Source organism: Halomonas sp. SSL-5, from assembly GCF_030708455.1.
Taxonomy (GTDB): Bacteria; Pseudomonadota; Gammaproteobacteria; order Pseudomonadales; family Halomonadaceae; genus Halomonas.
This window is the reverse complement of the sequence record NZ_JAUYWF010000008.1, coordinates 111,405-166,577: the sequence shown is the minus strand read 5'-3', so window position 1 is coordinate 166,577 and position 55,173 is coordinate 111,405. Positions and strand designations below refer to the sequence as shown.

The 55,173-nt window shown below is 68.5% G+C and carries 54 protein-coding genes (2 of these 54 running past the window's edge); 26 read left to right on the top strand and 28 right to left on the bottom strand.

The genetic code is table 11. The annotated features are described in order from the left end of the window. Together RAN53_RS11250 and RAN53_RS11245 are read right to left on the bottom strand one after the other, a co-directional pair. Positions 1–1,213: the 5' portion of an efflux RND transporter periplasmic adaptor subunit gene (locus RAN53_RS11250; protein ID WP_305796910.1), read on the bottom strand. The gene continues 77 nt to the left of window position 1, outside the view; only the first 1,213 of its 1,290 coding nucleotides appear in the window; its start codon is at positions 1,211–1,213; its stop codon lies off the left edge, out of view. A gap of 119 nt (positions 1,214–1,332) precedes the next feature. Beyond that, positions 1,333–2,769 carry a TolC family outer membrane protein gene (locus tag RAN53_RS11245; RefSeq protein WP_305796909.1) on the bottom strand — a complete coding sequence of 479 codons (1,437 nt, stop codon included), beginning with the start codon at positions 2,767–2,769 and terminating at the stop codon, positions 1,333–1,335. A gap of 124 nt (positions 2,770–2,893) precedes the next feature. On the opposite strand from RAN53_RS11245, the gene RAN53_RS11240 reads away from it, so the two are divergent. Further along, on the top strand, positions 2,894–3,751 hold the full coding sequence (locus RAN53_RS11240) for an alpha/beta fold hydrolase (RefSeq protein WP_305796908.1): 858 nt from the start codon (positions 2,894–2,896) through the stop codon (positions 3,749–3,751). Here RAN53_RS11240 and RAN53_RS11235 read toward each other — a convergent pair. Next, positions 3,746–5,437, bottom strand: a complete 1,692-nt coding sequence (locus tag RAN53_RS11235; protein ID WP_305796907.1) for a phospholipase D family protein — start codon at positions 5,435–5,437, stop codon at positions 3,746–3,748. The two genes, RAN53_RS11240 and RAN53_RS11235, sit on opposite strands and share 6 nt — an antisense overlap. A gap of 63 nt (positions 5,438–5,500) precedes the next feature. On the opposite strand from RAN53_RS11235, the gene RAN53_RS11230 reads away from it, so the two are divergent. Genes RAN53_RS11230 through RAN53_RS11215 form a run of 4 tightly spaced genes read left to right on the top strand, consistent with a single transcriptional unit; the run spans position 5,501 to position 8,998 of the window. After that, a complete protein-coding gene (locus tag RAN53_RS11230; RefSeq protein ID WP_305796906.1) occupies positions 5,501–6,625 on the top strand; it encodes an ABC transporter permease in 1,125 nt (374 codons plus the stop codon). A gap of 5 nt (positions 6,626–6,630) precedes the next feature. Further along, positions 6,631–7,413: an ABC transporter ATP-binding protein gene (locus RAN53_RS11225; protein WP_305796959.1), complete on the top strand. Its 783-nt coding sequence runs from the start codon at positions 6,631–6,633 to the stop codon at positions 7,411–7,413. 2 nt (positions 7,414–7,415) lie between these two features. Beyond that, positions 7,416–8,354: an MlaD family protein gene (locus RAN53_RS11220; RefSeq protein ID WP_305796905.1), complete on the top strand. Its 939-nt coding sequence runs from the start codon at positions 7,416–7,418 to the stop codon at positions 8,352–8,354. A 38-nt stretch (positions 8,355–8,392) separates the two neighbouring features. Then, positions 8,393–8,998 carry an ABC-type transport auxiliary lipoprotein family protein gene (locus RAN53_RS11215; protein ID WP_305796904.1) on the top strand — a complete coding sequence of 202 codons (606 nt, stop codon included), beginning with the start codon at positions 8,393–8,395 and terminating at the stop codon, positions 8,996–8,998. 22 nt (positions 8,999–9,020) lie between these two features. Here RAN53_RS11215 and RAN53_RS11210 read toward each other — a convergent pair whose 3' ends face one another. The 4 genes from RAN53_RS11210 to RAN53_RS11195 all read right to left on the bottom strand — a co-directional run bounded on the left by RAN53_RS11210 (position 9,021) and on the right by RAN53_RS11195 (position 12,139). Beyond that, positions 9,021–10,016: a lipid A deacylase LpxR family protein gene (locus RAN53_RS11210; RefSeq protein WP_305796903.1), complete on the bottom strand. Its 996-nt coding sequence runs from the start codon at positions 10,014–10,016 to the stop codon at positions 9,021–9,023. Between the two features lie 266 nt (positions 10,017–10,282). Next, complete coding sequence (wrbA, locus tag RAN53_RS11205; protein WP_305796958.1) at positions 10,283–10,888, bottom strand: NAD(P)H:quinone oxidoreductase; 606 nt, start codon at positions 10,886–10,888, stop codon at positions 10,283–10,285. 285 nt (positions 10,889–11,173) lie between these two features. After that, positions 11,174–11,476, bottom strand: coding sequence for a hypothetical protein (locus tag RAN53_RS11200; RefSeq protein WP_305796902.1), 303 nt, complete (start codon positions 11,474–11,476; stop codon positions 11,174–11,176). A gap of 249 nt (positions 11,477–11,725) precedes the next feature. After that, entirely contained in the window at positions 11,726–12,139 is a 414-nt protein-coding gene (locus RAN53_RS11195; RefSeq protein ID WP_414842982.1) for a fasciclin domain-containing protein, read from the bottom strand. Positions 12,140–12,461: 322 nt separating this feature from the next. On the opposite strand from RAN53_RS11195, the gene RAN53_RS11190 reads away from it, so the two are divergent. Then, entirely contained in the window at positions 12,462–12,776 is a 315-nt protein-coding gene (locus RAN53_RS11190; RefSeq protein ID WP_305796900.1) for an NGG1p interacting factor NIF3, read from the top strand. A 101-nt stretch (positions 12,777–12,877) separates the two neighbouring features. Here the strand turns inward: RAN53_RS11190 and RAN53_RS11185 are convergent, their stop codons facing one another. Further along, positions 12,878–13,435: an NUDIX hydrolase gene (locus tag RAN53_RS11185; RefSeq protein WP_232912398.1), complete on the bottom strand. Its 558-nt coding sequence runs from the start codon at positions 13,433–13,435 to the stop codon at positions 12,878–12,880. 78 nt (positions 13,436–13,513) lie between these two features. Between RAN53_RS11185 and RAN53_RS11180 the strand changes: the two genes are divergently transcribed. The 7 genes from RAN53_RS11180 to RAN53_RS11150 all read left to right on the top strand — a co-directional run bounded on the left by RAN53_RS11180 (position 13,514) and on the right by RAN53_RS11150 (position 19,354). After that, on the top strand, positions 13,514–14,149 hold the full coding sequence (locus RAN53_RS11180) for a CoA pyrophosphatase (protein ID WP_305796899.1): 636 nt from the start codon (positions 13,514–13,516) through the stop codon (positions 14,147–14,149). A gap of 18 nt (positions 14,150–14,167) precedes the next feature. After that, positions 14,168–14,836, top strand: a complete 669-nt coding sequence (locus RAN53_RS11175; RefSeq protein WP_305796898.1) for a 2OG-Fe(II) oxygenase — start codon at positions 14,168–14,170, stop codon at positions 14,834–14,836. Further along, a complete protein-coding gene (locus RAN53_RS11170; protein WP_305796897.1) occupies positions 14,836–16,401 on the top strand; it encodes an ATP-binding protein in 1,566 nt (521 codons plus the stop codon). The genes RAN53_RS11175 and RAN53_RS11170 overlap by 1 nt, the downstream gene beginning before the upstream one ends. Beyond that, on the top strand, positions 16,398–17,045 hold the full coding sequence (locus RAN53_RS11165; RefSeq protein WP_305796896.1) for a response regulator transcription factor: 648 nt from the start codon (positions 16,398–16,400) through the stop codon (positions 17,043–17,045). The genes RAN53_RS11170 and RAN53_RS11165 overlap by 4 nt, the downstream gene beginning before the upstream one ends. 138 nt (positions 17,046–17,183) lie before the next feature. Then, positions 17,184–17,765: a Spy/CpxP family protein refolding chaperone gene (locus tag RAN53_RS11160; RefSeq protein ID WP_305796895.1), complete on the top strand. Its 582-nt coding sequence runs from the start codon at positions 17,184–17,186 to the stop codon at positions 17,763–17,765. Positions 17,766–17,919: 154 nt separating this feature from the next. Next, positions 17,920–18,360 carry a DUF411 domain-containing protein gene (locus RAN53_RS11155; RefSeq protein WP_305796894.1) on the top strand — a complete coding sequence of 147 codons (441 nt, stop codon included), beginning with the start codon at positions 17,920–17,922 and terminating at the stop codon, positions 18,358–18,360. A gap of 178 nt (positions 18,361–18,538) precedes the next feature. After that, positions 18,539–19,354, top strand: a complete 816-nt coding sequence (locus RAN53_RS11150; RefSeq protein ID WP_305796893.1) for a hypothetical protein — start codon at positions 18,539–18,541, stop codon at positions 19,352–19,354. An 11-nt stretch (positions 19,355–19,365) separates the two neighbouring features. Here the strand turns inward: RAN53_RS11150 and RAN53_RS11145 are convergent, their stop codons facing one another. The 3 genes from RAN53_RS11145 to RAN53_RS11135 form a co-directional block, all read right to left on the bottom strand. Beyond that, positions 19,366–20,340, bottom strand: a complete 975-nt coding sequence (locus tag RAN53_RS11145; RefSeq protein ID WP_305796892.1) for an alpha/beta hydrolase — start codon at positions 20,338–20,340, stop codon at positions 19,366–19,368. Between the two features lie 90 nt (positions 20,341–20,430). Then, positions 20,431–20,799 carry a DUF488 domain-containing protein gene (locus RAN53_RS11140; protein WP_305796891.1) on the bottom strand — a complete coding sequence of 123 codons (369 nt, stop codon included), beginning with the start codon at positions 20,797–20,799 and terminating at the stop codon, positions 20,431–20,433. Positions 20,800–20,846: 47 nt separating this feature from the next. Then, a complete protein-coding gene (locus RAN53_RS11135) occupies positions 20,847–21,287 on the bottom strand; it encodes a YtoQ family protein (protein ID WP_305796890.1) in 441 nt (146 codons plus the stop codon). 195 nt (positions 21,288–21,482) lie between these two features. On the opposite strand from RAN53_RS11135, the gene RAN53_RS11130 reads away from it, so the two are divergent. Next, positions 21,483–21,929 carry a YHS domain-containing (seleno)protein gene (locus RAN53_RS11130; protein ID WP_305796889.1) on the top strand — a complete coding sequence of 149 codons (447 nt, stop codon included), beginning with the start codon at positions 21,483–21,485 and terminating at the stop codon, positions 21,927–21,929. Between the two features lie 113 nt (positions 21,930–22,042). On the opposite strand, the gene RAN53_RS11125 is transcribed toward RAN53_RS11130, so the two are convergent. The 7 genes from RAN53_RS11125 to RAN53_RS11095 all read right to left on the bottom strand — a co-directional run bounded on the left by RAN53_RS11125 (position 22,043) and on the right by RAN53_RS11095 (position 29,751). After that, a protein-coding gene (locus tag RAN53_RS11125) for an IS3 family transposase (protein WP_305796888.1) occupies positions 22,043–23,403 on the bottom strand; the annotation gives its coding sequence in 2 pieces (ribosomal slippage) (positions 22,043–22,947 and positions 22,947–23,403; 1,362 coding nt in all). Between the two features lie 497 nt (positions 23,404–23,900). Further along, positions 23,901–24,350 carry an ADP-ribosylglycohydrolase family protein gene (locus RAN53_RS11120; protein WP_305796957.1) on the bottom strand — a complete coding sequence of 150 codons (450 nt, stop codon included), beginning with the start codon at positions 24,348–24,350 and terminating at the stop codon, positions 23,901–23,903. 25 nt (positions 24,351–24,375) lie between these two features. Beyond that, positions 24,376–25,179, bottom strand: a complete 804-nt coding sequence (locus tag RAN53_RS11115; RefSeq protein ID WP_305796887.1) for a methyltransferase domain-containing protein — start codon at positions 25,177–25,179, stop codon at positions 24,376–24,378. Positions 25,180–25,470: 291 nt separating this feature from the next. Then, positions 25,471–27,369, bottom strand: coding sequence for an ATP-binding protein (locus RAN53_RS11110; protein ID WP_305796886.1), 1,899 nt, complete (start codon positions 27,367–27,369; stop codon positions 25,471–25,473). Next, complete coding sequence (locus RAN53_RS11105; RefSeq protein WP_305796885.1) at positions 27,366–28,214, bottom strand: MOSC domain-containing protein; 849 nt, start codon at positions 28,212–28,214, stop codon at positions 27,366–27,368. The genes RAN53_RS11110 and RAN53_RS11105 overlap by 4 nt, the downstream gene beginning before the upstream one ends. A 51-nt stretch (positions 28,215–28,265) precedes the next feature. Then, positions 28,266–28,610, bottom strand: coding sequence for a hypothetical protein (locus RAN53_RS11100; RefSeq protein ID WP_305796884.1), 345 nt, complete (start codon positions 28,608–28,610; stop codon positions 28,266–28,268). 61 nt (positions 28,611–28,671) lie between these two features. Next, positions 28,672–29,751, bottom strand: coding sequence for an NAD(P)-dependent alcohol dehydrogenase (locus RAN53_RS11095; protein ID WP_305796883.1), 1,080 nt, complete (start codon positions 29,749–29,751; stop codon positions 28,672–28,674). Positions 29,752–29,982: 231 nt separating this feature from the next. Between RAN53_RS11095 and RAN53_RS11090 the strand changes: the two genes are divergently transcribed. The 3 genes from RAN53_RS11090 to RAN53_RS11080 are packed head-to-tail and all read left to right on the top strand — an operon-like array spanning position 29,983 to position 32,030. Beyond that, complete coding sequence (locus tag RAN53_RS11090; protein WP_305796882.1) at positions 29,983–30,459, top strand: peroxiredoxin; 477 nt, start codon at positions 29,983–29,985, stop codon at positions 30,457–30,459. 26 nt (positions 30,460–30,485) lie between these two features. Next, positions 30,486–30,911, top strand: coding sequence for a VOC family protein (locus tag RAN53_RS11085; RefSeq protein WP_305796881.1), 426 nt, complete (start codon positions 30,486–30,488; stop codon positions 30,909–30,911). Between the two features lie 54 nt (positions 30,912–30,965). Next, entirely contained in the window at positions 30,966–32,030 is a 1,065-nt protein-coding gene (locus RAN53_RS11080) for an NAD(P)-dependent alcohol dehydrogenase (RefSeq protein WP_305796880.1), read from the top strand. 311 nt (positions 32,031–32,341) lie between these two features. On the opposite strand, the gene RAN53_RS11075 is transcribed toward RAN53_RS11080, so the two are convergent. The 7 genes from RAN53_RS11075 to RAN53_RS11045 all read right to left on the bottom strand — a co-directional run bounded on the left by RAN53_RS11075 (position 32,342) and on the right by RAN53_RS11045 (position 40,910). Further along, complete coding sequence (locus RAN53_RS11075; protein ID WP_305796879.1) at positions 32,342–32,911, bottom strand: YceI family protein; 570 nt, start codon at positions 32,909–32,911, stop codon at positions 32,342–32,344. Positions 32,912–33,074: 163 nt separating this feature from the next. Next, the gene (locus RAN53_RS11070; protein ID WP_305796878.1) at positions 33,075–33,848 is read right to left on the bottom strand and encodes an enoyl-CoA hydratase-related protein; all 774 of its coding nucleotides are present in this window, start codon (positions 33,846–33,848) and stop codon (positions 33,075–33,077) included. Positions 33,849–34,048: 200 nt separating this feature from the next. Then, positions 34,049–34,897 (bottom strand): 3-hydroxybutyryl-CoA dehydrogenase, encoded by an 849-nt coding sequence (locus RAN53_RS11065; RefSeq protein WP_305796877.1) that lies wholly within the window; start codon positions 34,895–34,897, stop codon positions 34,049–34,051. A gap of 119 nt (positions 34,898–35,016) precedes the next feature. Further along, positions 35,017–36,648, bottom strand: coding sequence for an acyl-CoA synthetase (locus RAN53_RS11060; RefSeq protein ID WP_305796876.1), 1,632 nt, complete (start codon positions 36,646–36,648; stop codon positions 35,017–35,019). 93 nt (positions 36,649–36,741) lie between these two features. After that, on the bottom strand, positions 36,742–38,541 hold the full coding sequence (locus tag RAN53_RS11055) for an acyl-CoA dehydrogenase (RefSeq protein ID WP_305796875.1): 1,800 nt from the start codon (positions 38,539–38,541) through the stop codon (positions 36,742–36,744). Between the two features lie 98 nt (positions 38,542–38,639). Then, positions 38,640–40,055, bottom strand: a complete 1,416-nt coding sequence (locus RAN53_RS11050; RefSeq protein WP_305796874.1) for an MFS transporter — start codon at positions 40,053–40,055, stop codon at positions 38,640–38,642. Positions 40,056–40,268: 213 nt separating this feature from the next. Next, positions 40,269–40,910, bottom strand: coding sequence for a class I SAM-dependent methyltransferase (locus RAN53_RS11045; protein WP_305796873.1), 642 nt, complete (start codon positions 40,908–40,910; stop codon positions 40,269–40,271). A 55-nt stretch (positions 40,911–40,965) separates the two neighbouring features. Between RAN53_RS11045 and RAN53_RS11040 the strand changes: the two genes are divergently transcribed. From RAN53_RS11040 to RAN53_RS11030, 3 genes are all read left to right on the top strand, one after another. Further along, positions 40,966–41,373, top strand: a complete 408-nt coding sequence (locus RAN53_RS11040) for a VOC family protein (protein WP_305796872.1) — start codon at positions 40,966–40,968, stop codon at positions 41,371–41,373. 84 nt (positions 41,374–41,457) lie between these two features. Next, complete coding sequence (locus RAN53_RS11035) at positions 41,458–41,835, top strand: DUF4870 family protein (RefSeq protein ID WP_305796871.1); 378 nt, start codon at positions 41,458–41,460, stop codon at positions 41,833–41,835. 4 nt (positions 41,836–41,839) lie between these two features. Beyond that, positions 41,840–42,769, top strand: coding sequence for a lysophospholipid acyltransferase family protein (locus tag RAN53_RS11030; RefSeq protein WP_305796870.1), 930 nt, complete (start codon positions 41,840–41,842; stop codon positions 42,767–42,769). A 45-nt stretch (positions 42,770–42,814) separates the two neighbouring features. Here the strand turns inward: RAN53_RS11030 and RAN53_RS11025 are convergent, their stop codons facing one another. Together RAN53_RS11025 and RAN53_RS11020 are read right to left on the bottom strand one after the other, a co-directional pair. Next, positions 42,815–44,221 carry a mannose-1-phosphate guanylyltransferase/mannose-6-phosphate isomerase gene (locus RAN53_RS11025; RefSeq protein WP_305796869.1) on the bottom strand — a complete coding sequence of 469 codons (1,407 nt, stop codon included), beginning with the start codon at positions 44,219–44,221 and terminating at the stop codon, positions 42,815–42,817. Beyond that, positions 44,218–45,786, bottom strand: coding sequence for an alkaline phosphatase (locus RAN53_RS11020; RefSeq protein ID WP_305796868.1), 1,569 nt, complete (start codon positions 45,784–45,786; stop codon positions 44,218–44,220). The genes RAN53_RS11025 and RAN53_RS11020 overlap by 4 nt, the downstream gene beginning before the upstream one ends. A gap of 184 nt (positions 45,787–45,970) precedes the next feature. Here RAN53_RS11020 and RAN53_RS11015 point away from each other — a divergent pair, with 184 nt between their 5' ends. The 5 genes from RAN53_RS11015 to RAN53_RS10995 all read left to right on the top strand — a co-directional run bounded on the left by RAN53_RS11015 (position 45,971) and on the right by RAN53_RS10995 (position 53,481). Further along, positions 45,971–47,530 (top strand): glucan biosynthesis protein, encoded by a 1,560-nt coding sequence (locus RAN53_RS11015; protein ID WP_305796867.1) that lies wholly within the window; start codon positions 45,971–45,973, stop codon positions 47,528–47,530. Further along, the gene (mdoH, locus tag RAN53_RS11010) at positions 47,502–49,424 is read left to right on the top strand and encodes a glucans biosynthesis glucosyltransferase MdoH (RefSeq protein WP_305796866.1); all 1,923 of its coding nucleotides are present in this window, start codon (positions 47,502–47,504) and stop codon (positions 49,422–49,424) included. The genes RAN53_RS11015 and mdoH overlap by 29 nt, the downstream gene beginning before the upstream one ends. Further along, on the top strand, positions 49,421–50,224 hold the full coding sequence (locus RAN53_RS11005; protein WP_305796865.1) for an FkbM family methyltransferase: 804 nt from the start codon (positions 49,421–49,423) through the stop codon (positions 50,222–50,224). Before mdoH ends, RAN53_RS11005 begins: the two co-directional genes overlap by 4 nt. Beyond that, positions 50,221–51,048 (top strand): creatininase family protein, encoded by an 828-nt coding sequence (locus RAN53_RS11000; protein WP_305796864.1) that lies wholly within the window; start codon positions 50,221–50,223, stop codon positions 51,046–51,048. The genes RAN53_RS11005 and RAN53_RS11000 overlap by 4 nt, the downstream gene beginning before the upstream one ends. Positions 51,049–51,255: 207 nt before the next feature. Next, positions 51,256–53,481 (top strand): EAL domain-containing protein, encoded by a 2,226-nt coding sequence (locus RAN53_RS10995; RefSeq protein WP_305796863.1) that lies wholly within the window; start codon positions 51,256–51,258, stop codon positions 53,479–53,481. Positions 53,482–53,508: 27 nt separating this feature from the next. Here the strand turns inward: RAN53_RS10995 and RAN53_RS10990 are convergent, their stop codons facing one another. After that, positions 53,509–54,636 carry a GTP cyclohydrolase II gene (locus RAN53_RS10990; protein WP_305796862.1) on the bottom strand — a complete coding sequence of 376 codons (1,128 nt, stop codon included), beginning with the start codon at positions 54,634–54,636 and terminating at the stop codon, positions 53,509–53,511. 52 nt (positions 54,637–54,688) lie between these two features. Here RAN53_RS10990 and RAN53_RS10985 point away from each other — a divergent pair, with 52 nt between their 5' ends. Beyond that, a protein-coding gene (locus RAN53_RS10985; RefSeq protein ID WP_321169823.1) for a RibD family protein crosses the window boundary here: on the top strand, positions 54,689–55,173 show its 5' portion. Its footprint extends 385 nt past the window's final position; 485 of the gene's 870 nt are visible here — the first part of the coding sequence; it begins with the start codon at positions 54,689–54,691; its stop codon lies off the right edge, out of view.

Sequence of the window (55,173 nt, the reverse complement as noted above, 5' to 3'; positions counted from 1 at the left end):
CGGCCTGCCGTTCCTGCTGCTCCTGCTCCTCGACCTCCTCGACGATCTCGCCGGCCTCGCCATCGAAGGGCTGCGGCTCGATGGTGAGGCCCGGCTCGATGCCGGCCAGGTCGCCGACCACCACCCGCTCGCCGGGCTCCACGCCGCCGCGCAGGATCTGCCAGGGGCCGGCGACCTCGCCGAGGTCGACAGGCCGAGCACGGGCCACGTTGTCCTCGTCGAGCACGAACACCTGGGGGCCCATCAGGCCCTGGCCGATGGCGATCTCCGGCACCGCCAGCACCTCGAAGCGCTTCAGCCCCTCGAGTCCGACGCGCACGAACTGACCGGGGAGCACACGGCCATCGGGATTGGCGAAGGTGGCACTGGCCTGAACCGTGCTGGTGCCTTCCTCTACACGCGACCCCAGGAAGTCCAGGTGGCCCTCGAGGCGCCCCTCTTCTCCGCTATCGAGGCCCGGCAGCCGAAGCACGGCCTGGATCTGTTCGACGCTGCCGGCGTCACGCAGCTGGCGACGCAGCTCGAAGGCATCACGCTGGGGCAGCTGGAAACGCACCTCCAGCGGGTCCAGCGGCGTGATGGTGGCAAGCTCCGTGCCACCGCTGACCAGGTTGCCGACGTTGACCCGGGAGAGGCTGATCATGCCCGCGACCGGTGCGGTGACCTCGGCGTAGTTCAAATCGATGCGTGCGCTGGCCAGCGCCGCCTCGGCCTGGGCCACCGCCGCGCGGGCCACGCCCAGCTCCGAACGGGCCTGGTCATACTGCTGCCGGCTCACGGAGTTCTGGCTCAGCAGGCGCTCGAAGCGGGTGGCATCGCGCTGGGCACGGGTCAGCTCGGCGCGGGCGCTCTGCAGGTCGGCCTCACGCTGATTGACCGCCGCCTGGTAGACATCCGGCTCGATGGAGTAGAGCACCTGCCCCTCCTCCACCATTTCGCCGGGCTCGAAGTGGCGTTGTTCAAGGGTACCCGTGACCCGCGCCACCAGGGTCACCTCCTCATCACTGCGCAGCAGCGATGAATAGGACTTGTCCAGATCGATATCCTGGGGCGTCATTTCCACCACTTCCACGGGGTGGGGCGGTCGATCCTGGCTGCCCTGCTGGGCCTGCTGGGCCTGCTGAGGTGCCTCGTCCTGGCCACAGGCGGCCAGCAAAAGACCGGCGGCCAGGACGAGAAGGCCCGCCCGGCCGAATCGGAGTGCAGTCTTCATGTGCGTGGGGTTCCCGTTATGACGTCAAGGTGGAACGAATTTTACATTCATTCTTGTATGGATGTAAACATTAGCCGCCTAAGCAAAGCCCAGGCGGCCAATGTCCGCGATACCTGCCGCTAGGGGGTGGGTCGTTCGCCGATATCCATCACCGGGTCGCCGCTACTCTCGTCCGGCAGCTGGAAATCGACGCTGCCGCCGTCGAGCCAGGCGTTGACCTCGGCCAGGGCCTGCTCGTCGAGGGTGCCGGCCTGCTGGCGCAGGGTCAGCAGGTTGATCACGTAGTCGTAGCGGGCGCTGGCCAGCTCGGCGACGGCGTTGTAGAGGTTCTGCTCGGCGTTGAGCACATCGACGATGTTGCGGGTGCCCACCTCGTAGCCGGCGCGGGTGGCATCCAGGGCACTCTGGTTGGAGACCACCGCCTGGGCCCGCGCCTCCACCGTGGAGACGTCGTTGGTCACCCGGGTATAGCTGGAGCGTACGTCCTGGATGGTGCTGCGCCGCTGATCCTCGAAGTCGTACTGTGAGGACTCCAGCAGGTAGGTGTTCTGGCGCACCGAGGCGCTGGTGCGGCCACCGGTATAGAGGGGCACGCTGACGCCCACGCCGACCTGGCTACCCGAGTCGTGACCGTCGATGCCGTCGGCATCGCTGTCCGAATAGTTGTAGTTGGCGAAGGCGTCGACCCGGGGCAGGCGCCCGGCGCGAGCGATCTCCACCGCGCTGCGCGATACCTCGATGCCGGCCTGGCTGGCCAGCACCTGGGGATTGTTCTGCATGGCCAACTCGACCCAGGCACCGCGGTCGGTCGGCGTCGGGGGCGCGATGGCGAGCGCCTCGCCCAGGGCGTCGATGCTCTCGTAGCGCTGGCCGGTGAGCCGCTCGAGGGCCTCGAAGCGCACCTGCAGGTCGCTCTCGGCGGCGATGCGGATCGCCCTGGCCTGATCGAAGGCCGCCTTGGCCTCCTCCACCTCGGTGATGGCGATCAGGCCCACCTCGAACTGCTCACGGGCCTGCTCGAGCTGGCGGTTGATGGCGCGCTCCTGGGCGCGGCGTGCCTCCAGCACCTCATGGGCGCGCAGGATCTCGAAGTAGGCGGTAGAGACATTGATCAGCACGCCCTGCTCGGTGGCGGCCAGGCGGTAGAGCTGCTGGTCGATCTCGCGCTCGCTGCGCTCCACCTGGCGGCTATCGATGGCGTTGAACAGCGCCTGGGTGGCCTCGAGGGTGATGCCGAAGCGGTTGACGTTGTCATCCCCCTGGAACTGTCCCGGAGTGGATTGCGACTCGTACTGGCGGTTATGGGTGAGGTTGCCGGAAGCGCTGACCTGGGGCAACAGGTCCGCCCGCTCCACGTCACGCCCCGCCTCGACGCCGCTGGTCTGGGAGCGCGCCGAGGCCAGCTCGGCGTTGTTCTGCAGGGCGTCCCGGGCGATGGTCAGCAGGTCCGCCGCCTGGGCGGGCGCCGCCAGGGCGGAAGCCACCATCATCGGCAACAGGGCACGGCGCAGGACTCGCGCAGGGCGGGCACAACGCGACGGGCTGGGTGACGTCATCGGCTCATCCTCGATCGATGGGAAGTTGATATACATACATTGTCGCATGTTCGTGGATCGATTCCACCTTATCATCGAGGTTAAATATGGCATATCGTGGACACCCCGGCGGCGGAGGCGCAGCATGCAGCAGCTCGAGTGGATCAGCGTAGACGATCTCGACGTGGCGGTGAGGGTCTGGCACCCCGGCGCCCGCCGTACCCTGGTGGCCTGGCATGGCCTGGCCCGCCACGGCGGTGACTTCGCCGCCCTCGCCCGCCGCCTCGGCCCCGAGTGGCGCGTGCTGGCGCCGGATACCCCGGGGCGCGGCCTCTCGTCCTGGTCGCCCCGTCCCGAACGCGACTACACCTACGCCCGCTATGCCGAGGTCGCCCGCGTCCTGCTCGACCGCTTCGCCCTCGAACGCGTGGCCTGGCTGGGCACCTCCATGGGCGGCCTGCTGGGTCTTCGCCTGGCGGCCGAGCCGGCCACCGCCTCGCGCATCGAGCGCCTGGTGCTCAACGATATCGGCCCCGCGCTCGAACCGACGGGCCTGGCCGAACTGGGCGAGTACTTCTCACGCCCCCATGAATTCCCGAGTTTCCGTGATCTCGAGGCGGAGCTGCGCCATCACTATGCCGGCTTCGGCATCGCCGATGACGACACCTGGCGCCGCCTGGCGCTGGAGAGCGCACGGCGCCTGCCGGATGGGCGCTGGAGCTTCCACTACGACCCGGCCATCACCGCGCAGTTTGCCAACGACACCCCCCGCGACCTGTGGGCCGACTGGGCCAGCCTGGGCTGTCCGGCGATGGTGATTCGCGGCGCCCATTCGCCGCTGCTCGCCGCCAACACGGTGCAACGCATGGCGGCAACCCAGCCCGGCCTGGTCAGCCTGGAGGCGGCCGGCTGCGGCCATGCGCCCTTCCTGGATCGCGACGACCAGGTCACCGCCATTGCCGACTTCCTGGCGTGCCACACTCCCCAGCGCCGAGACCTATAGCAACCACTCGATGGGCAGCAGCGAGATCAGGAAGACGCCCAGCCGTTTCAACCTGCCGGTGTTGGGTTCCGTGTCGTGGCGAATCACCCGCCCATCGCGCTGCTCGATCCAGTAGAGATCCCCCTCGCGATCCAGGCGCACCTCGTAGGCGCTGGAGGGGATCCCGGTCTCGAAGGTGGCATCGATCTGCCGAGCCAGTGCCGGGCTCTCGATGATGAACCCCAGCTCGGTGTTCAGGTGGGCCGAGCGAGGATCGAAGTTGAACGACCCCACGAACACCCGCTCGCCATCCACGGCGAAGGTCTTGGCATGCAGGCTGGTACCGGAACTGCCGAAGGGGCCGGCCCTCAACCCGTCACCCTGCTGGTTGCTGCCACGGTGCATCTCGTAGAGCCTGACTCCCGCCTCGAGCAGGGCCTTGCGCCGCTTGGCATAACCGGCGTGTACGGCGATGACATCGGTGGCCTCCAGGGCATTGGTCAGCACCCGGACCTGGACAGCGTCCCGCGCCTGGCGTCGCAGCGCCGCCGTGCCGGCCTCGGCGGGCACGAAATAGGGGGAAACCAGCGCCACCGAGGCCTCGGCATCGCTGAACAGGCGCTCCAGCTCATGGAACAGCAGCCCCTCGTCACTCGCCTGCCCAAGCCCCTTGGCGGGATCATCACTGAGCATGTGAACCGGGCTCCACTCCAGCTCGAGCTCTCCGGCGACCAGCTTCTGCACAAGCTCGGTCTCCGCCACGGCCTCCAGATAACGATCCGCCTCGGGATCACGGGACTCCTCGCCGGCCGCCCTGGCGAGCCGCTCGAGTCCTGCGGGGTCGGTTCCCGACAGGAGGCGCGCCACCGGATAGGCCGAGGCACTGCGCCAGTAACGATCGAAGTCCGCGGAGACCGCATCGACCACATCGCCGACGGCCAACACATCCAGGTCCGAGAAGTGCACATCGCCGGAGGCGGCGAAGTACTCGTCGGCGATATTGCGCCCGCCGATGATCGAGGCCTGATTGTCGGCGATGAAGGCCTTGTTGTGCATGCGCCGGTTGGCCCGGGAGAAATCGGTCAAGAAGCCGAGCCACTTGGGTGAGCGCACCACGAAGGGATTGAACAGCCGGATCTGGATATTGGGGTGACTGGCCAGCGCCGCCAGTTCGCCATCGATCCCCGCGGTGCCACTATCGTCGAGCAGCAGGCGCACCCTGACCCCGCGATCGGCGGCCTCATGCAGCGCCTCCAGCAACAGCACACCGGTGGTATCGAGACGCCAGATGTAGTACTGCAGATCCAGGGTGCGCTCTGCGGCATGGGTCATCACCATCCGCGCGGCGAAGGCATCGGTGGGACTGGCCAGCGGATGGATGCCGCTCAGGCCGGGATGTTCATCGACCCGCGGCGCCAGGGCCTGGCCGAGCCGCGTGGCGCGGCTCTGCTCCTCGTCCAGCGCCGACGATTCGAGCCGACCCTCGAGGGAGGGCAGCGAGCAGCCACCGAGCAGCGCCAGCAGGGCCAGCCACGCAAGACCCCGGGACAGGGTGAGAGGTGTCGTGATGGTAGCGCTCCTGTCCGGCGGTGGATCGTTGCGGCATGATCCACCCCAGCACGCCCGTCGGCAACCACCACTGGCATATGGCCCAACGACACCCGGGGACTGCCCCGGGAGACGACAGAGCGCGGTGCGGCGCGGCAAACTTACCGACAGGCGTGTGCAGTGATAGCATCGCTACATGCGCAACCCGAGACTCCCTCGACCATGACCGAACCGGGCCACATCGACCAGCAGGACGACCACCTGGCCATCAGCGGCGATTGGATTCTCCCCCACTACGCCACGCTGAAGCGTCGGGTCGAGGGCCTGGCGAAGATACGCGAGCCCTCCCCTCTGGGCATCGATCTCTCGCAAATCGCTGACCTGGATACCGCCGGTGCCACCCTGCTGATGGAGCTGGTCGGCAGCGAGCAGCTCGCCGCCATCGATGACTGGGCCCCCGCGCTTCCGGCGCCCCGTCGCGCCCTGCTGCGTACCCTGGGCGAGGCCATGGTGGGACACTCGCCTCCCGCACTGCGGCCGGCACGCCCGGTGCGTGATTTCCTGGCCGAGACCGGCCAGCGAGTCGACGGTCTCTGGCAGCAGCAACGCCAGCTGCTCGGCTTCATCGGCCTGACCCTCGCCACCCTGGCCGCCACCCTCTGGCACCCGCGTCGCTGGCGGCCCACCGCGGTGGTGGCCCAGGTCCACCAGACCGGCCTCAATGCCCTGCCCATCGTCGCCCTCCTCACCTTCCTGGTGGGTGCGGTGGTGGCCTTCCTCGGCGCCACGGTGCTGCGCGACTTCGGCGCTACTATCTACACCGTCAACCTGGTCGCCTTCGCTTTCCTGCGCGAGTTCGGCGTATTGCTGGCCGCCATCCTGCTCGCCGGTCGCACCGCCAGCGCCTTCACCGCCCAGCTCGGCGCCATGAAGGCCAACGAGGAGCTCGACGCCATCCGCACCCTGGGACTCGATCCCATGGAGCTGCTGGTACTGCCGCGGGTGCTGGCATTGATGCTGACGCTGCCGATTCTCACCTTCGTGGGCATGCTCAGCGGCATCCTCGGCGGGGCGCTGGTCTGCCTGGTGGCCCTGGACATCTCGGCGGTGCAGTTTGTCGCCATCCTCGAGCGGGATATCGCCGTGCAGCACTTCCTGGTGGGCATCGGCAAGGCACCGCTGTTCGCCTTCGTGGTGGCGGTGATCGGCTGCCTCGAGGGTTTCAAGGTGAGCGGCAGCGCCCAGTCGGTGGGTGAACACACCACCTCCAGCGTGGTGCAGTCCATCTTCATGGTGATACTGCTCGATGCGGTGGCGGCGCTGTTCTGCATGGAGATGGGCTGGTGAGCGAGATGCCGCCACCGCTGATTCGCGTACGCGACCTGGAGAACCGCTTCGGTCGCCATGTCGTCCACCAGGGGCTGGACCTGGAGCTCTACCCGGGCGAGGTCCTCGGCGTGGTCGGTGGCTCCGGCACCGGCAAGTCGGTACTGCTGCGCAGCATCGTCGGCCTGCACCGCCCCAGCGCCGGGCGCATCGAAGTGTTCGGCGAGGACCTTCAGCGTCTCTCGCCCCGGGAGCGCTCCCGGGTGGAGCGCCGCTTCGGGGTGCTCTTCCAGCGCGGGGCACTGTTCACGTCGCTGAACCTGCAGGAAAACGTTGCCCTGCCGCTGATCGAGCACATCGGGCTTTCCCGCGCCGATGCCGAGGGCCTGGCCCGGGTCAAGCTCGCCCTGGCCGGACTACCCGCCAAGGCGGCGATCCAGTACCCCGCCGAGCTCTCCGGGGGCATGATCAAACGCGCCGCCCTGGCCCGGGCCCTGGCGCTGGACCCCGAGGTGCTGTTCCTGGACGAACCCACCGCCGGCCTGGACCCGATCGGCGCGGCGGCCTTCGACCAGCTGCTGCTGACCCTGCGCGACGCCCTGGGCCTGAGCGTGTTCCTGGTCACCCACGACCTGGACACCCTCTACACGGCCTGCGACCGGGTGGCGGTGCTGGCTCAGGGCCGCGTGCTGGTGGCCGGTCGCCTCGAGAGCGTGGCGACCACCGAGGACGCCTGGATCCACGATTACTTTCACGGCCCCCGGGGCCGCGCGGCCGAAGGCGCCGCTCGCACCGCCAAGGAGAGTTGACCATGGAGCCCCGCGCCCACCATGTGCTGATCGGCCTGTTCACCGTGCTCGCCCTGGGTGGCGCGCTGCTGTTCGCGCTGTGGCTCGGCAAGTCCAGTGTCGACCGTGACTATGCCTGGTATGAGGTCGGCTTCAACCGTGCCGTCAGCGGCCTGGCGGAGGGCAACGCCGTGAACTACAGCGGCATCGAGGTAGGCAATGTGGTCGAACTGCGCCTCGACCCCCAGGATCCTCGCCAGGTGCGGGCGCTGATCCGCGTCTATGGCGACATCCCCATCAAGGCCGACACCCGCGCCAGCCTGGCCCTGGCCAATATCACCGGCAGCATGAACATCCAGCTCTCCGGCGGCACCCCGGAGAGCGAGCGCCTGGAGGGCGACCGCGACGACCCGCCATTGATCCAGGCAGACCCCTCGCCGCTGAGCTCGCTGCTGGCCAACAGTGAGGAACTCTTCGCGCAGGTGGACCGGTTACTGACCAATGCCAACCGCCTGCTCTCCGCGGAGAATGCGGGGAATCTGACGCAAACCCTGGCCAACCTGAAGCGGGCCAGCGCCACCCTCGCCGGCGATGACCTCGACCTGACGGCGCTGGGCGAACGACTCGACGCCACCCTGGCCCAGGCCGAGGCGACACTTGCCACCTACGCCCGACTCGGCGAGCGTGCCGACCGCCTGCTGGATGAGGAGGGCCAGCGCACCCTGGGCCGAGCAGAGCGCGCCATGGCCTCCCTGGAAGAGGGCGCCGGGCGGCTGGCCCGCCTGACCGCCGACCACGAACAGGACATCGCCCGCGGACTGCAGGGAATCGGCGAAATCGACCCCGCCATGCGTGAACTGCATGCAGCGCTGCGCACCCTCAACCGCCTGGTGCGCCGCCTCGAGGAGAGCCCCGCCGACACCCTGCTGGGCCGCGACCCGCTGCCCGAATACGCGCCGTGATTGCCCGCCAGGAGAGACCCCTTATGGGAGTACACGCGATGCCCCGATACCCACGCTTCCTGCTGCTGGCCCTGCTGCTGGCCCTCCTCGCCGGCTGCACGATCCTGCCGGAGCGCGAGCCCCAGCGGCTGTTCGAGCTGCCCGCCGGTGAGTCGGCGCCCCTCCAGGGCCGCCCCCTGGATGCCACCCTGCGCATCGATTCCTTGAGCGCCAGCGCGCCTCACGCCGGCAACCGGCTGCTGGTGATGCCGCGTGCCAATGAGTTCGAGGCCTGGGGTGGCGTGCGCTGGCGCGACGACGCCCCGCGGCTGCTGCAGGAGCGGCTGCTCGAGGCCTTTCGCCGCGCCGGGCGCCTGGGCGGCGTGATCGACGAGGCCAGCGCCGCGCGCAGCGACGCCACCCTGAGCGGCCACCTCGTCGCCTTCCACCTGCGCCTCGAGGGCGACACCCGCCGCGCCGTGGTGAGCCTCGACGCCGAGCTGATCGATGAATCCAGCCGTGAGCTGCTGGCCAGCCGACGCTTCGAGGCCACGGCCTTGGCCGACGACGCCACGCCCGAGGCGGCGGTGATGGCACTGGGCCAGGCCAGCGACGAGATGATCGCCCGCCTACTGGCCTGGACGTTCGAGGAACTGAGGCCTTAGGCCACGGAGGTGTGAAGGCAGCCTAGAACCAGCGCGACAGGGTGAGCGACCCGAAGGCGTGATGGGCATCCTGGGAGGCAAACTCCTTGGTGCGCCAGGCGTGAGCCAGGGAGAGCTGCCAGCGATCCCAGGAGAGCGCCACGCCGATCAAGGCATCCCCCACCCACTCCTCGCGATCCACCGAGTGGCTATCCTCGAAGGTATTGCCGTCGAGCAGCAGGTTGTGGGCCATGTAGCGCCCCTCCAGCGAGGCGAAGGCACTCCAGTTGAAGTCCTGGTCGGGTCGAAAGTATGACCAGCCGCCCTGGGCCGGGGCGATGGCCGGGATGCCGAAGCTGGCATCGAGGTTGGAGCCGAGACGCAACCCGAGGCCCGAGGCGGCGTAGGTATAGAGGTTACCCAGCGCGAAGCCCAGCCGGGGGCCGTACTCCAGGTCGAGCCCCGCCACCGAGGCGCGATCGATCCAGGCGTGCTTGTAGGCCAGGTTGACCACCGGCTCGTTATTCAGCTGATGATCCCAGCCACGCGGCTCGTCGGCGGCGATGAACTCGTGAAACTCGCGCTGGAGGACCTCGGCGCCCGAGGCCGGCCCCACCATCCCCACGTCCAGGTTGAGGTTCCTCGCCTCGCGCCAGCCAGCGTGGCGAATGTTGTCGAACAGCGAGATTCCCCCCAGCAGCACCCCCGCATAGGGGCGGTCGTCCTCGACCAGCCGGGAGATACGGATCTCCTCGGGGGTATACATCTGATGCGTCAGGCGATACGCCCCACCATCCAGTCCGCTGTCACGCCATCCCGGCAGGTTGGCGGCGACCCGGTGAAGCCAGTGCTGCGCCTCGGGTTCGAATGACCAGATGGCTTCGACCCCGTTGGTATAGTGCCCATCCGAATCGCTGAAGACGGAATAGCTGTCGTTTTCGGATTTTACCGTCAGCAGCCCCGATGCCGGTTGCTGCGCGTGCACAAGCGGCGCCAACCACAACAGCATCCCCGCCACGACCCAGGCCCGTCGCTGCACCCTGCCCCCTTACATGCAATGTCGAATGTATTATACAGCTAATAATAAACCACCTAACAACAAGGTCAATGCAAGACACGCGATGCCGCCTGGGCGCCTATGGCTGATCGAAGCGCGGGCCAGACACCTCGATCGCTACCCCCTGCAGGAGCCCCCGGCTCAAGGAGTGTCCAAGTTGCGCCTTGCGACACAAGAAATCGGCAAGGCCCGCGGCGCGGGACCTTGCCGACTGATAACACCCGATATGACAGGAGCGCTGAAAGGAATCAGCCGTTGGCCTTGAGCCGGGCCGCGACCTTGGCCACGCTCTCGCCCTGGAAGCGGGCGATGGTCAGTTCCCGATCATCGGGCTGGCGCGAGCCGTCACCCCCGGCGATGGTGGAGGCGCCATAGGGAGTACCGCCGCCGACCTGAGAGATATCGAACAACTCCGGGGTGGCATAGCCGATCGGCACGATGATCATCCCGTGGTGGGCCAGGGTGGTCCAGGTGGAGGTAATGGTCATCTCCTCGCCGCCGCCGGTACCGGTGGAGGTAAAGACGCTGGCCACCTTGCCGACCAGGCCACCGTTGGCCCACAGGCCACCGGTCTGGTCGAGGAAGGTACGCATCTGGCCGGCCATGTTGCCGAAGCGCGTGGGCGTGCCGAAGATGATGGCGTCGTAGTCGGCCAGCTCCTTGGGCGAGGCCTCCGGGGCCTGCTGGTCAGACTTGCCTCCCGCCGACTTGAACGCTTCCGGGTCCATGGTCTCCGGCACACGCTTGACCGTCACCTCGACGCCGTCGACACGGCGTGCGCCGTCGGCAATGCTGTTCGCCATCGTCTCGATATGGCCATACATGGAGTAATAGAGAACCAGTACCTTGGTCATGGGTTGTATCTCCTCGGTGGTGTTCTTCTCGCGGGTGTTGCGGGCCGTCGACCTTCCGAACAGACGGGCAATTGCCTCGGTCAGTGATGCCATAAAGCGTCTCCTGTAGATCCGTGAGGCTTATGACCTACGCGTCTTTCATCCTCGTCGCCCGTTATGCATCCAACGAGGCTCGCCCCACGAAAACATAGCAGTAGTACATGTGTTTTCTGATGAATTGTTTACATCCCTACGAGCGAATTTATCGATGCAGGCTGCAGATTCACCCTGGCGAAATTGTCGCCCTCAGGTGGTCGCCTCACGGGCCGGCGTCAGGGGATCTACCGTCAACTCGATGTCAGTCACATGCCGGTGTTGCGCCTCCAGGCGCGCCCGCGCCTTGGCCATGGCCGCACTCGCCCCTTGATTCTCGATAGCCGCGGAGGAAGCCGTCAGCGGTGCATGCGTCTCGGCACTTGGCGACGTTGCCTGGCCGGAATAAGCCAGTGGTTCGTTCAGTTGCATGGTGAGCGCGGGGGCCTGTCCGGCCTGGGCGGCCATCGGAACACCGGCGATAAGCAGGGCTGACAGCGTGAGCTTGAGTTTCATGGTGGATCTCCTCGTGTGTCGAAACGGGATGTCTTAAAGCGAGATCATCTCTCGGAATGTTATTAGCATGCTAACAGCATATCCATTTCGAACAGAAGAGACTTGAATTGCATTTTATTTTCGAATTAATCGAATAAAAGACGAGTCGTCACACCAGTGCACAAAACCGCGCACAAAAAAGCCGCCCGGGGCGGGGCGGCAAGCAGGGACAGAGCATGGACTAGCGGATCAGCGGTCTTGCGCTGGGACTCACTCCGGCATCAGCACGCTGTCGATCACGTGGATGACACCGTTGCTGGTCTCGATATCGGCCTGGATGACGGTGGCGTCGTCGATCATCACGCTGCCATTCATGGTGGTAATGGTCAGGTCCTGACTCTGGACGGTGGTGGCGCTGTCGGCGGCCATGGCGTCCTCGGCCATGATCTTGCCAGACACCACGTGGTAGGTGAGGATCGCCTGGAGCTGATCGCGATTCTCCTCCTCCAGCAGCGACTCCACCGTGCCCTCTGGCAGGGCGGCAAAGGCCTCGTCGGTGGGTGCGAAGACGGTGTAGGGCCCCTCGCCCTTGAGGGTCTCGACCAGGCCGGCGGCCTGGACCGCGGCCACCAGGGTCTCGAACTGACCGGCCTCCACGGCGGTATCGACGATGTCCTTCTTCATTCCGTGATGGTCGGCCTGGGCGGCGGCAGAAAGCAGCACGCCGGCGGCAGCGGCGGTCATCCAGCCAACGGTCTTCATCTTCTTGTGGATCATGGTCTCACCTCGTTCACGGTGGCCCCGGCAAGGGGCCTGGTGTGGTCAGGGGAACGACCCGGCGGCGACGGCCGCATAGCTGTACAGGTCAACTTATTTGTACATGTATTGAACAAGAAGTTCACCCCTGTCGCAGAATTTTTTTCTCGCGGCCCCGCCGGCGGGGCTGACGCCGCCCCCCGAGCTATGGCACAAGGGGTCGGATGGCAGGCATCAAGGGAGAGCGATCATGTACAAGCTGGCCTTCTTCGTCCCCGAGGAGGACGCCGAGGCGGTCAAGGAGGCGGTGTTCGCCACCGGCGCCGGGCGTATCGGTGACTACGAGGCGTGCTGTTTCCAGACCCGGGGCACGGGCCAGTTTCGCCCCCTGGAGGGCGCCGACCCGCATATCGGCCGGGTCGGCGACCTGGAGCGGGTGGAGGAACTCAAGGTGGAGCTGGTCTGCGAGGATGCGCTGATCCGCGCGGCAATCGCGGCGCTGCGCCTCGCCCATCCCTACGAGGAGCCCGCCTTCGACGCCTGGCGGCTGGAGCCGTTCGACTGAGCGGGGTGTGATCCACGCCCCTCGAGCGCACTGCTGAGGCCCGGCTTCGTCAGGCCGAACCGGGCGTATTCACGCGGAACCCCAGTCAGGCGGCCCCCCAGTCAGGCGGAACCAAAGTAGCGCTCGCGATCCTCGGCGGTGATGTCGCTGATATGCAGCGGATAATCACCCTCGACTCGGTCGCGATAGAAGTGCCGAAGGGTGCGCTCGATGGTGGGGAAGGCGAGCTCGTCCCAGGGGATCTCATGCTCCTCGAAGAGTGCCACCTCGAGGCTCTCCGGTCCGGCGTCGAAGCCACCGACCAGGTCGGCCAGGAACATCATGTAGACCTGGTTGATATGCGGCAGGTTGATCAGGGTGTAGAGGCCATGCACCGTCACCTCGGCGCAGGCCTCCTCGAGGGTCTCCCGGGCGGCCGCCTCGACGGTGGTCTCGGCGTTCTCCATATAGCCCGCCGGCAGGGTCCAGTAGCCCTTGCGCGGGGCGATGGCGCGGCGGCACAGCAATACCCGGCTGCCGCTCACCGGCAGGGTACCGGCGACGATCCGCGGGTTCTGGTAGTGGATGCTGCCGCATTCGTCGCACAGGTAGCGGGGGCGGTCATCCCCTCGGGGAATCGCGAAGCGCACGGCATGGCCGCAGTGGCTGCAGAAGTTCATGGGGCTCCCTGACAGTCGGGCGGGCTTGACGCCGCGGAAGGCGGCCGGGTAGAAGATACCAAACCCGACGGAAACCTCATGTTAGAGAAACTTCGTGAACGCCTGCAAGCACACCGCCCGCGCCGCCTGACACTGCGCCTGCCCGAGGCGGCGGTGCTGCTGCCCATCGTCGACCGCCCCGAACCGACCCTGCTGTTCACCCGCCGCGCCGACCATCTCAACACCCACAGCGGCCAGGTGGCCTTCCCCGGCGGCAAGCGCGAGGCCCAGGACCCCGATCTGCTGACCACCGCCCTGCGCGAATCCGAGGAGGAGATCGCCCTGCCGCCGCATCATGTGCAGCTGCTCGGCCGACTCTCGGAGGTGGTCTCGCTGCACGGCCTGCGGGTCACCCCCTACGTGGGGCTTATTCCGCCTGACCTGCCGCTGGTCGCCGACCCCACCGAACTGGACATCATCTTCGAGGTGCCACTGGCGCTGTTCCTGGAGGATCGCCGCCACCATACCGACGTCATCCCGGTGGACGGCCGCCCCTGGTACGTGCCCAATTACCACGTCGACGGCCAGGTGATCTGGGGACTCTCGGCGATGATGCTGGCGGAACTGCTCGCCGAGGGCTTCGGCCAGCCGATCGACCTGCATCGCGAGCCCCCGGGCCCGCTGTGCTACTTTCCCGACCGCCTGCTGCGCATCCAGCAGCACGCCACCACCTGAGCCGGGGACCGACGCCGCATGCAGACTTCCACGCCGATCGCCCCGCACGTCCTGTCGCCTGCGGCCCTGCCCGAGCTGATCGACGCCCTGGTCGAACAGGGCTGGTACCTGGGTGAGGGGGTGCTCGATGCCGGGGTCTGCGCGGCGCTGCATGCCGAGCTCAACGACCGCGCCGATCGCGAGGCCCTGTCCGCGGCCGGCATCGGCCGTGGCAGCGAGCACGCCCTGCGCCGCGACATCCGCGGCGACGCCATCCACTGGCTCGACCGCGAGAGCCAGGCCCAGCGCCGCTACCTGGCCGCCATGGGCGAGCTTCAGCAGGCGCTCAACCAGGCGCTGTTCCTGGGACTCTTCGAGTACGAGGCGCACTTCGCCCACTACCCGCCCGGAGCCTTCTACCGCCGCCACCTCGACAGCTTCCGCGGCCGCGCCAATCGGGTGATCTCAACGGTAGGCTACCTCAACCCCGACTGGCCGGAGGATGGCGGCGGCGAGATGCTGATCTTCGCCCCCGACGATCCCGAGCGGGAGGTGGCACGAGTCAGGCCCACGGCCGGCACCTTCGCCTGCTTCCTCTCCGAGACGGTGCCCCATGAGGTGCTCCCCACCCGCCTCCCCCGCGCCAGCATCGCCGGCTGGTTCCGGCGCAATGCCTCGCTGGGCGGCCTGGTCGATCCGGCACGCTGATGACCAGGCAAGGCGACAGCACCACCCGCCTGACCGACCTGGAGGCGCGTTGTGCCGAGCTGGAGGAGCACAACCGCGCCCTCGCGGCCCAGCGCGACCACTATCGGTGGCTGGCCGAGAGCAGCACCGACCTGATCTCGCGCCATGCCCGGGACGGCACCTTCCTCTACGCCTCCCGCGCCGCCCGCGACCTGCTCGGCTATTCGCCCGAGGAGCTGATCGGCGTGTGTGCCTACGACCTCTTCCATCCCGCCGACCTGGCCGACCTGCTCAACAAGTCGCCGCGGATCTACTATCACGATGGCTTCTACCAGCAGACCTATCGCTTTCGCGCCAGGGACGGCCATTACGTATGGTTCGAGACCACCAGCCGAACCCGCCGCGACCCGGCCAGCGGCGAACTGCTCGATATCCTCTGCGTGTCCCGGGACGTCGGCCGGCGCATCCGCGCCGAGGCCAACCGCGAGCGCCTGGCCCGGGTGGTGGAGTCGACCACCGAGTTCGTGCTGTTCATGGATGACGACGAGCGGCTGTTCTACGCCAACCAGGCCGCACGCCACCTCCTGCAGCTGCCTCGCACCGGCGGCGCCGCGCGCCTGGCCGACGCCTATGTCGAGGGCTCGCTGGCCGACCTGCGCGATATCGTGCTGCCCGCCGTGGCCCGCTACGGCTCCTGGAGCGGTGAACTGGAGATGCGCGGCCCCGAGGGGCCGGTAGCGGTGCTCAGTGTGGTGATGGCGCATTCGGGCCCCGGCACCGAACCTGGGCATGTATCGCTGCTCAATCGCGATATTCGCCTGCGCCAGGCGGCCGAGGAGCAGGCCCGCCACCACCAGGCGCAGATCGCCCACGCCAACCGGCTGGCCACCACCGGTGAGTTGGCCTCCAACATCGCCCACGAGCTCAATCAGCCGCTGGGCACCATCGCCAATTACGCCAGTGGCGCCCTGCTCAAGCTGGATGCCGGCCAGCCGGTCGAGGCGCTGCGCCTGCCGCTGGAGCGGATCCAGGCGCAGGTAGCGCGCCTCGGGGAACGCCTGCGCCATATCCGCGGCTTCGTGCGCAAGGGACAAATCCGGCCGCGCCCCATGACACTCGCCGAGGTGATGGATGCCGCCTGCCGGCTCTGCGAGTGGCAGTACCAGCAGGCCCGCGTCGACCTCGAGCTGGCCCTCGTGGAGCCGCTGCCGCGGGTGGTCGCCGACCCGGTGGCCCTGGAGCAGGTGCTGGTCAACCTGCTTCTCAACGCCCTGGAGGCGAGCCGCGGGCACCCCCGCGCCGAACGGGTCGCGATCAGGGCCCGACGCAGCGGACGCCGTGAGGTGACCCTGACCGTCACCGACCAGGGGCCCGGCGTACCCACCGACCAGGCGGAACGCATCTTCGCGCCCTTCCACTCGGGCCGCGCCGAGGGCCTGGGCATGGGCCTGGCCATCAGCCGCTCGCTGATGGAGGCCATGGGCGGCGACCTGCGCCTGCTCCCGTCGGACGGTTCCGGCGGCGCCACCTTTGCCGCTACACTGCTCGCCGAACCCTCCCACGCCGATGCCATGACGCGCCCATGACCGACACCTCCTTGCCCCGCATCGCCATCGTCGACGACAACCAGGACCTGCGCGAGTCGCTGGCCTTCCTGCTCGACTCCGTGGGCATCGAGAGCCGGCCCTTCGCCGACGGCGAGGCCTTCCTGGCCGCCGACCCCGAGGGCTTCGACACGCTGCTGCTGGACGTGCGCATGCCGGGCCTCTCCGGCCTCCAGGTGCAGCAGCGCCTCGGCGAACTGGAAAATCCCCCGCCGGTGATCTTCATGACCGGCCACGGCGATGTGCCCATGGCCGTCGCCGCGCTCAAGGCCGGTGCCCGCGACTTCCTCGAGAAGCCCTTCAACCACCAGCAGCTGATCGATACCGTGCAGCAGGCGCTGCTCGCCCACCAGCAGGCCCGCCAGGCAGGTGCGCGTCTCTCGGCGCTGCGTGAACGCTATGCCGCGCTGCGCCCCAAGGAGCGCCAGATCCTGGTACACGTGGCCCGGGGCCTGACCAGCCGCGAGGTGGCCGACCACCTCGGGATCAGCCCCAAGACGGTGGAAATCTACCGGCTGCGCGCCATGAAGGCCCTGGGTGCCGCCAACCTGGCCGAGCTGGTGCGCCTGTGCGTGGCGCTGGGCCTGGTGGAAGCGCTGCCGCAACATCCCGCCGACAGCGACTGATCCATCCGTGATTCGTGGCAGGAAGCCCTTGACCATGGGGTAACCAATAGGTTGTAAGCTCATGGTGAATGCCAGTCTCGTCGCTCCGCTGTCGCGGGAGGTGACGTCTCTACCCTCGTCAGGATGAGGAGAAATACCATGGGCAACTACAAGCAGATTCTTGCCATCGCACTGGCTGCAGGCCTCGGCATCGCCGCCAGCGGCGCTGCCTCGGCTCAAGGCATGCAGCAGGGCGGCATGGGCCCGGGCATGATGGGCTACGGCCAGGCCGGCATGGGCCCCGGCATGATGGGCTACGGCCAGGGCGGCATGGGGCCCGGCATGATGGGCTACGGTCAACACGGCATGGGCCCCGGCATGATGGGCGGCGGCCATCCCGGCATGCTGCCCTGCCCGCTGATGGCCGAAGGCATGGGCATGATGCACAGGCTCGAACCCGAGCAGCGCAGCGAGATGCGCGAGCTGATCCAGCAGCACCGTCCCGCCCAGTTCGAGCGCATGGGCAAGATGATGGACCTGCGGCTGGAGTTGGTGGAAGCGATGCACGCCGAGTCGCCCGATCCCGAGCAGGTAAAGCGCCTGCATGGCCAGATGGGCGAGCTCCAGGGGGAAATGATGGCCGAGATGGTACGCATGCGAGGCAAGATGCTCGACCTGCTCACCGATGAGCAGCGCGCACAATTGAAGCGGGGGGCCAACGCTCCCGATAGCGGACAGTGACGCCCGGTGCCCGCTTGCCGGCGGGCACCTTACCTTGACTTGCGCTGGATCATTCCCGCCCGAGAGGCGTTCGGTGCAGAATGGACCAGCATGACGCGAGCCGTCACATGACCGACAAGCCCCCTATGCTTCTCGCCACCCAGGAGAGCCGCCTATGAACCGAACCGCTTCCACCCTGCTCGTCTCCGCCGCCCTGCTGCTGGGCGCCGGTAGCGCCCACGCCACCCTGCCCGCCGAGGCGACCCTCTACAAGAACCCCCAGTGCGGCTGCTGCGACGAGTATGCCCGCCACCTCGAGGAGCACGGCGTCAGCGTGACCATCGTCGATGATGTCGAGCTGGGCAAGATCAAACAGGACGCCGGCCTGCCCTATGGCCTGGGCTCCTGCCACACCATCGAGATGGGCGAGTATGTCATCGAGGGGCACGTGCCCATGGAGGCGCTGGAGAGGCTCTTCGAAGAGCGCCCCGACACCGACGGCATCGGCCTGGCCGGCATGCCCATCGGCACCCCGGGCATGCCGGGACCCAAGCAGGGCGACTGGAACGTCTACCAGTTCAGCGACGGCGAGGCGACGCCCTTCATGACACTGTAGCGGCAGGGTAACCCCGACATCGGGCACGTTGCCGCCTCGGCCGGAGGCGGCGACGCGTTGGGTGGCAGCCTTTACCGCGACAGCACCGAACGCCACCGGCATCAGCCGCCTACACTGTGGGCGTAAGCCCGGCCATGGTGACCGCGGCACCCTTACCTCACGAGGGAGGAGAAACGCCATGAACAAGACCGCCGTTCGCACCCTCCAACGATTCCTTTCCGACCAGCACACCTACCATGGCAGCATCGACGGCATTCGCGGCCCCAAGACCCTTGCCGCCGTCGATACCACGTTAAGGGACCTTGCCGGCCGACTGCCCGACGGGGCCGAGCGCTGGAGCGACCGACGACGCGCCGTCGCGTGCCTGCAGCTGGCCTGCCGGCAGAGCGAGATCGAGGTGGGTCCCATCGACGGCCTCTGGGGCCCGCAGACCGAGTATGCGTCGAGCGTTCTGGCCACGCTACAGACAACCGGCAGCAAGCCCACCCCCTGGCGCGACCAGCAGCCGACGGATGCCAATCCCAACCATTGGTATCGGGAGGCCGAGCTGGAACAGGCGCTGGGCTCGCCGACACGCAAGCCACCCCTGACGGTAGTGCCCTGTCCCTGGCGGCTCGTGCTGGCCTGGGACCTCGCCACCAGCCCCAGCGGCATCGGCTGCCACGAGCAGGTCGCCGACAGCCTGGCTCGCATCCTGAACCGCGCTCATGATCACTACGGGCCCCAGCGCCTCAGGGAGCTGGGCCTGCACCGCTACGGGGGCTGTTACAACAAGCGTCGCAAGCGCGGCGGCACCCGCTGGTCGACCCATGCCTGGGGCCTGGCCATCGACTGGGACCCGAGCCACAACAAGCTCAAGTGGGGGCGCGACCGTGCACGCCTGGCCCGGCCGGAATACGCCACCTGGTGGCGCCTCTGGGAGGAGGAAGGCTGGGTCAGCCTGGGACGCACACGCAACTTCGACTGGATGCACGTGCAGGCGGCCAAGCTCTGACGCCAGGCGGCTCACTCCCGCAGGATGGTCATGCGACGCGTCTCGTCCTCGGGGAAGACCCGGCCGCTCTCCAGTGAGGCGAAGAGGTGCCGGAACACCACGCCGGGCTCCCCCGGGGCATCGCCGGAGCGGAAGTAGGAGTGTCCCTTGGGGTAGTCATAGCGGGTATTGACGTCGTCGCAGTCGACCGCGAAGACATTGCGTGCTACCCGGGTCATGTCTTCCGGGCCGGTGTGACCGAGCCGCCGGGAGGCGATGCGGTTCCTCAGGTTGGAAGCCTTGCTGGCACGCAGCGCCAGGTCATCGGAGGCAAAGTAGACGGTCACGTTGCGTGAGCTGTGCACGATCAGTTCACCGCTGTGCCCCTCCTCCAGCGACTCGTTGACGATATCGGCGGCGACCAGGAAGGTATTGCGAAACAGCAGCGGCACCCCGCCCGGCAGCGAGTACTTGTGCCAGACGCGCAACGTCTCGCGCAGCACGCGGTTGCCCATGGAGTGGGCCAGCACGTTGATGCGCTTGAGGCAGGGAGTGGGGTCCTGCTTGAACTGCTCGCCCTCGCGCCAGTCCAGGAAGCGCTGCAGCACCCGGGCGAAGGAGAAGGCGCTCAAGTCGGCCGACTCCTGGTCGTCCCAGTAGTCCTTGACCACCCCCAGGTCGTTGTCGCAGGGCCATACCAGGGGAACCACCAGCACCTCGCCGGGCCGGGCGGCATCGCAGAGGCCCTGAAACTCCTGCACCGCCGTAAACACGTCTTCGGGAAGATTGGAGAAGCCATGGATATAGATCAGCACCTGGCGAGCCTCACTCTCCTTGAGCCGCTGCAGGAAAGCCGAGCTGCCGATCTCCTGGTAACCCCCCTCTGCTTGGCGCTCGCAGTAGAACACCGAGTTGCTGGAGGCGTTGTTGTTAAGATCGAAGGTGAAGTTGCGGTCGATTCGGGTACGGATGCTCTGGGTAGGAAAACGATTGGTGATGAAAAGCATGGCGACCCCCTCACAGGACGACGGCAGGCTACCGCCTTATCCTTGAAGTTAGCAGCTGCCACGGAGTTGGCCTCCCTGCACCGTTAACGGCTACCCGGCGCGCAGCCGCGGCTCGAGCATGGCCAGGTAGTCGGCAAGCACCACGGCATTGTTGTGGTGTTCGTCCTTGGCGGCGAACACCAGGGTCACCCTGTGCTCGAAGGCGCGTCGTGCCAGGGGGCGAAGGCGTTCACGGTGCGCCTTGAGCTCGCGCAGATAGCGGCGGCGAAACTCGCCCCATTCACACTCGCCGGCGTGGAAGGCCTTGCGCAGCGAGTCGCTGGGGGCGACCTCTTTCGGCCAGTCATCGATGCGGGCGTCGGCCTTGGCCACGCCGCGGGGCCACAGCCGGTCGACCAGCACACGATGGCCATCCTCGGGAGCAGGCGCCTCGAAGGCGCGCTTGAGGGCCAGGCTCATGGGCGTCCTCCTGTGATGGGTGACGCCCACAGTGTAGCCGACCGGCCTCAGGCCTTGAGCACGTAGCGCAGCACCTCGACCACCTGGTCGGTGGTGGTGCACCAGGCCTGGGCCTCGGCGTCGACCTCCTTGAGCGGGTGGACGATATCGGCAGCGTGCAGGGTCACGTAGGGCGTGCCCAGGGCGGCGCAGTAGCCGGCATCGAAGGCGGCGTTCCACTGCTTGTACTTGTCGCCGAAGCGCACCACCACCAGATCGCTCTGCTCGATCAGGGTGCGGGTACGGATGGCGTTGACCTTGGAGGACTGGTGGTCGCGCCAGAACTGGCTGGGGGTCTCGCCGAGGTGGTCACCGGCGGCGTCGCTGGCGTCGTGGTCGGTCACCGGGGCGGTGAACACCACGTCCAGGCCGGCCGCCTCGGCGCCACGCCGGATCTCGTCGCGCCAGTCGGTGTGGATCTCGCCGGAGAGATAGACGTGAAAGCTCATGTGAGGCTCCTGAGTCGCAATCGCTGGAGCCGCCATCATAACCCAGAAGATCATTTACTGGAAATCCATTCCATTTCATGCAGCCAGCCCTTGTAATGAGCCCTTGTACCCCGCGAGCACGGTCATGACGTCCTGTAAGGTCCTGAGCCGTCGCCCGACAGAATCCTGTGACCCCAGGGTCGAGAGGAGGCAATCATGAAACGCACACAGGGGTGGAGGGCCGCCGTCCTGATGGCCGGCCTGACCTGGTCGCTGGTGGCGGCGGCAGACGGCCCCATCTTCACGCGCGACGGCCTGGCCATCGGCGGCACCGACCCGGTGGCCTACTTCACCGAGGGCAGGCCGGTGGCGGGCTCACCGGACTACCAGCTGGAGTGGCACGAGGCCACCTGGCGGTTCGCTTCCGCCGAGCATCGCGACCGTTTCCAGGCCGACCCCGAGACCTACGCCCCGCAGTACGGCGGCTGGTGCGCCTGGGCCGCGGCCCGCGGCGAGGCCGCCTCGACCGTGCCCGAGGCGTGGAAGATCGTCGACGACAAGCTCTATCTGAACTACAGCCGCTTCATCCAGTGGCGCTGGGAGCGTGACATTCCCGGCCATATCGAGGCCGCCGATACCCACTGGCCGGATATCTTCGAGTGACGACCCCGCCTGACGGTCACCATCAGGCCGCTGGTGCCGAATAGCACGCTCTTGCCACCCCAACGAAAAAGGCCCGCGATCTTGAACTGACCCCCAATAGTTGGACGGTTCATTCAGCCGGCGCCCAAGGCCTGAGTCCTGTACTGTACGGGGCTCAGGCCTTTTAGTTTCAGCCTGATGCGTTCGTGGTTGTAGTAATGGATGTACTGGTCGAGCCCTTGCTGCAGCTGCTCAATGGTGTCGAACCGGTTCAGGTGGAAATACTCGGCCTTCAGGGTGCCGAAGAAGCTCTCCATGGCGGCATTGTCCAGGCAGTTCCCTTTTCGTGACATGCTGCGCAGTATCCGCTTCTCCACCACCAGGCGGCGATAGCTGGGGTGGCGATAATGCCAGCCCTGATCCGAATGGAGCAGCGGCCGATCCCCTGGCATCAGCCTGCCAAAGGCTTTCTTCAGCATACCCTTCACCAGGTCGAACACCGGGCGCGGTCCTGTCTGGAAGGCAATGATCTCTCCGTTATACAGATCCATGACTGGTGACAGGTAGAGCTTCTGGCCATTGACCTTGAACTCGGTGATGTCCGTCACCCACCGCTGATGGGGACGCTGAGCCTGAAACCGACGCTGCAACGTATTGGGAGCGGCATAGCCTTCCGCCCCTCGGTAGGCACGATATCGCTTGGGGCGAACCAGGGACTTCAAGCCCAGCAGTTGCATCAGCCGCTGGACGGTCTTGTGGTTGATCGTCTCTCCTGCCTGCCGCAGGACGGCGGTGATGCGCCGGTAGCCATAGCGCCCTTTGTGGTGGTCGTAGATCGTCCGGATACGCACCTTCAGCGAAGCATACCGATCGTCAGCGCCCAAGGCCTGGATCTGGTAGTAGAACGTGCTGCGCGGCAGCTCAGCCGCACGTAGCAGCAGAGCCAGCGGATGTTTATGCCTTAATCCTTGGACGGTCTGGGCTTTTTGACCCACGTTGCCGCCCCCTTTTCCCGGATCAAGGCATCGAGCTTTTTTAGGTAGGCATTCTCGGCACGCAGATACGCCAACTCCTTGAGCAGCTCCTCCTGGGAGCGCTCAACATCAGGCGGGGGTAGTGAGGAAGGCGGCTTCTTGGTCATCGGGTGGCGTCCCTTGCGCTTTGGCTCCAGTGCAGTCAGACCACCACTATGGTACTGACGCTCCCATCTGCCAATAACGCCGCGCTCGCGGATATCGAACAGGGCTTCCGTCTGACGCCGTGACAAGCCATCTCGCCACATCGTCTCAAGGACCTGCAGCTTGAAAGCCGCGCTGCGGTGCGTGTATTTCTTGCGCAGGCCCACCACGCCATGCTGACGGTAGCTATCCCGCCATGTCCGAACCAGGGAATGGTCCAGGCCATGCTGGCGGGCTACCTCCCTCAAGCTGGTGTCATCATGCAAACACTGCTGTGCCACCTGCAGCTTGAACCACTCGTCGTATCGATTGCTCATAAAAACACCCCGAAGGTTGGATTGGGTGTCCAACTTTCGGGGTGCAGTTCATCTCTCGGGGGCCTTTTTTTGTGCTGACGGGTTCATCGACTCGATGAGGTAGCGAGTTGCCCGCTGAACGCCTAGCCGTGTGCCAAGGTGTCGCTATCGAAGGAATGCAGAGGCCGGCGTGGAAGAAGGACAGCAACCGGCCAGAAGCGGCCATTGATATTTTTCTGATATTTAACGCCCGAAATGATGTAATCCAATCGTAATCCAATCGGGGACAGACCCTTAAATCCAATCGGGGACAGACCCTCATTTCTCGTTTTCACACAGCCTCGGTCGAAAGCTGTCCTTCGACCAATACATAGACACAATCAATCCCGCGGCCGCGAGCTGACGAGTGTGGGCCTACATCCCCGACCTCGTAACACGCTACCGCCTGGAAGGCGCGCAAGGGGCTGCCATCCTGGCGGTCGCGGGATCTGAGCGTCGCCATCCCTGCAATCATCGAATCACTTCACGTTAGCAAAGATTGCTTCGGGTTGTATCACCGGAGTCTGATGAAAAGGTCGTAGGTTTCTGGTGCCAATGCTGGCCGGACTCAGCCGCTGGCGGGGTCTCGATGCGAAACCGCATCGGTCATGGGGAGATGGCCTGCCTGAAGCCGGCCATGCGAACCAACCGGCATCGGGACCAGGGAAGGGCTCAGTCGAGGCGATGATGGCCTGAGGTACCGAGCCCCGGCAGGTCACGTCGAAGCGATAGCCGGGGCGGATGTCGTCGAGGCGCGGCGCGAGGTCGTAGTCGAAGCGCTGCTCGATCTCGGTGAGGATCTCGAGCCGCGAGGCGCCGTGACGGGCCAGGAAGATGACGGCCGCCACGGCCTGGGCGCCGCGGATGCCCTCGGGGTGATCGTGGGTGACCTCGGCGCTGCGTCGGGCCAGCGTCAGCGCCTCGTCCAGCGCCTCCCATCCCCGATGCGAGCCCTCAGCCGCGACGGCCGCTGACCAGGTGGACCGACACCTCGAACACCGCCCGGCCGCGCGGGTCGATGACGTCGGCCAGCTCTACCTGGGCCTGGGCGAGCACCTCCTGGATGGTGGCCTCGTCGAGGTTCACCCCCATGACCGGCAGCCAGCCGCGCAGGTCTGCCTCGAGCAGGTGGCCGATGCCGGGAAAGTCGGCCGTCCCCTTCAGCGTAGTCACCTCGACCGCCTCCATGCCCACCTCATGGGTCATGCGCGCCAGCGCTTCCGCGTCGCCGAGGACGAAGGGGGCCTTGAGCGCCTCCGCCGCGGCCTCGCCGGCGGTTCGCGCCAGCAGGGCCACCTCGCGGGCGTAGGTGTGGTTGCGTTCCAGGCCGTCGAACACCGCCAGCGCCAGTCGCCCCGAGGGCACCAGCACGCGATGCATCTCGCACAGCGCCCCCGGCTTGTCCGGGAAGAACATCAGGCCAAACTGGCTCACCACCACATCGAACGCCTGCGAATCGAAGGGCAATTGCTGCGCGTCGCCCTGGCGCCACACCACCGCCGGGGCGAGTTCCCGTGCCACCTCGAGCATCCCCGCCATCGCGTCCAGGCCGACCACCAGGCCGTTGGGCTGAACCCGGGGCAGCGCCTCTCGGGCGAGCACCCCCGTGCCGCAGGCCACGTCGAGGACGCGGTCCCCGGTCGCGACCCTTGCCTCGTCGAGCAGCTGCGGCGCCCACTGCCGGAACAGCGAGGGCACGAAGAGCGCCTCGTAGGCGCGGGCCGCCTCGGCCTCCTGAGCCAACGCATGATCGTTCATCACTCACCTCCCCTGCCATCGCCCCTCCCCAGGCGCCCCATGCGGCACGGCGACGACAATAGCGGCGGGGCATGGGATGAAGGTGGTCACCCGAGGAGCGCGGGATCAGGCGGGCCATGGCGCTGAGGGGAGCGTGCGGGAGAGCGCGTCGACAGGTCAGCGCCTCCGTTCCCCGCCCTCTCCTGCAGTATAGTTCGGCACGGAGCGTGCGGGGCGCGGCCGGAGCCGGAGAATCGGGGGATTCGGGAATCAGGGGATCAACGCGGCCTCGGCGCCGCGCCAGGATGGGGGTCATCCGGTCAGGAAGGCGCGATGGACCTCGCTGCCGTAGCGTCGGATGATCGCCTGCTTGGTAGCATGGAAGTCGGCGACGCTGCCCTGCCGCCCGGAGCCCTCCAGCGAACGCGTGGCCAGCTCCTCGGCGATCACGTCCAGGAACAGCTCCGCCAGCAGCAGCCGCGCGGCGTCGCGGAAGTGGCCGCGGCCATCCACGTAGAGCTGTACCGTCGGCGCCCCGGTGTTGATCAGGATCTTGCGCTCCGTGGGGCTGTAGACGGCGCGGTCGAGGCTCTCCTCGAGGTTGCGGAACTCGTAGCCGAGGAACATCGCCTCGCCGTGGTCACGTGCCGGGCCGCGATGCGGCGCGTGGGGCACGCCACCCTGGCCGTGATGGGAGGCGTGGCGGGCCAGCACGAACTCGCACCAGGCCCAGTAGGCGCCGGCACGCACGTTGATCTCGCCCCTGGCCCCCTCCTCGCCACCTTCCAGTGTCCAGATCAGGCGCCCCTGCTCGTCGAGCTCATCCAGGCTCACCCGGGTGGGGGTGGCATCGATGGCGAGCGAGTCGGGCAAGGCATAGTCGATGGCAAGCGTCGCCCCCTCGGGCAGCTGCGCGCGGTCCACCAGCAGCGCCACATGGAAGGGATGTCCCGGCTGGCGATAGTAGAAGGGAGTGGTGAAACGCAGCGCGGTGTCGAGCCCCGGCGCCTCGCGGGGTTCGCCTACCGGCGGCGGCGTGAGCCCCAGGTCCTGCACCGCCGCGCGGCTCATGCGCTGCAGCAGGTGCTCGATCATATGGTCGGTGCGCTGCGAAGTGGTCGCCCGCGCCAGGTGCTTGAGCTTCTCCTGCTCGGCCAGCACGTGAGGGGCGATGAGGCGGGACACGGCCCGGGAGAAGGCCTTGACAAAGTCGCTGCGGGGGTTGAGCCCCTCGCGCTCGTCGCTGATGATCGCCTCGCCCTCGGCGAGCTTCTCGAGCAGCGCCGGGCAGCGCACGCTGCCGAACAGGTACTCGGTGCCCACCTGGTTCTCGTAATCGAACAGCTGGCAGTCCAGGGCCGCCATGCCGGAGAGCACCACCAGGCCGTTGGTGCGGTCGTCCCCGTGCAGGGTCAGCTCCGTCCCCCGGGAGCGCTTGAGCGTCAGGGTGAAGGGGACCTCCCGCTGCTGGTAGAAGAAGCTGCCGGACTGCTCCGGGCCCACCAGCGTCAGCGCCGGTGGCTCCTGGAAGCGGATCCGGGCGCTCTCCTCCACCACCCGCCCGCGCCTCAGGTGCGCCAGGCTCACCGCGCGCCGCTCGAGGATATCGCGCAGGTAGACGTTGTCGGCCAGGGACTGCACCAGGGTATGGAACTGGCTGATGGGCACCTGGGGGTTCTCCACCACCAGGGTCACCCGGGTGCCGTTGGCCGCGATGCCGAGCCGGCGGTGGTCGCCTTCGGTGGCGGCACGGTCGCCTTCACCATCATCGAACAGGTAGCCGCCATTGGCGTCGCGGAACAGCTCGATGCGGGTGTGGCGACCCTCGTGCAGGGTCTCAAGCCAGCCATGGCCCAGGCCGTAGATCGCCTGCTTTAGGCCGCGCCCGAAGAAGCCGCGTCCCTCCCCCTCGCCCCGGGAGAGCGGGCTGTGGGCCCCGCCGTAGGTGAGGATGCTGGCGGCACGCGCAAACGACATACCCTCGGCCTGGTCGGTGACCTTGAGCAGGGCGCCGTTCTGGTGGCGCTCGTACTCGATGCGGATCTCGCCACTCGCGCCCTCTTCCCTCGCGCGCCCACCGGCACGCTCGAGGCGCCCGTAGCTGTCGTCGCTGTTGGTGATCAGCTCCACCAGGGCCTTCTCGATGGAGGCGAAACGCCGCGAGTCGATGCCGATGACCCGCTGGTCGACGGGGATGGCGCCAATGGTCATGAGCGTGCCCTCGCTGTCAATTCGTCCCCTACCGACAGCCTCGCCCCCTCCCCCTCGAGGACGATGGCGTTCTGGCCGAAGTAGCCGCCGGGCGCCAGGCGGGTGTTCATCTCCACCAGGGTGCGCAGCGGCTCGCCGGGCACCGCGATCTCGCCGGTGGCCTGGTCCACGGTGGTGATCTTGCAGCGCTGGCAGGGCTTGCGCAGGCCAAGGCGCCAGGCGCCGTCGGCCGCGGCCAGGGTGTCCCAGCCATCCTCGGTGAAGGGGCCGGCCTCATCGACCACCAGGCTCGGCCGGAAGCGGCTCATGGGCACCGGGGCGAGCCCCTTGGCGGCCAGGCGTCGGTTGACCTCGGCAAGCGACCCCTCGCTCACCACCAGCAGCGGGTAGCCGTCGGCGAAGCCGGTATGGGCGCGCTCGCCGGGCGCGAGGTAGTGAGGCTCGACGGCACGGCGGTGCTCGGGGGCGAAGCGCACCAGGCGCAGGCCGCTGCCGCGCAGGTCGCCCAGCACCGCGCCCAGCCATTCGCGGGCCTCGTCACCCTCGTCCAGGGCGTCGCAGCGGTCCTCCCACACATACACCGGTAGCCGGACAAGCTCCCCCGTCACCAGGGGCAGGCGCAGCGGCGGCGCTTCGGGGTGCATCAGCACCAGGGCATCGGCCTCGAGGCTCACGCGGATGCGCGCCATGGCCGGCAGCTGACGCTGGGTGACGAAGCGCCCCACGTCGTCGACCACCATCCAGCGGCGATCCCAGGCGAGACCCTCGGCGGTCAGTTCTGCCGCATCCAGGGCGATGCCGCCCAGCGACTTGACCGGGTAGATATTGAGCTGGGTGATCTTCACGGCGAGCTCCTGGCAGGGCAATGCCCAGAGCCTATCCCAGCCGCGGGTGGATTACAGCCGGGTGGTCTCGATCACGTGACCGATGATGGGGTAGCCGGCCTTGCGGGCGGCCTTCTCGGCTTCCAGCTGGGCCTCGACCTTGGAGATGCTGGAGGAGACATGCTCGAACACGCTATCCATCTCGAGCTGCTTGGTGCGCACGGCCAGCTTCACCAGGTGGCCGGTCTTCGGCGCGCCTTCGGGCTTGCTGCGCGGCGCCTTGACCTCTTCGCCGGCCTCCCTGGGCCACTCGGGGGGCTGGGTGGCCGCCTTGCGTCGAGTTTCCTGCGCGTTGTCCATGAAAGTGTTGATATCGCGGCGCATCTGCCGCTCGAACTCGCTCAATTCCGTTTCCATCGTGTCTCCGTCTACTTCAATCGTCGCGCGATTGTACCAGAACTCTCGCGAAAGCAATGACTCAGGAGACTTCCAGCGCGATCTTGAGCACGCCGTCGCGCTGGTGGGAGAAGAGATCGTAGGCGTCGACGATCTTCTCCAGCGGGTAGCGGTGGGTGACCATGGGGCCGAGATCCAGGCGGCCGCTGTCGATGATCTGCATCAGGCGGCGCATGCGCTCCTTGCCGCCGGGGCACAGCGAGGTGACGATGCGATGATCGCCGAGGCCCGCGCAGAAGGCATCCAGCGGAATGCTGAGGTTCTCGGAGTAGACCCCGAGGCTCGACAGGGTGCCGCCGGGCTTGATGACGCGCAGCGCCTGCTCGAAGGTCTGCTGCAACCCCAGCGCCTCGATGGAGGCGTCCACCCCGCGCCCGCCGGTGAGCTTGCGGATCTCGTCCACCACGTCCACCTGGCGGAAGTTGAGGGTCACGTCGGCACCCATCTTCTTCGCCATCTCGAGGCGCTCGTCGACGCCATCCACGGCGATGATCAGTCCCGCGCCGCGCAGCCTTGCGCCGGCGGTGGCGCACAGGCCGATGGGGCCCTGGGCGAACACCGCCACGCTGTCGCCGATCTTGATGTTGGCGGACTCCGCCCCGGCGAAGCCGGTGGACATGATGTCCGGGCACATCAGCACCTGGTCATCGGTGAGGCCATCGGGCACCGGCGAGAGGTTGGCCTGGGCATCCGGCACCCGCAGGTACTCGGCCTGGGCGCCGTCGATGGTGTTGCCGAAGCGCCAGCCGCCCATGGGCTTGTAGCCGTGGGCGTGGTGGCCGCCGTCCTGGGCGCTGCAGCCGTCCTGGCAGGCGTAGGAGGTGAAGCTCGGGCATATGGCGCCGGCGATCACCCGCTGGCCCTCCCGGTAGCCCTGGACGTTGGCGCCGAGCTTCTCGATCACGCCCACCGGCTCGTGGCCCACGATCAGCCCCTTCTCTACCGGGTACTCGCCCTTGAGGATATGCACGTCGGTGCCGCAGATGGTAGTGGTGGTCACCCGGATCAGGGCGTCGTTGGGGCCGATGTCGGGGATCGGGCGGTCATCGATCTCGATGCGTCCGGGCTCGACGAAGACGGCGGCTTTCATCATGGCGGGCATGGGGCACTCCTGGGTGACGTGGCAACATGACCCCATCAGCTATAGCAGCTGGGAGCGAATTCACCATGACGCATATCAAGGATAGGACCGCGGCCACCTGACGGGGCGACCCCATCGACGCCCGCGCGGGACCCAGCGTGAACGATAGCGTTTGGCGTTATCCGCACCGCCAAGGCAGACTGGTGGGGCTTGGTTCCCGACACCTTTCCCACCAGAAGAAGGAAGCTTTCCATGACGATTGCTACCGGCGAGCGCATTCCCGACGTCACTATCAAGACCAACGGCCCCGATGGCCCCGAGGACCTCAACACCGGCGACTTCTTCGCCGGCCGCAAGGTGGTGCTGTTCGCGGTGCCCGGCGCCTTCACCCCGGGCTGCTCCAACACCCATATGCCAGGCTTCGTCGTCAATGCCGACAAGATACTGGCCAAAGGGGTCGCCGCCATCGGCTGCCTGGCGGTCAACGACGCCTTCGTGCTGGGCGCCTGGCAGCGTGACCAGAACGCCCAGGCCATCACCATGCTGGCCGACGGCAATGCCGAGCTGACCCGCGCGCTGGGGCTCGAGCTGGACGCCAGCGGTGGCGGCATGGGCACCCGCTGCAAGCGCTTCGCCGCCATCGTCGACGACGGCGTGGTCGAGTATCTGGGCGTCGATGCGAAAGGCGTCGACCAGAGCAGCGCCGAGACGGTGCTGGCCCGGCTGTAAGCGCTGCGCCGCTTGAGGAGAGTTCCATGCGCCTTTCCCCCTTTCATCTGGCAATCCCGGTCCATGACCTGCCCGCGGCCCGTGCCTTCTACGGCGAGGTGTTCGGCCTGGAGGAGGGTCGTTCCAGCGAGCAGTGGGTGGACTTCGACTTCTTCGGCCACCAGCTGGTGATCCACGAGCACCCGAAGATGCCCTACCAGGAGAACGCCAGCACCAACGCGGTGGACGGCCACGACGTGCCGGTGCCCCACTTCGGCGTGGTGCTCGGCTGGGACGACTGGGAGGCGCTGGCCGCACGGCTGCGCGAGCGCGCCACCGCGTTCGTGATTGAACCCTATGTACGCTTCCAGGGTCAGGTGGGCGAGCAGGCCACCATGTTCCTGCTCGACCCCTGCGGCAACGCCCTGGAGTTCAAGGCCTTCAAGGACATGAACCAGCTGTTCGCCAAGTGACGCCGCGCCGTGCCAGGCGTCACCATACCCGACGACCCGAGGAGAACCTCTACCATGAGCCAGACCCGCGCCTATGCGGCCTTCGCCGACGACCAGCCCCTGGCCCCCTTCTCCTTCGAGCGCCGCCAGCCGCGCCCGGATGATGTTGCCATCGAGATCCTCTACTGCGGCGTCTGCCACAGCGACCTGCACTTCGCCCACAACGACTGGGGCATGACGCGCTACCCCATCGTGCCCGGCCACGAGATCGTCGGTCGCGTCACCGCCGTGGGCGACGCGGTGAGCCGCTTCAAGGAGGGCGACCTGGTAGGGGTCGGCTGCATGGTCGATTCCTGCCGCGACTGCCAGCCCTGCCGCGAGGGCGTCGAGCAGTACTGCGAGAACGGCTTCACCATGACCTACGGTAGCGACGACCGCCACGATGGCAGCCTCACCCAGGGCGGCTACTCCGACCGCATCGTGGTCAGCGAGCACTTCGTGCTGCGCATGCCCCAGGGCATCGACCTGCCCTCCGCCGCGCCCATCCTGTGCGCCGGCATCACCACCTACTCGCCGCTCAGGCACTACGGCGTGAAGGCCGGCCACAGGGTCGGGGTGATCGGCATGGGGGGCCTCGGCCACATGGGGGTCAAGCTGGCCAAGGCGCTGGGCGCCGAGGTGACGGTGTTCACCCGCTCCGAGGCCAAGGTCGAGGAAGCCAGGCGCCACGGCGCCGACCATGTAGTCGTCTCCAGCGACGAGGCACAGATGGAGGCCGTGGCCGAGACCTTCGACTTCATGCTCGACACCGTGCCGGTCCAGCACGACCTCAACCCCTACCTGGCCGCGCTGCGCTACGACGGTACCCATATCCTGGTCGGCCTGATGGACCCCATCGAGCCGGCGGTGGAGGGCTTCAACCTGATCTTCAAGCGGCGCGTGCTGGCCGGCTCGCTGATCGGCGGCATCCCCGAGACCCAGGAGCTGCTCGACCTGTGCGCCGAGCAGGGCATCACCTGCGACGTGGAGATGGTCGACATCCAGAATATCAACACCGCCTTCGAGCGCATGCAGAAGGGTGACGTGCGCTACCGCTTCGTCATCGACATGCAGTCGCTGAAACAGGGCGATGCGACCTGAACGCGGCCCCTCCGCTCAGCGCGAGGCAAGGCGGCGCGGCCGTGGCAGGAGTGCCACGGCCGCGTCGTTTACGGGCTGGCGCCGGCGGCGAAGCAGAGGGCGTAGGGCAGGATGCCCTGCATCCTCCGCGGCGCTGGGTGGAGGAGTTCCTCGAGTGCGAGGCTTGCGGCCGGCTATTCCGGCATGGCAGCCACGCCTGGAGGATGGAGGCGCTGGTCGAGCGCCTCAGGCAGCGGGCCCCTGGTCGTAACCGGCGTTGACCGATTCACGCCCGTGCTCACAGGGTACTTACTGGCTCACTGGGCACTGGCTCACTGGGTAAATACCAGATTAAAGCTGACCGGTACCGCCGTGCTGATGGCGGAGAGCCCGGCCACCTCACGCAGGGCCTCGACACCCTCGCCCAGCCCGAAGTCCTCGGCGGAGATAATCACGGGGTGCACGGAGCTGACCAGCAGAGTCGAGTCGTCGAGGCGAACCGCCTGTATCTCGGCCTCCAGCTCCAGCGTCTCGCCATGCAGGCTCAGGCTCAGGGTCTGCGTCTCCTGGCGCCGCTCGCCCACTTGCATGTCCGCAAGGGCTTCCTCGCCCATCGACACACTGACCTCCGCCTCGCCGAACTGGCCGGTCTCGAACAGCATCTCCTGCATGCGCTCATTGCGAATCTCGATGCCGGTCTCGACGCTCGAGAGGTCGATCAACACCCGACTCTCCTGCTCCTCGATGCTGCCGGAGAGCTTGCCGAAGCTGTTGATCTCGCCGGTGGAGGCGTTCTTGATGGAGACGTAATGCACCGAGGAGTGCTCCTCGTCCAGTTGCCAGGCGGCCTGGGCCCAGACTGGCGCGGCGAGTAGCAGCGCGGAAACTAACAGTGCTTTCATGATGGTTTTCTCCCAGCCTGGGGGTTCAGAGCGTTACTGCCAGCTATCACCATAGTCCGTCACGCAACCTGTGCAAGGGGGCCATCGGAAGGCAACCCTGTAACGCAACGCGGCCGTGGCACTCATGCCACGGCCGCGTTGTTTCAGGCCAGGTGCAGTGGAATCAGAAGTTCGGCTTGCGCTTCTCAACGAAGGCGCTCATGCCCTCGGTCTGCTCGCCGCCGGCGAAGCAGAAGGCGAACAGGGCGTTTTCCAGGGCCAGGGCGCTGTCCAGGTCCTGGTCCAGGCCGTCGTGGATCGCCTGCTTCGCGGCGCGCACCGACTGCGGGCCGTTGCCGCCGAGCTGCTGGGTGAGCTCCTCCACATAACCCTCGAGCTCGGCCTGGGGCATCACCCGGTTGACCAGGCCGATACGCAGGGCCTCATTGGCATCGATCTTGCGCCCGGTGGTGCACAGGTCGATGGCCATGGCCGGGCCCACGCGGCGCGGCAGGCGCTGGGTGCCGCCGAAGCCGGGGATCACGCCCAGCAGCACCTCGGGCTGGCCGAAGATGGCGTTGTCGCTGGCCACCGCCCAGTCGCAGGCCAGCGCCAGCTCGCAGCCGCCGCCCAGGCAGAAGCCGTTGACCAGGGCCACGGTGGGCACCGGCAGGGTCTCCAGGCGCTTGAAGGTATCCAGCGCCTGGCGGGCGAAGTCGCGGGCCTGCTCCGCGGTCTTCTCGCGCATCTCGGCGATATCGGCGCCGGCCACGAAGGACTTCTCGCCGGCGCCGGTGATCACCACGGCACGCAGGTCATAGCGGCCCTCAAGGCCCGCCAGCACACGCTCCAGCTCCGCCAGCACGTCGCTGTTCAGGGCATTCAGCGCCTTGGGGCGATTGATGGTCAGGCGCACGATGCCGGCGTTGTCGACCACCTCGATCGTTTTCTCGCTCATGGATGGGGCTCCTTGGGTTGTTGTTGGGACGGGGTTGAGAGGCTATTGAGACGATACCACCCAACCCTAGCGAACGCTTGGTTGGGCGGCAATCCTTCCTTGGTGGATCCAGACAGTTATCAGCCCGGCGGGGGCGCCTGGCGGCGCCTTCGCCCGGCGGAGCCGGCCTCCCACAGGGTGGCAATAGCGGGTGCCACGCTCTATCCGTAAACGTGGAAGCCGCGACCCGTCTTCCGCCCCAGATAGCCGGCGTCGACCATGCGCTTGAGCAGCGGGCAGGGGCGATACTTGGGATCGCCGAAGCCCTCCTGCAGCACCTCCATGATGGAGAGGCAGACATCCAGGCCGATCAGATCGGCGAGCGCCAGCGGGCCCAGCGGGTGGGCGGCGCCCAGCTTCATGGCTGCATCGATGTCCTCGGCGCTGGCCACGCCCTCCTGGAGCAGGAAGGCCGCCTCGTTGATCATCGGCACCAGCAGGCGGTTGACCGCGAACCCGGGGGAGTCGCCGATGGCCACGGCGGTCTTGCCCAGCGCCTCGGTGAGGGCCTCGATACGCGCCACGGTGGCATCACTGGTCTGCTCGGCGCGGATCACCTCGACCAGCTTGAGCACCGGCACCGGGTTGAAGAAGTGCATGCCCACCACCCGCTCGGGGCGCTCGCACACCGCGGCCAGGCGGGTCAGCGACAGCGACGAGGTGTTGGAGGCCAGGATCGCCTCATGGGTCAGGCGACTCAGGTCGCGGAACAGCTTCTCCTTGAGCGCCGGCTGCTCGGGCGCGGCCTCGACGATCACCTCGCAGTCGCGCAGGGCATCCAGCGCCGTGGAAGTATCCAGGCGCTGCATGGCGGCGTCCTTGTCGGCCTCACCCAGCTTCTCCTTGGCCACCAGCTTGGAAAGCCCCTTGTCGATGGCAGCACTGGCTCGCTGCAGCTGCTCGTCGGCGACGTCGTAGAGCTTGACGGCGAAGCCGCTCTGAACCAGCACCTGGGCGATGCCCTGTCCCATGGTACCGGCGCCCACCACGCCGATCACTTGCTCACTCATTGCACTCTCCTGATGCTCTGCCTTGATCTGCCATGGACTGTCGCTCGAAGCTTTTTCCGGCGACAAGCCTCCGGACGCTTCTCGCTTGAGTCAAAGACGATTAGATTTGTGATCTGCTGTTACTGCTTGCGCGCTTCATCGCGCAGCACGAACTTCTGGATCTTGCCGGTGGAGGTCTTGGGCAGCTCGCTGAAGACCACCGTCCTGGGCGCCTTGAAGTGAGCCAGGTGTTCACGGCAGTGCTTGATAATGTCCTGCTCGGTGATCTCGTCGTAGCCGACCTTCAGCTTGACGAAGGCGCAGGGGGTCTCGCCCCACTTCTCGTCGGGCTTGGCCACCACCGCGGCCTCCTCCACCGCCGGGTGCGAGTAGATGCAGTCCTCCACCTCGATGGTGGAGATGTTCTCGCCGCCGGAGATGATGATGTCCTTGGAGCGATCCTTGATCTCGATGTAGCCGTCGGCATGCCACACGGCCAGGTCGCCGGTATGGTACCAGCCGCCCTCCAGGGCCTGTTCGGTAGCTGCCGCGTTCTTGAGGTAGCCCTTCATCACGTTGTTGCCGCGCATCAGGATCTCGCCGATGGTCTCGCCATCCTTGGGCACCGGCTCCAGGGTATTGGGGTCGGCCACGCAGAGCGCCTCCAGCATGGGGTAGCGCACCCCCTGGCGGGACTTGAGCTTTGCTCGCTCCTCCATGGGCAGCTCATCCCACGCCTCGCGCCAGGCGCAGGAGGTCACCGGGCCATAGACCTCGGTGAGGCCGTAGACGTGGGTGACGTCGATGCCGAGCCGCTCGACGCCGGCGATCACCGAGGCGGGTGGTGCCGCGCCGGCAGTGGTCACCTTCACCGGGTGGTCGAAGTCGCGCTTGTCCTCGGCGGGCAGGTTGACCAGGCCGTTGAGCACGATGGGCGCGCCGCTGAAGTGGCTCACCTTCTCGTCGGCGATCAGGTCCATCACCCGCTTCGCTTCCACCTTGCGCAGGCAGACATTGGTGCCAGCGGCGGCGGCGATGGTCCAGGGGAAGCACCAGCCGTTGCAGTGGAACATCGGCAGGGTCCAGAGATAGACCGGGTGGTGGGGCATCGCCCACACCAGAATGTTGCTGGTGGCGTTCAGATAGGCACCGCGGTGGTGGTAGACCACCCCCTTGGGCTTGCCGGTGGTGCCGGAGGTGTAGTTGAGCGAGATCGCCTGCCACTCGTCCTCGGGCAGCCGGTAGGGATAGGCCGGGTCGCCCTCGGCCAGCAGCGTCTCGTATTCGAGCTCGCCGATGGCGCGCCCCTCGGGCATGAATTCGGGGTCCGCCACATCGATGATCAGCGGCTTGGCGGCGAGCTTCGCCACCGCCTCCTCGATGACGTCGGCAAACTCCGGGTCGACCAGGATCGCCTTCGCCTCGCCGTGCTCCAGCATGTAGGCGATCGCCTCGGCATCCAGGCGGATGTTCAGGGTGTTGAGCACGCCGCCCGCCAGGGGCACGCCGAAGTGGGCCTCGAACATCGCCGGCACGTTGGGCAGCATCGCCGCCACCGTCTCGCCGGGCTGGATGCCGTGCTTATTCAGCGCCGAGGCGAGCCGCCGGCAGCGCTCCCAGGTGGTGCCCCAGTCGCGGCGGATCTCGCCGTGGACCACCGCCGGGTAGTCCGGATAGACCGAGGCGGTGCGCTCGATAAAGGTCAGCGGCGAGAGCGCCACGTGGTTGGCCGGCGTCTGGGGCAGGCCCTGTTCGAAGATGCTCTGGCTCATGGGTGGCTCCGTGATCTGGCGCTTGGCCATGGAAGAAGTCGTGGACCGAAAGGAGGCCACCGGCGCAGGGCCGGCGGCGAATCGAAGCGGGAATCAGTGGGCGGTGGCGTCGAAGGCGGCGAGGCTCGCCATGCCGGCCTCGATCACCGCGCGCTGGGCACGGCCCACCGGCAGCCACTGGCGAATAGCGTAGTCGGCACTCTGACGCTTGGCCGAGTAGAACGGCTCCTCGCGGCCTTCGGCCATGGCCGCGCTGGCCTTGAGGGCCGCCCGCCCCATCTGCCAGGCACACAGCACGTGGCCGGCCAGGCTCAGCAAGGGGGTGGCATAGGCCTGGACGGCGTCGGCACCGCGCTCGGGGTCGGGGTCGGCACCCGCCTCCAGCACCAGGGCCATGGCGGCGCGCAGGTCGGCGGCACCGCCGGCCAGGCTCCTGCCCAGCTCGATGTGTTCGGCACTCGCCTCGAGCGCCGCGGCGGTGGCCTCCACCTCGTCGATCAGGCCCGCGAGGGCCGCACCGCCGTCACGCTGCAACTTGCGCCCGGCCAGGTCCAGGGCCTGGATGCCGTTGGTGCCCTCGTAGATGGGGGCGATGCGGGCATCACGCAGCAGCTGGGCGGCGCCGGTCTCCTCGATGAAGCCCATGCCGCCGTGGACCTGCACGCCCAGGGAGGCGATCTCCACGGCCTGGTCGGTGGAGAAGGCCTTGACCACCGGGATCAGCACGTCGACCCGGGCCTGGGCGGCGGCGCGCTCGGCGTCATCGGCGGCGTGGCGGGCCAGGTCGAGCTGGGCGGCGCAGGTCAGGGCGAGCGCACGCAGGGCGTCGGTGCGGGCACGCATGGAGAGCAGCATGCGGCGCACGTCGAGATGGTCGCTGATCGTGCAGTCGCTGCGGCCGGAGCGCGGGCTGCGCCCCTGGGTGCGGTCGAGGGCATAGGCGAAGGCGTGCTGGCAGGCGCGCTCGGCCACGCCGATGCCCTGGATGCCCACCTTGTGGCGGGCCTCGTTCATCATGGTGAACATATGGTTGAGGCCGCGGCCCTCCTCGCCCACCAGGTAGCCGATGGCGCCGTCGTTCTCGCCGAAGCTCAGGGTGCAGGTGGGTGAGCCGTGGATGCCCAGCTTGTGCTCGATGGAGGCGCAGGTGACGTCGTTGCGCTCGCCCAGCGAGCCGTCCTCGTCAACCAGAAACTTGGGAACCAGAAACAGCGAGATGCCCCTGTTACCCTCGGGGGCATCGGGCTTGCGCGCCAGTACCAGGTGGATGATGTTCTCGGCGGCGTCGTGCTCGCCCCAGGTGATGTAGATCTTCTGGCCGAACAGCCGGTAGCTGCCGTCCTCCTGGGGCACGGCGCGGGTGCGCACCTTGGAGAGGTCCGAGCCGGCCTGGGGCTCGGTGAGGTTCATGGTGCCGGTCCAGCTGCCCTCGATCAGCTTCGGCAGGTAGATCGCCCGCTGCTCGTCGCTGCCGTGGTGGGCCAGGGCCTCGATGGCGCCAGCGGTGAGCATGGGGCACAGGCCCAGCGCCATGTTGGCGCCGTGGAGCATCTCCTGGACCGAGCTTGCCACGACCTCGGGCAGACCCTGGCCACCCAGGGCCTCGGAGACGCCGATGCCGTTCCAGCCGCCCTCGGCGTAGGCCCGGTAAGCCTCACTAAAGCCGTCGGGGACGCTCACGCTTCCATCGTCGCGGCGGGTACAGCCCTGGCGGTCGCCGCTGGCGTTGAGCGGCGCCCATACCTCGCCCGCGAGCTTCGCCGCTTCCTCCAGCACGGCCTCCACCAAATCGGGGCTGGCCTCCTCGAAGCCGGGCAGCGAGAGCGAGCCGTAGTCGAGCAGCTCCTCCAGCACGAAGCGGAGATCACGGACGGGAGCGGCAAAGGGAATCATCGAAGCACCTCGGGGAAAATGATAACAGCGATAGTAGATTCACTACTTTTCGCCGACCATTAGCCCTAGGTCGTAGCCGCTCCTCCGGTCCTCTTGCGTCAGGCGCGCCCCGCGGCGGGCTCGATGCCCGGCAGCTCCTCCTGGGCAGGCTCGGTGCCCTCCTCGGCCTCTGCGAAGTAGGCAACATGCGCTTCGTCGGCCGGCGGCGGCCCCACCAGCGGCTCCGCCACCCCCACCTCGGGTACAACACCAGACAGGTCCTCCATATGCTCGTGCTCGATGGCGCCCTGCACCAGCTCCTCGGTCACCGCGAGCTCGGCGCCGGCGGCGGACATCGGCGTGCTGGGCGAGAACGGCGCCACCGGCACCGGCGCCGGACGCACGCTGCGCCGCCAGCCGAAGAAGGCCACCAGGAAGATGCCCATGGCGCCGAAGCTCCAGAACAGGCCGGCATCGCCGAGCAGGCTCATCACCGGCGAGACCAGCGGCGGGCTCACCGCCGAGCCGATGGCATTGATCAGCAGCAGGCCCTGGCTCATGCGCACCAGGGCGCCGGCCGGGGCGCGGTCGGCGGCGTGGCCCACCGCCACCGGATAGAGCGAGAAGATGCCGCCGCCGAGCAGGAACAGCAGCCCGGCCAGCGTCCAGGTGGTCATCGGCAGCCACAGCACCGCCGCGGAGATCAGGGAGCAGAAGGCCCCGATCAGGATCAGCACCAGCTGGCGGTCGTGGCGATCCGACCAGCGCCCCACCGGGTATTGCAGCAGCATGGCGCCGAGCACCATCACCGCCATCATCTGGCCGACCCGGTCGACCGACAGCCCGGTGCGCTGCAGGTAGAGTGGCAGCAGCGAGTAGGCGGCGGCCACCGCCAGCCCCGAGCCGAAGCTGCCCATCACCCCGGTGGGGGTCAGGGTGATCAGGCGGAGTGGCGAGAGCGGCTCGGCCTTCTCGATCAGCGGCGAGACCCGCGGGATCATCGCCATGGGCAGCACCGAGAGCGAGGCCAGCATGCCGATCACCATGAACGACGACGCCCCGCCCATCGCCTCGGTGACGCCCAGCAGCAGCTGGCCGAGCACCCCGGCGGCGTAGAGCGAGATCATGTAGAGCGCCAGCAACCGGCCGCGGACCCGGGCATCGCCGGAGGCCAGCAGCCAGCTCTCGATCACCAGGTAGACCCCCACCGTGGCCCAGCCGCCGACCAGGCGCAGGGCAAACCAGGCCCAGGGATGCTCCACCAGGCCCTGCAGCAGCACGGTGACCGCCACCAGCGAGGCGAAGCTGCCGTAGGCGCGGATATGGCCGATGCGCAGCAGCAGCCGGTCGTTGAGCATGGCGCCCAACGCCAGGCCGATGAAGTAGGCCGAGGAGACCCAGCCGATCACCACCGCCGATTCGCCGGCGGCGTCCAGGCGCAGGGTGATCACGGTGGCCAGGAAACCGTTGCCGATGCCGAGGATGAAGAGCCCCAGCAGGGGAGCGAGGGCCATGGCCAGAAGTTGCCGCGACATTGCATGCCTCACACGGGAAGGAGATAGAAGAGAAGGGTGGCAGATGCGCTGCGAAAGCGCCTGGCAGGCGGCATCGAGACGCCCTCGCCCGACATGCTGAGCGCGCGAATCATACGCCCGCTCGCCGGCGAGTCAATCGCTTTCCCGAGGCAGGCGCCGCTGCCAGCATTTTCTTCCGGCGTCGGGGCTGTGTTTCGGCAAGATCCTCCGCCGTCAGCCCCCCTTGTGCAGCAGCACCACGTCGGCGGCGGGAAACTCGACGCTCATCGAAAGCGACTCGGCCAGCCAGCGGAAGGTCGCCTCGCTGAAGAAGCTCACATGGGTGGGATCGAGGATATAGTGCCAGCGCGCGAAGGCGGCGTGGTCGGTGACCCGCTTGGTCATCAGCCCGAGCCAGCCACCGGGCCGCAGCAGGCCCGCCAGTCGGGTGAGCTCCTCACCCGGCGCGAACAGGTGCTCGGCAACCTCGGTGGCGGTGATAAAATCGTACTCGCCTTCCAGCACGCTCGCATCCGGCGCGAAGAAGGGGTCATAGATCGCCATGGGGTGGCCGGCCTCCTCGAACATCACCGACAGCGTCGGGCCCGGCCCGGCGCCGAAGTCGAGCCCAGATGTCCCGCGGGCGAGCCTGGCCTGCAGCGGGTCGAACAGCCGCGACAGGAAGCGCCGGTAGCCGGGGTCGTCCGGCGAGTTCTCGTGCCGGTCGTAGACCGCCCGCTCCTCCTCCGGGCCGAGCCGGAAGGCCGGCGGCACGAACACCAGCGCGCAGCGTCGGCAACAGTGGTACTCGCGACGCGCATCGCGGTGGTAGTGCGCCGTATCGGCGGATGCGCATAGCGGGCAGGTCGGCATCATCGTATCCTCTGTGGCAGAGTCATTTACGCTAGAACAATCCTTCAAGGAGAGACGAATGCTGTCAGGTCTGGACCATCTGGTCATTACCGTGACCGACATTTCCCGTGCCGTGGACTTCTACTCCCGGGTGCTGGGGCTGGAGGTGCGCTACCGCGATCGCGAACGCGTCGACCTGATCCTCGGCGACCTGGCCCTGCGCCTGCACTGGACCGCCACCGATATCGAGCCCCGCGCCGCCACCCCCACCCCCGGCAGCCTGGACCTGTGCCTGCGCAGCCTGCTGCCGCTGGACGAGGTGGCCCACCATCTGAAGGCGCTGGACGTGGAGATCGAGCTGGGACCGGTGCAACGCCAGGGCGCCAACGGCCAGATCGAGTCGCTCTACCTGCGCGACCCGGACGGCAACCTGCTCGAGATCAGCCGCCCGCTGCGCAACGCCCCCGAATCCGACAGCGCCGACTGAGGCCGGCGACGCTGGCATTGAGGCCCTCTCCGGGTATCATGGACCACCCGCTTTCCATACCGAACCAGGACGTTAGCCCACGCCATGAGCGACAACCTGCACAACGACCACGTGATCATCGAGTCTCCCGAGCCGGTCGACACCACCCTCCCCATGGTCATCTATGCCCTCTACCTGGCGAGCATCATCACCGGCGGGCTCACCGCCCTGGTGGGCGTGGTCATTGCCTACGTCTATCGCGGCAAGGGGCCTGAATGGCTCGACCAGCACTACCGCTACCAGGTACGCACCTTCTGGATCGGCCTGCTCTACTTCTGCCTCTCCGGGGTGCTGATGTTCGTGCTGGTGGGCTTCCTGCTGTGGCTGGTGGCCGTGGTATGGCTGGTGATCCGCTGCGTCAAGGGCTTCAAGGGGCTCCAGGAGAAGCGCTCCCCCGATAACGTGGACACCTGGCTGGTGTAACGGCATGGCCAAGGCTTCCTCCCGCACGAGCACCCTCATGGCCCGCGCCATCGAGACCCTTTGGCGCTCGCTGGCCGGTCGCCGGCTTGCCACCCTGTGGCGCCTCGCCCGGCTGATCGGCCCGCTGGTGCATCGGTTCAGCCGTCGCGAGCGGGAGGTCACCGGGACCAACCTGGCTCAGGTCTACCCGGGCGGCGACGCTGCCGATCGACGCCGCCTCGCCGGCGAGAGCCTGACCCACTCCGCCGCCACCATGCTGGAGATCGGCTTCGCCTGGATGGGCGAGCCCGCTCGGGTCGAGGCCTCGATACTCGCCGTGCACGGCCGCGAACTGCTCGACGAGGCGCGTGCCGAGGGGCGCGGGGTCATCGTTCTCGCCCCCCACTTCGGCAACTGGGAGGTGCTCAACTTCTGGCTCTCCAGCCACTTCCCCTTCACCGCCATGTACGAACCGCCCAAGATCGCCGAGCTCGACGCCGTGACCCGCGCCGGTCGCGAGCGCATGGGGGCGAGCCTGGTGCCCACCAATCCGCGCGGCGTGGCCGCCCTGCTCAAGGCGCTCAAGCGCAGCGAGGCGATCGGCATCCTGCCCGACCAGGAGCCGAACTGGGGCAGCGGCGTCTTCGCCCCCTTCTTCGGCCGCCTCGCCTACACCGCCACCCTGCTGCCCAAACTCGTCGCCCGCACCGAGGCCCGGGTGGTCACCGGGGTGGCCAGGCGCCTCCCCGGCCGGGGCTTCGAGATCCACTTCCTGCCCGCCGACGAGCGCGTCTATCAAGCAGACGAGGTCGAGTCGGCCACCGGGGTCAACGCCTGCGTGGAGGCCGCCATCGCCCTGGACCCGGCCCAGTACCAGTGGGAGTACAAGCGCTACCGCAAGGTGATTCAGGAGCAGGAAGGCCATCCCGAGCATCGCCGCTTCAGGATCTACTGACCCCTGCACCGCCTACGGGCCAGGGCGGACCGGCGCCAACTCGGTTCACTCCCGCCCGTAGCGATCGTCCAGGCGCACGATGTCGTCCTCGCCGAGGTAGCTGCCGGACTGCACCTCGATCAGCTCCAGGGGGATCAGCCCGGGGTTCTCCAGGCAGTGCACCCGCCCCACGGGAATGAAGGTCGACTCGTTCTCCCCCACCAGGAAGGTCGTCTCGTCCAGGGTCACCCGGGCGGTGCCCCGCACCACCACCCAGTGCTCGGCGCGATGGTGGTGGAGCTGGCGCGACAGTCGTGCGCCGGGACGCACCGTGATGTGCTTGACCTGATGGCGCGTGCCGGCGTCCACCGTGGCGTAGTGCCCCCAGGGGCGGAACACCGTGGCGGCCTGGCGGGCCTCCGCGCGACCGTCGGCCTCGAGGCGCGCCACCAGTCCACGCAGCGCCTGGCTGCTGGCGCGGTCGGCCACCAGCACCGCGTCATCGGTCTCCACGATCACAAGGTCTCTCACCCCCAGGGTCGCCACCAGCCGCGACTCGGCATGCACCAGGAGCCCCTGGCTCGCCTCGCAGAGGACATCGCCGTGCAGCGCATTATGGTGGTCGTCATGGGGCAGCACCTCCCACAGCGCCTGCCAGGAGCCGATGTCGCTCCATCCGGCGGCGAGCGGCACCATGGCCGCCCGGTCGGTGCGCTCCATCACCGCCACGTCGAGGGAATCGGCCGGGCAGGCCAGGAAGGCGTCTCGGCCGGGGCGCAGGAAGTCCAGGTCGACGACGGCCCCCGCCAGGGCCTCGCGGCAGGCCGCGAGGATCGCCGGGGCATGGCGGGCCAGCGCCGCCAGGGCGTCCGCCGGGCGCAGCACGAAGATGCCGCTGTTCCAGTAGTGGTCGCCGGCGGCCAGGAAGGCCGCGGCGCGCTCGGCGCAGGGCTTCTCCACGAAGCGCGCCACCGCGAAGCCCCCGCCGCCCAGGGGGTTGCCGGCTTGGAGGTAGCCGAAGCCGGTCTCGGCACGGGTCGGAACCACGCCGAAGGTGACCAGGTGCCCGCGCGCGGCCAGGCGGGCGGCGCTCACCACCGCATCGCGGAAGGCGGCCTCGTCGCCCAGGTGGTGGTCCGAGGGCAGTACCAGCAGCGGCCCCTCGTGCCCCTCGCGCTCGGCCAACAGCGCCGCCAAGGCGACCGCCGGCGCCGTGCCGCGCCCTTCGGGCTCGAGCAGCAGCGTCGCCTCCCCCACCCCGGCCTGGCGCAGTTGTTCGGCGGCCAGGAAGCGATGCGCCTCGTGGCAGACGACGATGGGAGGGCCAACCGGCAGCCCCTCGAGCCTGGCCAGGGTGCAGGCCAGCAGGCTGCGCGCCTCCTCCAGGGAGAGGAACTGCTTGGGCCGCGCCCGGCGCGACAGCGGCCAGAGCCGCACGCCGCTGCCGCCGGCCAGGATCACGGGGGTCATCATGGGCCAAAGTCCTCGTGCAGCCAGCCGCGCAGGGCCTCGAGTCCGGCCAGCGGCACCCGGGTGCCGGGGTGCATGCCGGGCACGAAGCCGCGGGACAGGAAGGGCTCGACCAGGGCGGCGTCGCCACTGATCACGTGGACCGGCACCCCGTAGCCGGCCCCCTCGCCGACAATCAGCGGCGCCGGCTGATGGTCGCCGAGCAGGACCAGCAGGGTGTCATCGTCGACGAAGGCCTCCGCCCAGCGGGTGCTTGCACCGACAGCGTAGTCGACCGCCAGGGCGTAGTGCTCGCGCACCTGCGCCAGGTCCTGCCACAGCGCGTCGGGGGCGGGGCCGGCATCGGCCCAGCGCTGGAAGATACTGCCGTCGCCCACCGCCTTCCAGTCGTCCAGCAGCGGCAGAATCGGCGTCCACGGGGCATGGCTCGAGATCAGCGCCACCTGGGCGAACAGCGGGGCCTCGGCCGGCCGGCGCAGGCGACGCTCCAGGTAATTCAGGGTGAACTGGTCCGGCATGGTCACCCAGTTCAGCGGCGGGCCGGCGTAGTCGATATCCGCCGCGGCATGGATCGCGTCGAAACCGTAGGCCTCGCCCTCGGGCCAGGCCAGAGTGATGGCGGGCATCAGGGCCAGGCTGTGATGCCCGGTGGCGCGCAGGTCGTCCACCAGGGTCGACCGGTCGCTGTCCAGCATCAGGCGGTACCAGAGCGAGTTATCGATGGCGAGCCCGCCCAGCACGCTGGCGTGGGCGAGCCAGGACTGGCCGCCACGGATGGGGGACGCCAGCACCCCGCTGGCCACCGTGAGCCCGGCGCCGGCCAGGCGCTGGGTAGCCTCGACGAGCCGCGGCCCCACCACCTCGGCGAAGGGGTCGTCGAACAGCGCCGAGGCACCGTAGGACTCCACGAACACCAGCAGCAGGTCGCGTCCGGCCAGCCCAGGCAGCGGCGTGGTCTGGCCGGAGGTGGCATCCAGACGCGCGGCGAAGTCGCGGCGGGCGCGCTGGGTTGCCACCAGTTGCTCGGCCTGGAAGCGCAGGGTGTCCATGGCCGGCGCCCGGGCCACCGGCAGCCAGCGCTGGTGATGCCACTGGGCGGCCAGCAGGGCGAGGCTCGCCGCCAGCGCCAGCCCCGCCAGCCCGCGGCCAAGCGCACCCGGCGAGACACCATGGACGAGGCGCATCCCGCGGTTCAGCCCCCAGCCGCCGAGACCGACCAGCGCCACGGCCAGCGCCACCGTAACCCAGGCCAGGAGGCCACCCAGGTTGCCCTCCAGCAGGTGGAGCACCGAGCGCAGCAGCGGCAGGTCCAGGGTAAGGTTGAGCGGGCGCCCGAAGGCCAGGTGGGTGGCCGCGTCCCCGAGCCCGGCGAGCAGCGCCACCAGCACCGCCAGGGTCAGCGGCGGGCGCAGCCAGCGAAGCCGCCCGGCCGGCAGCAGCACCAGCAGGGCCACCACCAGCACCGCCTCCAGGGCCACCCAGCGGGTGTCGATCGCCCCGAAGCGCACCCACAGGGGCACCAGCAGCAGCACATTGAGCAGGACGGCGAGGCCCAGCAGACGCGGCATCGAAGGTGGCTCCTGGGGGCGGGTGAAGGGGAACGGACCTCCTGACTCAGGGTAGTCCATGGCATGTCATGTACTTATCATCCATTATGTACAAGACTTGTAACACAATGAAGCGCAGCGGTGCCACGTGCAGGATCCGCCAACCGTGACGACACTGAGTCAGGAACCCCGGGAGAGACGCGCCATGCCCCCGAGACCCATCGCCGGCCTGGTCACCGGCCTCGCCTTGCTGCTGGTGGCGGCACCTCCTGCCGCCGCCACCGCCCCCGAGGAGGTCGAGACCCTCTTCGAGAGTGTCACCGACAGGGCCGAGGCGCTGGCCGCCCGTGCCTTTGACCCCGGCACCGGGGCGCTGCCCGAGGCACTGCGCGATTTGGACTACGATACCTATCGCCAGATCCGCTTCCGCCCCGAGGCGGCTCTGTGGCGCGACGCCGGACTCTTCACGGTGCAGCTCTTCCACACCGGCTTCCTGTTCGATGCCCCGGTGCAGCTCAACACGGTGGAGGATGGTACGGTGACCACGCTCGACTTCGACTCCAGCCGCTTCCGCTACGACGACGCCGCCGCCGGGCTGGCGCGGCAGGACCTCGCCGGCGCCGGCCACGCCGGCTTCCGGCTGCACTTCCCCCTCAACCGCGCCGCGGTCCAAGATGAGTTCGCCGTCTTCCTCGGCGCCTCCTACTTCCGCCTGGTGGGGCGCGGCCAGGGCTACGGCCTCTCCGCCCGCGGGCTGGCCATCGACACCGCCCGGCCCCGTGGCGAGGAGTTCCCGGCCTTCCGCGAGTTCTGGCTGGTCCGCCCGGCCCCCGAGGCGACCCGCATGACGGTGCTGGCCCTGCTCGACAGCCCCTCGCTGGCCGGCGCCTACCGCTTCGACATCGCCCCGGGACGCGATATCGAGGTCGAGGTGACCGCCCGGCTCTTCGCCCGCCGCGACGTGGAGACCCTGGGCATCGCCCCCCTGACCAGCATGTTCGCCCACGGCGACACCACCCCGCGCGACGTGGATGACCACCGCCCGGCGGTGCACGACTCCGACGGCCTGCTGGTGCTCACCGGTGGGAAGGAGTGGATCTGGCGGCCGCTCACCAACCCGCAGGCGCTGCGCGTCTCGGCGCTGCTCGACCGCGACCCCGGGGGCTTCGGGCTGGTGCAGCGGGCCCGCGACTTCGCCCACTACCTGGACCTGGAGGCCCGCTACGAGCGGCGTCCCAGCCAGTGGGTAGCGCCCCTCGAACCCTGGGGCCCGGGTCGCGTGCAGCTGGTGGAGATTCCCGCCCCGGACGAGACCCACGACAACATCGTCGCCTTCTGGGTGAGCGACACCCCGCTGCGTGCCGGCGAGGCGCGCGAGCTGCGCTACCGCACCCACACCTTCGTCGCCGAGCCGGCCGGGATCGCGCCGGCCCGGGTCCTGCGTACCCGCCAGGGCTGGGGCGGCGTGCCCGGCGACCCCGACCCGCCGCCACGCAGCCGCCGCCACTTCCTGGTCGACTTCGCCGGCGGGGAACTCGAGGGGCTGGCCGCCGACCAGCCGGTGACGGCCGAGCTCACCGCGAGCCGCGGCACGGTCCACCACCTGCAGGCACGCCCCCTGCCGGAGGGACGTGGCTGGCGCGCTTCCTTCCGCCTCGACCCCGAGGGCGACGCCCCCAGCGACCTGCGCCTGCGACTGAGCCTGCACGGCGAGGTGATCAGCGAGACCTGGAACCATGTCTGGCACCCCGACGAACGGCGCTAGCCTCGCCCTGGGGCGCGGACGCGCCGCCGCCGGGCGGCTGCCGGGGCTGGCCGTACGCCGGCTTCTGCTGGCCGCCCTGGTGGGGCTGACCACCCTGGCCGGGGCGGGGCTGATGGCCCAGGTGCTGTGGCTGGACGGCTTCACCCCCCTGCGCGTGGCGATCCTGGCCCTCTTCACTCTCACCTTCGCCTGGATCGCCGTGGGCTTCTGGACCGCCCTGGCCGGCTGCCTGCTGCTGCTGGCCGACCGCGACCCCCTGACACTCAAGCGTCGCCCGCGGGTCGCCGACGAGGCTCGGCTGCCGATCACCCGGCACACCGTGCTGGCCATGCCGATCCACAACGAATCGCCCGAGCAGGTGATCGCGGCCCTCGCGGCCACCGCCGAGTCGCTGATCGCCACCGGCGAGGCGCGCCACTTCACGCTCTTCGTACTCAGCGATACCACCGACCCCGCCATCGCCGCGGCGGAGGCACAGGCCATCGCCGGGCTGCAGGCTTGCCTCGAGGGCCGCCTGACCCTGCACTACCGGCGCCGCGACAGCAACGCCGGGCGCAAGGCAGGCAACCTCGCCGAGTTCTGTCGGCGATGGGGCGCGGCCTTCGACTTCCTGGTAGTGCTCGACGCCGACAGCCGCCTGGCAGGCGAGACCGTGCTGGGACTGGTGCGCGCCCTGCAGGCCCGCCCCCGGGTCGCGCTGATCCAGACGGTGCCGCTGCCGGTGCGCCAAGTCACCCTGTTCGGTCGCCTCTCGCAGTTCGCCGCCAGCCTCTACGCCCCCATGCTGGCCGCCGGCCAGGGCGCCTGGCAGGGCGACGCCGCCAACTACTGGGGGCACAACGCCATTCTGCGCCTGCACGCCTTCATGGACCACGCCGGCCTGCCGCGCCTGCCCGGCCGCCCGCCGCTGGGCGGCGAGATCCTCAGCCACGACTTCGTGGAGGCCGCCCTGCTGCGCCGCGCCGGCTGGGAGGTGGAGCTCGAGACGCGCCTGCCGGGCAGCTTCGAGGAGATGCCCGGCAACCTGCTCGACTACGCCCGGCGCGACCGCCGCTGGACCCAGGGCAACCTGCAGCACCTGCGCCTGCTGGGGGCACCCGGCCTGCATGCCATGAGCCGGCTGCACTTCCTGCTGGGCGCCATGGCCTTCGTCTCCTCGCTGCTGTGGCTCGCCATCCTGCTCGCCGGCAGCCTGGACGCGGCGCTACTCGCCCAGCGCGAGCCCGCCTACTTCACCGCCGGCGAGCAGCTCTTCCCGCTCTGGCCCCGGGCCCGGCCGGAGCTGATCACCGCCCTGCTGGCACTGACCGCCAGCCTGCTGTTGCTCCCCAAGGGGCTCGGCCTGCTGCTCGCCCTGGGGCGGCGTGCCGCCGCCTACGGCGGACGGGTGCGCCTGGTCGCCGGCGCCCTGCTGGAGGCGGTCGCCGCCATCCTGCTGGCGCCCATCATGATGGCCTTCCACAGCGCCTTCGTGCTCGGCGTGCTCACCGGCACCAACGTCGATTGGGGAGCCCAGCCGCGCGAGGGGCGCGCCGTGCCCTGGCGCGCCGCGCTGCGACACGCCGCACCCTTCGCCCTGCTCGGCGCGCTGTGGGTCGCCCTCGTCCAGTGGCAGGCACCGCTGCTCCTCGCCTGGCTGGCGCCGGTCTGGGTGGGCCTGCTCCTGGCGCCGCTGCTGGTACGCGTTAGCGGCAGCCACCGCGCCGCCGCCTGGCTGGACCGCCTCGGCCTGCTGCGCACGCCGGAGTCCCGGACCCATGTGGGGCTGCTGGAAGCACGTCGTGACCTCAACGACGGCGACGCAGCCGAAGCCGAGACAGCGGCCCTTCGGCCAACGCCCCCCGAGTGCCCCGGGGAGATGCCCACCCAGTCCCTTCACAAGGAACCTCGATGACGGCACTTCTCTCCCCGGCTCGTCTGCGCCAGGGCCTCGGCCTCGCCCGTTCACTGTTCATCTACTGGCGGCCGGGGCGCCAGCGTGGGCTGCGCCGCCTCTATGCCGACTTCATCGGCCCCGGCGACCTGGCCTTCGACATCGGCGCCCACCTGGGCGACCGCACCGCGGCCTTCCAGGCCCTGGGGGCCCGGGTGGTGGCCCTGGAGCCCCAGCCCGGCCCCTTCCGCTGGCTGGCCCGGCTGGTAGGTGGCCGCCCCGGCGTCACCCTGTTGCCCCTCGCCGCGGGGGCGGCCCCCGGCGAGGCACGCCTCGCGGTGAGCGAGGCCAACCCCACGGTCTCCACCCTGGCCCACGAGTGGCGCACCACCATCGGGGCGCACAACCCGGGCTTCCGCGAGGTACGCTGGGAGGGCCAGCATCGCGTGACCCTGACCACCCTCGACGCGCTGATCGCCGAGCATGGTGTGCCGCGCTTCTGCAAGATCGACGTGGAAGGGTACGAGGCCGAGGTGCTGACGGGGCTCTCCACGCCGCTTCCGGGCGTCTCGGTAGAGTTCGTGGCCGGCGCCCTGGGGGTGGCCGAGCGCTGCGTGACACGCCTGGCCGCGCTGGGCGACTATCGCTTCAACGCCATCGAGGGGGAACGCCGGGCGTTCCGCTGGGCCGAGTGGCGCGACGCCGAGGCCACCCTCGCCTGGCTCGCCGGGGGCGCCGACGGCCTCGCCTCCGGCGACCTCTACGCGCGGCTGGCCGCGCCCCATGACACCGCCGACGCCAACCGGGAGCCCCCTGAATGAAAGACGACGCTACCCTGCCGGACTTCCCCCGCTGGCAGGCGCTGACCACGCCGGAGCTCGCCGCCCTGCCCGAAGAGAGCGTGGCGGTGATGGCGCTCGGCGCCATCGAGCAGCACGGCGCCCACCTGCCGCTCTCCACCGACCTCGACATCGCCGAGGGGCTGCTGGCAGCCGCCCTGGCGCGGCTGCCCGCGGGCTTCCCGCTGGTGCAGCTGCCCGCCCTGGCGGTGGGCGCCAGCGACGAGCACCTCGCCTTCCCCGGCACGCTGAGCCTCCCGCCGGAGCTGGCCATCGCCACCCTGGAGGCCCACGGCGAGGCGGTGGCCCGGGCCGGCTTCCAGCGCCTGGTGTGGCTCAATGCCCACGGCGGCAACAAGGCGGTCATGGACCTGGCCGCCCTGCGGCTGCGTCGCCGCCACGGCCTGCTGGTGGTCAAGGTCCACTACACGCGCATGCCGCTGCCGGAGGGGCTGCCCGAGGCCGCGCTGCCTGCCGAGGAAATTCGCCATGGGCTGCATGGCGGGGCGCTGGAGACCGCCCTGATGCGCCACCTTGCGCCGGGGAAGGTGCGCCTCGAGGCGCTGAGCGCCTCCATCTCCCGGGGGCAGGCCATGGCCGAGGAGGGCCAGCTGCTGGGGCCCGAGGGCGAGGCGGCCTTCGCCTGGCTGGCCGAGGACCTGCATCCCGGAGGCGTGGTCGGCAACGCCCCGCTGGGGACGGCAGCGCTGGGCGAACGCCTGGTGGCGCACTACGCCGAACGCATCGTCCGTATCCTGCAGGAGACCCGGGCCATGCGCCTCGAGAGGGTCCACGGCGGGCCCTGACGCCCTCGCCCAGCAGTAGCTGACCAGAAGCGCTTGTCCACCGACAAGATCAGGACCGAATCCGTCGTCGAAGGCGCCGAAAATCACGAGTATGCCGGGACCTTCGCACGCCGATGGCGGCTCGCCACACCTCACACCGTTAACGCACGGTGGCGGGTAATCCGTTACCCTCTGTGACATATCCAGGGGGGAAATGGGATGGCCGGCATGCTGCCAGGACGAGACCCAGAGTTCACCCGGCCGCGGCTGCTGTTCCGTCGGTGTGTGGAAAGCGGGCAAGCCTTCATCATCTGGTGGCTGGCGGCGCTTTGGGTCAGCCTGATGTTTCCTGCCATGTCGGACACCCTGCCCATTTCGCCGCTTTGGGTGGCCAATGCACTGGCCTATGGCAGCGTACTTGCCCGCGGCATCCGCCTGGTGCCGGCCTTCGCCCTGGCGGCGCTGCTCTGGAACATCGCCCGGGGCGACGACCTCGTCGGCATCCTGGTGGGCACCGGCGGCTTCCTCGTGGTGATGCTGTTCGTGGCCGGTTTCTCTCGCTGGCTGCAGCACCACATCGAGCAGGACCATGCCCGTCGCCTGCTGCGGGTGCCGATCATCGCGACACTCAGCGCCTGTCTCTTCACCGCCCTGGGTGTCTGGCAATTCGCCCATGGCATCCCCAGCGGCGAGCTGTTGACCGGTCTCTGGCTCTCCGAGGTCACCTCGGTGCTTCTCTTCACACCCCTCGCCCAGCAGTGGATGGAGGGCCGTGGTCATCCGCTGCGCGGCCGCCATGGCCTGCGTCCGCTCGGATTGGCCCTGGCCGCCTGGAGCCTGGTAGCCACCTTGGTTCTGGTCGCCCTGTGGCTGTTCGGGAACAGCGAGGAGGTTCCCCAGCGCTGGTTGCCTTACCTGGCCCTGACCATCCCTATCCTGGCGGTCTACCTGCTGCCCGGCGGCCTGCCCAGGCTGGTGGTCCCCATCTTCGTGCTCGCCTGGACAGCCGTCGACCTGCGTCTATACACCGTCGCGGGTGGCATTCTCGACGAGCCGGCGATGCTCAATGGCCAGATGATCATCTTCACGGCCACCCTGATCGGCTTCCTGGCCATTGAGTCGGTGCACTCCTATGACCTCGCCAATCGCCAGCTGGACGCGGCTCGCCTGCATGATGGCCTGACCGGGCTCTATAACGACCTGGGGCTGACCGAGCAGCTGCGACATCGAAGGGAGGGAGATGCCGCCCCATCACTGCATGCCCTAATCGGTGTCCAGGTCCCCGATATCGATGACCTCGCTACCCTGACCGGCCTTGATGAGGCCCACGGCATCGAACGCCGAATCACCGAGACGATTCGCCACTGCGTGTGTTCACGGGAAGGAATGGGGGCCAGGCTACAACCGGGGCTCTTCGCGCTACTCATCCCGATAAAGCCACAGGGCACCGCCCCGGCATCCTTGGCCGAACGCCTCTGCGATGACCTGCAAGCTGCCGAGAATGCCGGCCGGCTTCCAGTCGCGCGTCTCGGGCTTCGCGTCGCACTGATCGAAGGAATCATGCCGGCACATCGAGGGCATTTGACCTCCCTCCTGCTGATGGCCTGTCAGCGGGCCGGCAAGCAGGAAAGGGAACGCTTCTACCATCATAAAGACGCCCCAAACCTGCTCATCGACAGCCACCGCGATGCCCTGGACTGGGCAGGGCGGCTGCGCGATGCCCTGGCGGGGAATACCGCCCATGGCGACTTCGACCTCTTTGCCCAACCCATCCTCCAGCATGACCTTCCGGAGATCCACCGCGCCGAGATACTGATCCGCTGGCGCCTGCCCGATGGCAGCCTGATGGGCCCCGATACTTTTCTGGGCATCGCCGAAAACTTCGGCCTGATGCCCCGCATCGATGAATGGGTACTGGGTCGCGCCCTGTCTCTCGTGGCCGACCATCCAGCCAGGCAACACCTGACCGAGATCGCCATCAACCTGTCGGGCAGCTCCCTGGAAAATGCGTCCTTTCCGGACACCCTGGCAACGCTGCTCGACCGCCACGACTGGCCTCCGAATCAGCTCTGCCTGGAGATCACCGAAACGATGCTCATCCAGGACACCCACCTCGCGCGGCACAACGTGCAGGCCATCCATGATCTGGGTGTCAGGCTGGCCATCGATGATTTTGGCACCGGACACGCGACCTTTGCCTACCTGAAGCAGTATCCCGTGGAAGAGCTGAAGATCGATGGCAGCTTCATCCGCGACATCACCACCTCGGCGTTCGACCGAGAGGTGGTACGTACTACCTGCGCCCTGGCCGAGCTGCTCGATGCGCGAGTAGTCGCGGAATTCGTGGAAACCCAGGCACAACAGGACGCGCTGGCTGACCTCGGTGTCGGTTACCTGCAAGGCTACGCCATCGCTCATCCCATGCCGTTGATCACCTACCTGGATAGCCTGTGACGCCTCGCTGTCTCGCCAGATGACGCCTCAGCGCCGCGTCCGGAACACCTCGTCGAGCAGATGGCCGGCACGCTCGGCCTTGGCGCTGAGGTAGCGGTGGTTGTGGTCATTGAGGGAGCCGTAGAGCGCCTGGCGCTCCACCACCTCGATGCCGCCCCGGGCCAGGGCCGCCATCTTCAGGGGGTTGTTGGTCATCAGCTGCACCCGGCGGATGCCCAGGGCGTCCAGCATGTCCACCGCCACCCCGTAGCGGCGCTCGTCCTCGCCGAAGCCGAGCACCTGGTCGGCGTCCAGGGTATCGAGCCCCGCGTCCTGTAGGGTGTAGGCGCGCAGCTTGTTGGCCAGGCCGATCCCGCGTCCCTCCTGGGCCAGGTAAAGCAGCACCCCGCCGCCCAGCGCCTCGATCTCGGCCACGGCATTGCGCAGCTGCTCGCCGCAGTCGCAGCGCAGGCTGCCGAACAGGTCGCCGGTCAGGCAGGCGGAGTGCAGGCGCAGGGGAACCGCCGCGGATGCCGCGAGTGACGGGTCGCCGATCACCACCGCCACGTGCTCGCGCAGCCCGTCGGGCTCGCGGAAGAGGATGAAACGGCAGTCGTCGGCGTCGACCAGGGGGATGCGCGCCTCGCTGACCCGGAGCAGCATCCCCGGGGTCCCCTCCAGGCAGCGCGCGGCCTGGGCCGCCTCCACCGCCAGCAGGGAACCGTCGGCGCGGGCCGCCGCGATCGCCTCGCGCCGCGTCGCCGCGACCCGCGCCACCAGCGCGGCGGGAATCAACAGCGCCCGACGCATCAGCGCCAGGGCGGCCAGGTCCCCGGGGCCGGCCGCCTCGAGGGCGGCCCGGCACGTCGCCAGCCCCGCGCGCCCGAGTTGCGCGGCGGGCGAGGCCGCGTAGGCCAGGGCCGCCAGGCGGGAGGCGGCGACATCCTCGGGCAGCGGCAGCCGGGCCGCCTCCTCCGGCGCCTCGGCGCCCAGGGCCGCCAGCCGATGACGACTCAGCACCAGCGCCGGCGCGCCCCCGGAAAGCTCGCCGAGCCGCGCGGCCGCCGCCTCGGCGTCCCCCTCCACGGCCTGGACCAGCACCCAGTCGTCGCCGTCGGCGACCAGCACCGGCAGCCCGCGTCGCAGATCGAAGATGGCCCGTTCAACCTGATGCATCGCTTTCTCCTGATGATGGCGCCGCGCCTGGCGTCGCCACGGCATAGTGCGCATGATGGGGGTCGATCCGCCGACAGGAGGCGCCATGGACGCCCGCGACGCGCTGCTCTCCCCCGACGAGGCCTGGCAGGCCCTGCTGCGGGCCGCCCATCCCGGCGGCGACGGCGCCCCGGTGGCCGGCCTGCACCTTGCCCCGACCGGCTGGCAGGCCGAGCGGCCCGTCTCGCCCGAGGCCCGCGAGCTGCTGGAGTGCCTCGCCCCGCTCGCGACCCGCCCCGGGCGACTGGCCATCGCCCAGCTCGGCCAGAGCCTCGACGGGCGCATCGCCACCGAGAGCGGCCACTCCCACTACGTCAACGGGCCACAGAGCCTGGTGCACCTGCACCGCCTGCGCGCCCTGGTGGATGCCGTGGTGGTGGGCGCCGGCACCGTGGAGGCCGACGACCCCCAGCTCACGGTGCGCCATGTCGGCGGCCCCCAGCCGGTGCGGGTGCTGCTCGACCCCCGCGGCCGGGTGGCGCCGGGGCGTCGTGTGCT

Bases quoted from the DNA above. Each gene is read 5' to 3' on its own strand.
- RAN53_RS11035 (WP_305796871.1), top strand. From the start codon at position 41,458: ATGAGCGACAACCTGCACAACGACCACGTGATCATCGAGTCTCCCGAG.
- RAN53_RS11025 (WP_305796869.1), bottom strand. From the start codon at position 44,221: ATGATGACCCCCGTGATCCTGGCCGGCGGCAGCGGCGTGCGGCTCTGG.
- RAN53_RS11005 (WP_305796865.1), top strand. From the start codon at position 49,421: ATGACGGCACTTCTCTCCCCGGCTCGTCTGCGCCAGGGCCTCGGCCTC.
- RAN53_RS11015 (WP_305796867.1), top strand. From the start codon at position 45,971: ATGCCCCCGAGACCCATCGCCGGCCTGGTCACCGGCCTCGCCTTGCTG.
- RAN53_RS11115 (WP_305796887.1), bottom strand. From the start codon at position 25,179: ATGAACGATCATGCGTTGGCTCAGGAGGCCGAGGCGGCCCGCGCCTAC.
- RAN53_RS11070 (WP_305796878.1), bottom strand. From the start codon at position 33,848: ATGAGCGAGAAAACGATCGAGGTGGTCGACAACGCCGGCATCGTGCGC.
- RAN53_RS11170 (WP_305796897.1), top strand. From the start codon at position 14,836: ATGACCAGGCAAGGCGACAGCACCACCCGCCTGACCGACCTGGAGGCG.
- RAN53_RS11060 (WP_305796876.1), bottom strand. From the start codon at position 36,648: ATGAGCCAGAGCATCTTCGAACAGGGCCTGCCCCAGACGCCGGCCAAC.
- RAN53_RS11065 (WP_305796877.1), bottom strand. From the start codon at position 34,897: ATGAGTGAGCAAGTGATCGGCGTGGTGGGCGCCGGTACCATGGGACAG.
- RAN53_RS11050 (WP_305796874.1), bottom strand. From the start codon at position 40,055: ATGTCGCGGCAACTTCTGGCCATGGCCCTCGCTCCCCTGCTGGGGCTC.
- RAN53_RS11130 (WP_305796889.1), top strand. From the start codon at position 21,483: ATGAAACGCACACAGGGGTGGAGGGCCGCCGTCCTGATGGCCGGCCTG.
- RAN53_RS11085 (WP_305796881.1), top strand. From the start codon at position 30,486: ATGCGCCTTTCCCCCTTTCATCTGGCAATCCCGGTCCATGACCTGCCC.
- RAN53_RS11190 (WP_305796900.1), top strand. From the start codon at position 12,462: ATGTACAAGCTGGCCTTCTTCGTCCCCGAGGAGGACGCCGAGGCGGTC.
- RAN53_RS11225 (WP_305796959.1), top strand. From the start codon at position 6,631: ATGCCGCCACCGCTGATTCGCGTACGCGACCTGGAGAACCGCTTCGGT.
- RAN53_RS11185 (WP_232912398.1), bottom strand. From the start codon at position 13,435: ATGAACTTCTGCAGCCACTGCGGCCATGCCGTGCGCTTCGCGATTCCC.
- RAN53_RS11145 (WP_305796892.1), bottom strand. From the start codon at position 20,340: ATGCTTTTCATCACCAATCGTTTTCCTACCCAGAGCATCCGTACCCGA.
- RAN53_RS10990 (WP_305796862.1), bottom strand. From the start codon at position 54,636: ATGCATCAGGTTGAACGGGCCATCTTCGATCTGCGACGCGGGCTGCCG.
- RAN53_RS11150 (WP_305796893.1), top strand. From the start codon at position 18,539: ATGAACAAGACCGCCGTTCGCACCCTCCAACGATTCCTTTCCGACCAG.
- RAN53_RS11020 (WP_305796868.1), bottom strand. From the start codon at position 45,786: ATGCCGCGTCTGCTGGGCCTCGCCGTCCTGCTCAATGTGCTGCTGCTG.
- RAN53_RS11155 (WP_305796894.1), top strand. From the start codon at position 17,920: ATGAACCGAACCGCTTCCACCCTGCTCGTCTCCGCCGCCCTGCTGCTG.
- RAN53_RS10995 (WP_305796863.1), top strand. From the start codon at position 51,256: ATGCTGCCAGGACGAGACCCAGAGTTCACCCGGCCGCGGCTGCTGTTC.
- RAN53_RS11000 (WP_305796864.1), top strand. From the start codon at position 50,221: ATGAAAGACGACGCTACCCTGCCGGACTTCCCCCGCTGGCAGGCGCTG.
- RAN53_RS11135 (WP_305796890.1), bottom strand. From the start codon at position 21,287: ATGAGCTTTCACGTCTATCTCTCCGGCGAGATCCACACCGACTGGCGC.
- RAN53_RS11165 (WP_305796896.1), top strand. From the start codon at position 16,398: ATGACCGACACCTCCTTGCCCCGCATCGCCATCGTCGACGACAACCAG.
- RAN53_RS11080 (WP_305796880.1), top strand. From the start codon at position 30,966: ATGAGCCAGACCCGCGCCTATGCGGCCTTCGCCGACGACCAGCCCCTG.
- RAN53_RS11075 (WP_305796879.1), bottom strand. From the start codon at position 32,911: ATGAAAGCACTGTTAGTTTCCGCGCTGCTACTCGCCGCGCCAGTCTGG.
- RAN53_RS11040 (WP_305796872.1), top strand. From the start codon at position 40,966: ATGCTGTCAGGTCTGGACCATCTGGTCATTACCGTGACCGACATTTCC.
- RAN53_RS11100 (WP_305796884.1), bottom strand. From the start codon at position 28,610: ATGGAAACGGAATTGAGCGAGTTCGAGCGGCAGATGCGCCGCGATATC.
- RAN53_RS11180 (WP_305796899.1), top strand. From the start codon at position 13,514: ATGTTAGAGAAACTTCGTGAACGCCTGCAAGCACACCGCCCGCGCCGC.
- RAN53_RS11230 (WP_305796906.1), top strand. From the start codon at position 5,501: ATGACCGAACCGGGCCACATCGACCAGCAGGACGACCACCTGGCCATC.
- RAN53_RS11095 (WP_305796883.1), bottom strand. From the start codon at position 29,751: ATGCCCGCCATGATGAAAGCCGCCGTCTTCGTCGAGCCCGGACGCATC.
- RAN53_RS11200 (WP_305796902.1), bottom strand. From the start codon at position 11,476: ATGAAACTCAAGCTCACGCTGTCAGCCCTGCTTATCGCCGGTGTTCCG.
- RAN53_RS11195 (WP_414842982.1), bottom strand. From the start codon at position 12,139: ATGAAGAAGGACATCGTCGATACCGCCGTGGAGGCCGGTCAGTTCGAG.
- RAN53_RS11160 (WP_305796895.1), top strand. From the start codon at position 17,184: ATGGGCAACTACAAGCAGATTCTTGCCATCGCACTGGCTGCAGGCCTC.
- RAN53_RS11140 (WP_305796891.1), bottom strand. From the start codon at position 20,799: ATGAGCCTGGCCCTCAAGCGCGCCTTCGAGGCGCCTGCTCCCGAGGAT.
- RAN53_RS11030 (WP_305796870.1), top strand. From the start codon at position 41,840: ATGGCCAAGGCTTCCTCCCGCACGAGCACCCTCATGGCCCGCGCCATC.
- RAN53_RS11175 (WP_305796898.1), top strand. From the start codon at position 14,168: ATGCAGACTTCCACGCCGATCGCCCCGCACGTCCTGTCGCCTGCGGCC.
- wrbA (WP_305796958.1), bottom strand. From the start codon at position 10,888: ATGACCAAGGTACTGGTTCTCTATTACTCCATGTATGGCCATATCGAG.
- RAN53_RS11215 (WP_305796904.1), top strand. From the start codon at position 8,393: ATGCCCCGATACCCACGCTTCCTGCTGCTGGCCCTGCTGCTGGCCCTC.
- RAN53_RS11245 (WP_305796909.1), bottom strand. From the start codon at position 2,769: ATGACGTCACCCAGCCCGTCGCGTTGTGCCCGCCCTGCGCGAGTCCTG.
- RAN53_RS11045 (WP_305796873.1), bottom strand. From the start codon at position 40,910: ATGATGCCGACCTGCCCGCTATGCGCATCCGCCGATACGGCGCACTAC.
- RAN53_RS11220 (WP_305796905.1), top strand. From the start codon at position 7,416: ATGGAGCCCCGCGCCCACCATGTGCTGATCGGCCTGTTCACCGTGCTC.
- mdoH (WP_305796866.1), top strand. From the start codon at position 47,502: ATGTCTGGCACCCCGACGAACGGCGCTAGCCTCGCCCTGGGGCGCGGA.
- RAN53_RS11090 (WP_305796882.1), top strand. From the start codon at position 29,983: ATGACGATTGCTACCGGCGAGCGCATTCCCGACGTCACTATCAAGACC.
- RAN53_RS11240 (WP_305796908.1), top strand. From the start codon at position 2,894: ATGCAGCAGCTCGAGTGGATCAGCGTAGACGATCTCGACGTGGCGGTG.
- RAN53_RS11110 (WP_305796886.1), bottom strand. From the start codon at position 27,369: ATGACCATTGGCGCCATCCCCGTCGACCAGCGGGTCATCGGCATCGAC.
- RAN53_RS11055 (WP_305796875.1), bottom strand. From the start codon at position 38,541: ATGATTCCCTTTGCCGCTCCCGTCCGTGATCTCCGCTTCGTGCTGGAG.